Origin of the sequence: Thiothrix nivea DSM 5205 (assembly GCF_000260135.1) — a bacterium.
Classification (GTDB): domain Bacteria; phylum Pseudomonadota; class Gammaproteobacteria; order Thiotrichales; family Thiotrichaceae; genus Thiothrix; species Thiothrix nivea.
In genome coordinates, this window is sequence record NZ_JH651384.1 from 2876193 (window position 1) to 2933863 (window position 57671).

General features: G+C 56.5%; 48 protein-coding genes, 2 rRNA genes and 2 pseudogenes (2 of these 52 cut by a window edge). 29 read left to right on the forward strand and 23 right to left on the reverse strand.

Going from position 1 to position 57671, the window contains the following annotated elements:
- Both THINI_RS14410 and rrf read left to right on the forward strand, forming a co-directional pair.
- Positions 1-1346: ribosomal RNA gene (locus tag THINI_RS14410) — 23S ribosomal RNA — on the forward strand; it begins 1486 nt to the left of the window's first position.
- 177 nt (positions 1347-1523) lie between these two features.
- Positions 1524-1639, forward strand: a 5S ribosomal RNA gene (rrf, locus tag THINI_RS14415).
- A 250-nt stretch (positions 1640-1889) separates the two neighbouring features.
- Here the strand turns inward: rrf and THINI_RS14420 are convergent.
- Positions 1890-3398, reverse strand: coding sequence for a YifB family Mg chelatase-like AAA ATPase (locus THINI_RS14420; RefSeq protein ID WP_002709299.1), 1509 nt, complete (start codon positions 3396-3398; stop codon positions 1890-1892).
- Positions 3399-3658: 260 nt separating this feature from the next.
- Between THINI_RS14420 and THINI_RS14425 the strand changes: the two genes are divergently transcribed.
- A complete protein-coding gene (locus THINI_RS14425) occupies positions 3659-4015 on the forward strand; it encodes a hypothetical protein (RefSeq protein ID WP_002709300.1) in 357 nt (118 codons plus the stop codon).
- A gap of 71 nt (positions 4016-4086) precedes the next feature.
- Here the strand turns inward: THINI_RS14425 and THINI_RS14430 are convergent, their stop codons facing one another.
- From THINI_RS14430 to THINI_RS27030, 3 genes are all read right to left on the reverse strand, one after another.
- The gene (locus THINI_RS14430) at positions 4087-4818 is read right to left on the reverse strand and encodes a YfdX family protein (protein WP_002709301.1); all 732 of its coding nucleotides are present in this window, start codon (positions 4816-4818) and stop codon (positions 4087-4089) included.
- A 280-nt stretch (positions 4819-5098) separates the two neighbouring features.
- Positions 5099-5737: an ISAzo13-like element transposase-related protein gene (locus THINI_RS27025; protein ID WP_281054675.1), complete on the reverse strand. Its 639-nt coding sequence runs from the start codon at positions 5735-5737 to the stop codon at positions 5099-5101.
- Positions 5706-6323 carry an ISAzo13-like element transposase-related protein gene (locus THINI_RS27030; protein WP_281054676.1) on the reverse strand — a complete coding sequence of 206 codons (618 nt, stop codon included), beginning with the start codon at positions 6321-6323 and terminating at the stop codon, positions 5706-5708. The genes THINI_RS27025 and THINI_RS27030 overlap by 32 nt, the downstream gene beginning before the upstream one ends.
- Here THINI_RS27030 and THINI_RS14445 point away from each other — a divergent pair.
- Together THINI_RS14445 and THINI_RS14450 are read left to right on the forward strand one after the other, a co-directional pair.
- Positions 6322-6600: a hypothetical protein gene (locus THINI_RS14445; protein WP_040839474.1), complete on the forward strand. Its 279-nt coding sequence runs from the start codon at positions 6322-6324 to the stop codon at positions 6598-6600. The genes THINI_RS27030 and THINI_RS14445 overlap by 2 nt on opposite strands.
- A complete protein-coding gene (locus tag THINI_RS14450; RefSeq protein ID WP_002709303.1) occupies positions 6597-7277 on the forward strand; it encodes a hypothetical protein in 681 nt (226 codons plus the stop codon). The genes THINI_RS14445 and THINI_RS14450 overlap by 4 nt, the downstream gene beginning before the upstream one ends.
- 42 nt (positions 7278-7319) lie before the next feature.
- Here the strand turns inward: THINI_RS14450 and sbmA are convergent, their stop codons facing one another.
- The 3 genes from sbmA to THINI_RS14465 form a co-directional block, all read right to left on the reverse strand.
- Positions 7320-8531: a peptide antibiotic transporter SbmA gene (gene sbmA, locus THINI_RS14455; RefSeq protein WP_002709304.1), complete on the reverse strand. Its 1212-nt coding sequence runs from the start codon at positions 8529-8531 to the stop codon at positions 7320-7322.
- A 219-nt stretch (positions 8532-8750) separates the two neighbouring features.
- Positions 8751-9464 (reverse strand): YfdX family protein, encoded by a 714-nt coding sequence (locus THINI_RS14460; RefSeq protein ID WP_002709305.1) that lies wholly within the window; start codon positions 9462-9464, stop codon positions 8751-8753.
- Positions 9465-9626: 162 nt separating this feature from the next.
- Positions 9627-9809 carry a hypothetical protein gene (locus THINI_RS14465; RefSeq protein WP_002709306.1) on the reverse strand — a complete coding sequence of 61 codons (183 nt, stop codon included), beginning with the start codon at positions 9807-9809 and terminating at the stop codon, positions 9627-9629.
- A 72-nt stretch (positions 9810-9881) separates the two neighbouring features.
- Here THINI_RS14465 and THINI_RS14470 point away from each other — a divergent pair, with 72 nt between their 5' ends.
- From THINI_RS14470 to hsdR, 4 genes and pseudogenes are all read left to right on the forward strand, one after another.
- Positions 9882-10283 carry an AAA family ATPase gene (locus THINI_RS14470; protein WP_081485849.1) on the forward strand — a complete coding sequence of 134 codons (402 nt, stop codon included), beginning with the start codon at positions 9882-9884 and terminating at the stop codon, positions 10281-10283.
- Positions 10284-10364: 81 nt separating this feature from the next.
- A complete protein-coding gene (locus THINI_RS14475) occupies positions 10365-11240 on the forward strand; it encodes a DEAD/DEAH box helicase family protein (RefSeq protein WP_040839476.1) in 876 nt (291 codons plus the stop codon).
- A gap of 190 nt (positions 11241-11430) precedes the next feature.
- Positions 11431-12440, forward strand: a pseudogene (locus THINI_RS24415) (ISAzo13 family transposase).
- 32 nt (positions 12441-12472) lie between these two features.
- Positions 12473-13735 carry an EcoAI/FtnUII family type I restriction enzme subunit R gene (hsdR, locus tag THINI_RS26670; RefSeq protein ID WP_245536696.1) on the forward strand — a complete coding sequence of 421 codons (1263 nt, stop codon included), beginning with the start codon at positions 12473-12475 and terminating at the stop codon, positions 13733-13735.
- Here hsdR and THINI_RS26675 read toward each other — a convergent pair.
- Positions 13670-14125 (reverse strand): annotated as a pseudogene (locus tag THINI_RS26675) (IS630 family transposase); the annotation flags it as partial. The gene hsdR and the pseudogene THINI_RS26675 sit on opposite strands and share 66 nt — an antisense overlap.
- 14 nt (positions 14126-14139) lie before the next feature.
- A complete protein-coding gene (locus THINI_RS26680) occupies positions 14140-14520 on the reverse strand; it encodes a helix-turn-helix domain-containing protein (protein ID WP_040838909.1) in 381 nt (126 codons plus the stop codon).
- A gap of 48 nt (positions 14521-14568) precedes the next feature.
- On the opposite strand from THINI_RS26680, the gene THINI_RS14505 reads away from it, so the two are divergent.
- The 9 genes from THINI_RS14505 to THINI_RS14545 all read left to right on the forward strand — a co-directional run bounded on the left by THINI_RS14505 (position 14569) and on the right by THINI_RS14545 (position 23456).
- Positions 14569-15084, forward strand: coding sequence for a type I restriction-modification enzyme R subunit C-terminal domain-containing protein (locus tag THINI_RS14505; protein WP_040839478.1), 516 nt, complete (start codon positions 14569-14571; stop codon positions 15082-15084).
- A 72-nt stretch (positions 15085-15156) separates the two neighbouring features.
- Complete coding sequence (locus THINI_RS14510; RefSeq protein WP_002709307.1) at positions 15157-15498, forward strand: endonuclease domain-containing protein; 342 nt, start codon at positions 15157-15159, stop codon at positions 15496-15498.
- Between the two features lie 136 nt (positions 15499-15634).
- The gene (locus THINI_RS14515) at positions 15635-17104 is read left to right on the forward strand and encodes an N-6 DNA methylase (RefSeq protein WP_002709308.1); all 1470 of its coding nucleotides are present in this window, start codon (positions 15635-15637) and stop codon (positions 17102-17104) included.
- 71 nt (positions 17105-17175) lie between these two features.
- Positions 17176-17436: a DUF2281 domain-containing protein gene (locus THINI_RS14520; RefSeq protein ID WP_002709309.1), complete on the forward strand. Its 261-nt coding sequence runs from the start codon at positions 17176-17178 to the stop codon at positions 17434-17436.
- Positions 17436-17804: a type II toxin-antitoxin system VapC family toxin gene (locus THINI_RS14525; protein WP_002709310.1), complete on the forward strand. Its 369-nt coding sequence runs from the start codon at positions 17436-17438 to the stop codon at positions 17802-17804. The genes THINI_RS14520 and THINI_RS14525 overlap by 1 nt, the downstream gene beginning before the upstream one ends.
- Before the next feature lie 126 nt (positions 17805-17930).
- Positions 17931-19427, forward strand: coding sequence for an IS66 family transposase (gene tnpC / locus THINI_RS14530; protein ID WP_002707503.1), 1497 nt, complete (start codon positions 17931-17933; stop codon positions 19425-19427).
- Positions 19424-21265, forward strand: coding sequence for a restriction endonuclease subunit S (locus tag THINI_RS14535; protein ID WP_002709311.1), 1842 nt, complete (start codon positions 19424-19426; stop codon positions 21263-21265). The genes tnpC and THINI_RS14535 overlap by 4 nt, the downstream gene beginning before the upstream one ends.
- 7 nt (positions 21266-21272) lie before the next feature.
- Entirely contained in the window at positions 21273-22208 is a 936-nt protein-coding gene (locus THINI_RS14540) for a hypothetical protein (protein ID WP_002709312.1), read from the forward strand.
- Positions 22209-22361: 153 nt separating this feature from the next.
- Complete coding sequence (locus THINI_RS14545; protein ID WP_002709313.1) at positions 22362-23456, forward strand: endonuclease NucS domain-containing protein; 1095 nt, start codon at positions 22362-22364, stop codon at positions 23454-23456.
- Positions 23457-23572: 116 nt separating this feature from the next.
- Here THINI_RS14545 and THINI_RS14550 read toward each other — a convergent pair whose 3' ends face one another.
- Genes THINI_RS14550 through THINI_RS14580 form a run of 7 tightly spaced genes read right to left on the reverse strand, consistent with a single transcriptional unit; the run spans position 23573 to position 35070 of the window.
- Complete coding sequence (locus THINI_RS14550; RefSeq protein ID WP_002709314.1) at positions 23573-24409, reverse strand: SWIM zinc finger family protein; 837 nt, start codon at positions 24407-24409, stop codon at positions 23573-23575.
- Positions 24410-24411: 2 nt separating this feature from the next.
- Positions 24412-27570, reverse strand: coding sequence for a DEAD/DEAH box helicase (locus THINI_RS14555; RefSeq protein WP_002709315.1), 3159 nt, complete (start codon positions 27568-27570; stop codon positions 24412-24414).
- A gap of 43 nt (positions 27571-27613) precedes the next feature.
- Entirely contained in the window at positions 27614-28780 is a 1167-nt protein-coding gene (locus THINI_RS14560) for a VWA domain-containing protein (protein ID WP_002709316.1), read from the reverse strand.
- Positions 28770-31064, reverse strand: a complete 2295-nt coding sequence (locus THINI_RS14565) for a DUF5682 family protein (RefSeq protein WP_002709317.1) — start codon at positions 31062-31064, stop codon at positions 28770-28772. The genes THINI_RS14560 and THINI_RS14565 overlap by 11 nt, the downstream gene beginning before the upstream one ends.
- A gap of 10 nt (positions 31065-31074) precedes the next feature.
- Positions 31075-32181, reverse strand: a complete 1107-nt coding sequence (locus THINI_RS14570) for an ATP-binding protein (RefSeq protein ID WP_002709318.1) — start codon at positions 32179-32181, stop codon at positions 31075-31077.
- Between the two features lie 2 nt (positions 32182-32183).
- The gene (locus THINI_RS14575) at positions 32184-33743 is read right to left on the reverse strand and encodes a DUF5691 domain-containing protein (RefSeq protein WP_002709319.1); all 1560 of its coding nucleotides are present in this window, start codon (positions 33741-33743) and stop codon (positions 32184-32186) included.
- A 1-nt stretch (position 33744) separates the two neighbouring features.
- Positions 33745-35070 carry an SWIM zinc finger family protein gene (locus tag THINI_RS14580; RefSeq protein WP_002709320.1) on the reverse strand — a complete coding sequence of 442 codons (1326 nt, stop codon included), beginning with the start codon at positions 35068-35070 and terminating at the stop codon, positions 33745-33747.
- Between the two features lie 317 nt (positions 35071-35387).
- Between THINI_RS14580 and THINI_RS14585 the strand changes: the two genes are divergently transcribed.
- Both THINI_RS14585 and THINI_RS14590 read left to right on the forward strand, forming a co-directional pair.
- Positions 35388-35660, forward strand: coding sequence for a YiaA/YiaB family inner membrane protein (locus THINI_RS14585; protein ID WP_002709321.1), 273 nt, complete (start codon positions 35388-35390; stop codon positions 35658-35660).
- 16 nt (positions 35661-35676) lie between these two features.
- Positions 35677-36342, forward strand: coding sequence for a PspA/IM30 family protein (locus tag THINI_RS14590; protein ID WP_002709322.1), 666 nt, complete (start codon positions 35677-35679; stop codon positions 36340-36342).
- Between the two features lie 42 nt (positions 36343-36384).
- Here the strand turns inward: THINI_RS14590 and THINI_RS14595 are convergent, their stop codons facing one another.
- Genes THINI_RS14595 through THINI_RS24425 form a run of 3 tightly spaced genes read right to left on the reverse strand, consistent with a single transcriptional unit; the run spans position 36385 to position 40292 of the window.
- The gene (locus THINI_RS14595) at positions 36385-37740 is read right to left on the reverse strand and encodes a sigma-54-dependent transcriptional regulator (protein ID WP_002709323.1); all 1356 of its coding nucleotides are present in this window, start codon (positions 37738-37740) and stop codon (positions 36385-36387) included.
- Positions 37737-39449, reverse strand: coding sequence for a sensor histidine kinase (locus tag THINI_RS14600; RefSeq protein WP_154724421.1), 1713 nt, complete (start codon positions 39447-39449; stop codon positions 37737-37739). The genes THINI_RS14595 and THINI_RS14600 overlap by 4 nt, the downstream gene beginning before the upstream one ends.
- Positions 39450-39509: 60 nt before the next feature.
- Positions 39510-40292, reverse strand: coding sequence for a septal ring lytic transglycosylase RlpA family protein (locus tag THINI_RS24425; protein WP_002709325.1), 783 nt, complete (start codon positions 40290-40292; stop codon positions 39510-39512).
- Positions 40293-40561: 269 nt separating this feature from the next.
- Between THINI_RS24425 and THINI_RS14610 the strand changes: the two genes are divergently transcribed.
- From THINI_RS14610 to THINI_RS23555, 4 genes are all read left to right on the forward strand, one after another.
- Positions 40562-42082 (forward strand): D-alanyl-D-alanine carboxypeptidase/D-alanyl-D-alanine-endopeptidase, encoded by a 1521-nt coding sequence (locus THINI_RS14610; RefSeq protein WP_002709326.1) that lies wholly within the window; start codon positions 40562-40564, stop codon positions 42080-42082.
- 207 nt (positions 42083-42289) lie between these two features.
- A complete protein-coding gene (locus THINI_RS23550) occupies positions 42290-45679 on the forward strand; it encodes a CheR family methyltransferase (RefSeq protein WP_002709327.1) in 3390 nt (1129 codons plus the stop codon).
- Positions 45676-46287, forward strand: coding sequence for a response regulator transcription factor (locus THINI_RS14620; RefSeq protein WP_002709328.1), 612 nt, complete (start codon positions 45676-45678; stop codon positions 46285-46287). The genes THINI_RS23550 and THINI_RS14620 overlap by 4 nt, the downstream gene beginning before the upstream one ends.
- Positions 46288-46330: 43 nt before the next feature.
- On the forward strand, positions 46331-46699 hold the full coding sequence (locus THINI_RS23555; protein WP_002709329.1) for a hypothetical protein: 369 nt from the start codon (positions 46331-46333) through the stop codon (positions 46697-46699).
- Here the strand turns inward: THINI_RS23555 and THINI_RS14630 are convergent.
- From THINI_RS14630 to THINI_RS14645, 4 genes are all read right to left on the reverse strand, one after another.
- Positions 46696-47262 (reverse strand): protoglobin domain-containing protein, encoded by a 567-nt coding sequence (locus THINI_RS14630; RefSeq protein ID WP_040840801.1) that lies wholly within the window; start codon positions 47260-47262, stop codon positions 46696-46698. The two genes, THINI_RS23555 and THINI_RS14630, sit on opposite strands and share 4 nt — an antisense overlap.
- A 133-nt stretch (positions 47263-47395) precedes the next feature.
- Positions 47396-47947: a GTP cyclohydrolase I FolE gene (gene folE, locus THINI_RS14635; protein WP_002709331.1), complete on the reverse strand. Its 552-nt coding sequence runs from the start codon at positions 47945-47947 to the stop codon at positions 47396-47398.
- 212 nt (positions 47948-48159) lie between these two features.
- The gene (locus THINI_RS14640) at positions 48160-49935 is read right to left on the reverse strand and encodes an N-acetylglutaminylglutamine amidotransferase (protein WP_002709332.1); all 1776 of its coding nucleotides are present in this window, start codon (positions 49933-49935) and stop codon (positions 48160-48162) included.
- Between the two features lie 19 nt (positions 49936-49954).
- Entirely contained in the window at positions 49955-51142 is a 1188-nt protein-coding gene (locus THINI_RS14645) for a PEGA domain-containing protein (protein WP_002709333.1), read from the reverse strand.
- 141 nt (positions 51143-51283) lie between these two features.
- On the opposite strand from THINI_RS14645, the gene THINI_RS14650 reads away from it, so the two are divergent.
- The 5 genes from THINI_RS14650 to THINI_RS14670 form a co-directional block, all read left to right on the forward strand.
- The gene (locus tag THINI_RS14650; protein ID WP_002709334.1) at positions 51284-51970 is read left to right on the forward strand and encodes an ABC transporter ATP-binding protein; all 687 of its coding nucleotides are present in this window, start codon (positions 51284-51286) and stop codon (positions 51968-51970) included.
- Between the two features lie 17 nt (positions 51971-51987).
- Positions 51988-53169, forward strand: coding sequence for a PDC sensor domain-containing protein (locus THINI_RS14655; protein WP_002709335.1), 1182 nt, complete (start codon positions 51988-51990; stop codon positions 53167-53169).
- Between the two features lie 10 nt (positions 53170-53179).
- The gene (locus tag THINI_RS14660; protein WP_002709336.1) at positions 53180-55573 is read left to right on the forward strand and encodes an ABC transporter permease; all 2394 of its coding nucleotides are present in this window, start codon (positions 53180-53182) and stop codon (positions 55571-55573) included.
- Complete coding sequence (locus THINI_RS14665) at positions 55563-56696, forward strand: lipocalin-like domain-containing protein (protein ID WP_002709337.1); 1134 nt, start codon at positions 55563-55565, stop codon at positions 56694-56696. Before THINI_RS14660 ends, THINI_RS14665 begins: the two co-directional genes overlap by 11 nt.
- 136 nt (positions 56697-56832) lie before the next feature.
- Positions 56833-57671, forward strand: the 5' portion of a protein-coding gene (locus THINI_RS14670; RefSeq protein ID WP_002709338.1) for a YgiQ family radical SAM protein. 1501 nt of this gene lie beyond the right edge of the window; 839 of the gene's 2340 nt are visible here — the first part of the coding sequence; the start codon lies at positions 56833-56835; its stop codon lies off the right edge, out of view.

Below are 57671 nucleotides of genomic sequence, written 5' to 3' on the forward strand. Positions count from 1 at the left end.
GTCACTACGGTGACGAAGTGGTTGATGCCCTGCTTCCAGGAAAAGCCTCTAAGCTTCAGGTATGCGTTAACCGTACTCCAAACGGACACACGTGGGCTGGATGAGAATTCCAAGGCGCTTGAGAGAACTCGGATGAAGGAACTAGGCAAAATGGTACCGTAACTTCGGGAGAAGGTACGCCACCGCGAGGTGGCCGCAGAGACCAGGCCGCTGCGACTGTTTATCAAAAACACAGCACTCTGCAAACACGAAAGTGGACGTATAGGGTGTGACGCCTGCCCGGTGCCGGAAGGTTAATTGATGGGGTTAGCTGCGAGGCGAAGCTCTTGATCGAAGCCCCGGTAAACGGCGGCCGTAACTATAACGGTCCTAAGGTAGCGAAATTCCTTGTCGGGTAAGTTCCGACCTGCACGAATGGCGTAACGATGGCGGCACTGTCTCCATCCGAGACTCAGTGAAATTGAAATCGCTGTGAAGATGCAGTGTACCCGCGGCTAGACGGAAAGACCCCGTGAACCTTTACTGCAGCTTTGCACTGAACATTGAACTTGCTTGTGTAGGATAGGTGGGAGGCTATGAACCAGGGACGCCAGTCCTTGTGGAGCCATCCTTGAAATACCACCCTGGCAATTTTGATGTTCTAACCTCGGCATAACAGTGCCAGGGACAGTGCATGGTGGGCAGTTTGACTGGGGCGGTCTCCTCCCAAAGAGTAACGGAGGAGCGCGAAGGTGTGCTAATCACGGTCGGAAATCGTGAGGATAGTGTAAAGGCATAAGCACGCTTGACTGCGAGACGGACAAGTCGAGCAGGTAGGAAACTAGGTCTTAGTGATCCGGTGGCTCTGAATGGAAGGGCCATCGCTCAACGGATAAAAGGTACTCCGGGGATAACAGGCTGATTCCTCCCAAGAGTCCATATCGACGGGGGAGTTTGGCACCTCGATGTCGGCTCATCACATCCTGGGGCTGAAGCAGGTCCCAAGGGTATGGCTGTTCGCCATTTAAAGTGGTACGCGAGCTGGGTTCAGAACGTCGTGAGACAGTTCGGTCCCTATCTGCCGTGGGCGTTGGAGATTTGAGGGAAGCTGTCCTTAGTACGAGAGGACCGGGATGGACGAACCTCTGGTGTTCCTGTTGTCACGCCAGTGGCATTGCAGGGTAGCTATGTTCGGACGGGATAACCGCTGAAAGCATCTAAGCGGGAAGCCCCTCCCAAGATGAGATCTCCCTGGGCACATGATGCCCCTGAAGGGTTGTTGTAGACTACGACGTTGATAGGCTGGGTGTGGAAGTGCAGCAATGTATGGAGCTAACCAGTACTAATTGCCCGTGAGGCTTGATCCTATAACCCGGAGCGGTCTGCTTTGGGGTCTGTAGTAGAGTCAGTAACAAAGCCGTAGCCAGCAGAAGTTGGCAACGTAAGACACTTGCTTGAATGCTTTTCCGAATTGGGTGGTGGAGGCCACAGTGGGGGTAAATGCCTTTACACTAACAAAGCTCCACCGATACCCAGCCAGTTTGCCTGGTGTCCATAGAGCACTGGAACCACCTGATCCCATCCCGAACTCAGAAGTGAAACGGTGCATCGCCGATGGTAGTGTGGGGCCTCCCCATGTGAGAGTAGGTCAACGCCAGGCGCCCAAACCAAGCCCCGCTTGCAGCGACAATTGCAGGCGGGGCTTTTTTTTTGCTTGTGTCATCCAAATCATATTCTCTTGTTGATATTTCCCAGCATTCTTGCCCGTCAGTGGTTTTTCGGGATGCTTTTTACCACATCTTGCCTCTGACCTGATGAAGAAAGCCGCATCCCGTCTCGATTAACGGGTTATGCACTTATGATACGAATTCGCCTGTAGAAATTATTCTGGTATATCCTCAACTAAATTCCTATATCGCCGCCAACCGATCCAGCGCCCGGTAACTCAACGCCTCGGTCAGGTGCGCGGTGCGGATTTCCCCGCTTTCTGCCAGATCGGCAATGGTGCGCGCCACTTTGAGGATGCGGTGGTAGGCTCGCGCTGACAGTTTGAAACGCTCCATTGCATTATTCAGCAACGCCTGATCCTTGTCGGTCAGCAGGCAATGTTTGTCGATGTCGCGCCCGTTGAGGGCATTGTTGATCTTGCCCTGACGCTGCTGCTGGCGGTAACGGGCAGCTTCCACCCGCTGGCGCACTTCCGCGCTGCTTTCACCGCCTTTGAGCGATTGCAGGTCTTCGTGCCTGACCCTCGGCACTTCGATTTGCAGGTCAATGCGGTCGAGAAACGGGGCGGAAATGCGGCTGCGGTGCTTGCGCTGGCGTTCCGGTGTACATTCGCAGTTGTCGCGCAAATCACAGGCGCGGCCTTGTGGGCACGGGTTCATGGCGGCCACCAACTGGAAGTTGGCGGGGTAGGTTGCCTGCCGCGCGGCGCGGGAGAGGGTGATGCGCCCGGTTTCCAGTGGCTCGCGCAATACGTCGAGCACGCTCCTGTCAAATTCTGTCAATTCGTCAAGAAACAACACGCCGTGATGTGCGAGGGAAATTTCCCCCGGCCTGACTTGTGAACCGCCGCCCACTAGCGCCACGCCGGACGAGGTATGGTGCGGCTCGCGCACTGGCCGTTGCCCCCAGCGGCTGGCGTCGAAACCGTGATGGCTGATGGAGGCAATCGCGGCGGATTCCAACGCTTCTTCTTCGGAAAGCGGTGGCAGGATGGTGGCGAGGCGGTTGGCCAGCATGGTCTTACCAGTACCAGGTGGCCCGACCATCAACAGGTTGTGACCCCCTGCTGCCGCAATTTCCAGCGCGCGCCGCGCCATGAATTGCCCCTTCACATCACTGAGGTCGAAAGGGTAGGTAGTTTCCGCTGTTTCGATTTCCTGTTCCCAGCGCACCAGCGGCTCGTCGCCGTGCAAATGATCTACCACTTCGCTAATGGTACTGGCGGGGTAAACTTTCAGCCCTTGGATCAGGCTGGCTTCGGCGGCATTTTCCTGTGGCACGATCAGGGCGCGCCCGGCTTGCAGGGCGGCGAAAGCGGTGGGCAGCACGCCACGCACCGGGCGCAGTTGCCCGCCGAGTGACAGCTCTCCGATGAATTCGTATTCCTGCAAACGTTCGGTGGGAAGCTGGTTACTCGCCGCCAGCATCCCGATGGCAATCGGCAGGTCGAAACGTCCGCCATCCTTGGGAATGTCCGCTGGGGCGAGGTTAACCGTGATCCGCCGTACCGGAAAGCTGAAACCGGAATTGGTCAGGGCGGCGCGTACCCGGTCGCGGCTTTCTTTCACCGCCGTTTCCGGCAGGCCGACGATGGAAAAACTGGGCAGGCCATTGGCCAAGTGCACTTCAACGCTTACCAGTGGTGCATCCAGCCCGCTGTTGGTGCGGCTAAAAACGATTGCAAGGCTCATGATTATTTTCGTTGACGATTGCTGAATGAATGCGCCTGATTGTGCAGTTTTAACCCCTCTGGCTCAAAAAAAGTCGACAAAAGGTGACAGGCTAATTTGGTATGCAACTTGCTTATTCATTGGTGTAAGCAATTGCCAAGCCGGAGGAAAAGACCGAGTGGCAATTTTTTCGCACCGATTGTGAAATGGATCACGGATTTTCCGGTCAAAACCGAATATAACGTGGTAAATATACAATACGAGAGTAAGGGGACAACCGAATGAACAGTAATAATCCTGCCGATGGCCAGCGCCGCCAAATGTCCAGTGCGGCGCAGTATCCACAGGCCAGCCACATTTGCACGCGCCATGGCAGCAGCATCGCTGAAGGGCAACGCCGGGTGTACGCGCGCAATACTTTCCTGACCCGTGATCCACAGGAAAAAGTGCTGCAATATTACAGTGAGCAGTTCGGCCAGCCGCAGCAGCAGGCAGGCGCGGTGTGCTGGCAGCAGGAAACCCACAGCGGCAAACAGCATTTCCTGCTGGAGCTGACGGTGGAAACGCCGCAGGCAGGCCAGGATCAAACCGTGATCAAATCCTATTTGGTGGTGACGTCGGATATTCAGGCGGGCTAAATCAGGCAGCTGAAAACACTGGCTGCCAGACGCGAGTGGGAGGTCTGGCAACCAGAAAACGGGTTCGGTGCTTACAGGTTGTCAGGTTTGGCTTTGGCAAAAATTGCGCCCGCCCCGGTCGTTGTCAGGCTATCCAGCGCGTGACTGATATCAGCTTGTACTGTCTTGATGTCCGGCTTGTCGGTTTTCAGGGATTGGCGCGCACCGTCTATCTGGGCTGATACATACAGCACCGGCATGTAGACGGTGGTATCGGTAATCGCCTTGGCGGTTTCATCCAGCTTGTTAAGGGCTGCCTGCTTGTCACCGGTGCGGGCTTTGGCTTCCACTTCTTTCAGTTTGTCGCTGCTGCTTTTTGCCAGTTGTGGCGCATACAATGCCATTTGTTCCAGGCTTTTGTAGATGGGAACCAGGTCGCCCACCATGATGGCGCTATCGGAAGCCAGCAGATCACCCTTGGTATCCTTGATCTGATCCACCACCACGGTGAACGGCATCATTTCGCGGAGACCGGCGGCCAGTGCCTTGGCGGCATCCAGAGCTTTTTTGGCCTCCTTCACCTTCCCATTGGCCAGCGCTTGTTGGGCAGCTTGCAGGTGCTGAACCAGCAACTGGCCGGAGTAGTAGGCGATATGCCCCATGAACGGGTTTTCCCAACCGGGGAAATTGATGTGTTCAGCGGTTTCGGTGGCCGTTGCCGCTTGTTCCGCAGCGGCGTAGGGGGAATAGGTTACGCCCAGTAATACTGCCAGGCTGACGGCGAGCAGTTTGTTGGCCAAGGGTTGGGGTGTATTACTGTTCATGGATTGTTCTCCGGATAAGTTACGTCTTGTAGAAGACCCTGCTGCAATAGCTATGCCATAGTCTTATCTTTATGATATAAAAAAGATTTTTTTCATGGATCGGTAGTTTTGAGGAGTATTCCCCAATGTCTGGCGAAGAACGGGTTAAAAATGGGTGATTTTCCCCATTTACCCTGTTGTTTTTCATGCTTAAACCATTATTTCGAGTAAAAATGGTAGGTTAATGCTGTGGCATCAATCCTGTGAACGCTACCAACTATGGTGATTTACCTCAAAGACATTACCCAAAAACAGGGCGAATCAGAATGTCCCATTTTGGTAAAGCAGCATTTCTTTCCAGCCTCGCCTCAACAGCCTCCATAGCTTTTTTGCTGAGGGTCACACCCTTCTCATAAACCTTGCGACTGAATTCGACCATGGGGTTGATGCCTTTCCAGGTCATGGTTTTTGCCCATTCCAGCAGGGTTTCGGCATCCTTGAGCTGGGTGCCGTTCCAGTGTTGTTCCAGAATCCCCCAGCAGCGTTCAATCGGGTTGTACTTGCTGTGGTAAGGCGGGTAGTACAGCAGGTGGACTGTCTTACCGGTATGGTTGGCGAATTCCACCATGCGCTTGAGGAATTGCGTCCTGATCCCGCTGCTTTCCGGGCCATTGTCCGCTTTGATCTGGATGCACTGGCAGGCGTCCTTGTCAGCAGAAGGCATCTGTTCCCATACCCGGCACAGGGAATCCACGATGAAGTCACTGGTTTTGCTGGAACTGCCGAAGGTCAGGTAAACCTGCCCACTGTCCTCATCCAGTACGCCAAAAGGGATGTATTTCTCTTTGCAGCCCATCTCATGGTCAGCGGCTTTATTGTCACCCCGTGTTTTCCCGCCCCGTGAGTAGTCACCGATGTTGACGGTCGCCTTGCAGTCCATGCTCAGGCGTTTGACCGCCCATCGGCAAACTGCCCATCGTTGGCCTGGATATTGGCGAAGATGGCGTCGGTTTCTGGAATTTTTTTTGCGGCTTGGCTTTCTCCACCTTGCGCAGGCGGTAGCCATTCCGGTTGAGTATCCGCGCCATGGTGCTGGGGGCGGGCACTTGTCCACCGCTGAAACCCATGGCCTGTAACTGCCGGATGGCTTCCGCCGCCGTCAGGCGGGTGTAGGCGATGCTGCTGCGGAATGTCGGGTCTTGCTGGCTATGTGCTTCCGCCAGCGCCAGCAAGGCGGCTGCCGCTTCCGGCTGGGTTTCCTCCCAGCGCTTCTGGCCACAATACGCCGCCTGCGCACCCACGCAAACCATGCCGCTGCGCTGTTCCTCCAAACCCAACTGCACCCCCTCCCGACCCCAGCCAAAACACCTTTCAGTCTGGCGGGCGTTGCCTGCACAATATTTCCGGCTCATGTCCGCCTGGAACGCACGGCGGGTGCTGCCAGACATTTTCGAGGCCGCCAGTTTCAGGTCGGCTATCTGGGATTCACTCAGGATCGGGTTAGCTGTTTGGGGTTCGGGGGGCATGGGGATAGGGACTCCGCTTGTCGATAAGACAAGTGTAGCCATTGCGGGGGAATCTTTCAGGGAAATCCCCTATGCCGTCAGATTCCGCTTCGTGGCCTTTTACCTAGGGCTGATTAAACTCCCAAAAAAATTCAGGCCACTTTGGTTTTACCGTGGGGATGCGTTACTTTTTCTGGACAGCACCACCGACCCGATTAATGGCAATAGAATAATTTTACTAGGCGAGGATGTTTCCATGGAGGAACTGGAAAAACTCCAGCAAGGCAGCGAAAAATGAAATGCAAATCACCCCAAGCAACCCTGCAAGTCAGTTTAATGACATTGCTGGGGGCAATTGGTGTTAATTTTCCGGTTTTTGCCGACTGTGACCTGAAAACCGAGGTGAATGATGCCAACCCACAGGATGTTAAACGTTTCTTTGCCAATAAAAGCAAGAAAGTGGTGACGTTTGTTGGTTACTCCGGCGCTGAATATGAAGACAAGCGTTCTATGCTCAAGGAAGCTGAATCTGTTCTCGACAAACTGGATGCATCCGCCACCATCGTCAATATCGGCGCAACGCCTGAGGGTATAGGCGCAATCTACCTGTTGGCCAAGGATAAAGGCTTTACCACGACGGGTATCGTTTCGACCCAGGCAAAAGCATACGATGCAGCGCTATCAGATTGCGTTGATTACGTTTTTTATGTGGATGACCCAAGTTGGGGTGGTTATGTGGAGGAGGGCAAAAACTTGTCGCCCACTTCCTCAGCCATAGTCGAAAGCAGTGACCTCATGGTTGGCATCGGCGGCGGTGAAGTCGCCCGCGACGAACTCACTGCCGCGCAAAAACTGGGTAAACAGGTTCAATTCATCCCAGCCGACATGAATCACCAGAAGGCCCAGGAAAAAGCCCGCAAGAAAGGCTTGCCAGAGCCGACGGATTTTAAGGGTGCCGCCGATGAGGTTTTTTGATGCAGGCCGCCCCCTGCTTTCTTGAAAGCAGGGAAAGCGGGTTCAGATTGCTTGCTCCGCCAGCTGTTCCTCAATCGGTGGCAACGGTAAATCAGCAATCGCCAATTCAAATGCTTTCAAGCGCTTATAAATCGACATCAGCTCCACGATAGTCGTCCACGAATTCACCAGATACTGGAACGAGCTTTCCACCCGCCCGAAGGCACGGATAATCTGCTGCATGACACCCAAGGTAAAACCACCGGCCACGATAGTCGGCGCAAGCGCAACATAAGGCACCAGCACGCCTGCCTGTAGATAGGCATAACGCACCACATTGAAGTACAGATAGTTGAAATACAAGCGGAAATAGTTGACGCGAACGTCGTTGAACAAATCCTTGACCACCGGCGGTGAAGCGCGGTCATGGTAATCCTCGCCATACACCAGCTCCTTGCGGTAGGCGGCTTCCACCCGCTGGTTACGGAATTCCAGACCCGGCAGGCGGATACCCGCCAACGCCAGCAGCGAAGTGCCAAACACCGACCAGATCAGGGCGACAAACACCAGCGCTTGTGAAACTTCGCCAATGACGGGCAATTCCTTCACATGCACCGACAGCCCCCACAAGATAGGCAGGAACGCAATCAGGGTCATCACCGAATCAATCAGGCTCACGCCCAACCCTTCCATGATGCTAGAAAAACGCATGGCGTCTTCCTGCACCCGCTGTGATGCGCCTTCGATATGCCTCACCCGGCTCCACATCGACATGTAGTAATCGTTGATGGCAGTACGCCAGCGGAACACCCAATGGCTGACGAAAAAGCGGGTGAACACTGAAACGGTTACCGCCACCATCGCAATCTTGCCGAACGTCAGCAGTTGCAGGTAATAATCTTCGGCGGTAATGCTGTGTGGCTTTTCCAGCGCCTTCTGGATCGAGTCGTAGAAGGTGCCAAACCAGTCGTTGATCAGCACATCCAGATGCACCTGAAACCAGGTAATGAACACGATAATGGCCGAACCAATAATCGACCAGCGTCCCCAACGGTGTGGGGAGAGATACATCCACGCGCCCACGAACAGGGTGTAACAGCCCAGCATGTACTGGTAAAACCAGAAATCCCCACCGTCACTGCCGAACAAGGTTTCCAGACTCAGCCAGCTGTGCAAGCTTTCACCTGCAACGAACCAGGTCACCACACAGAATAGCGCCCAGGCTGCAAACGTCAGCGCAAACAGTTTTGGGCGTGGGAAAAAGGATTCAAACATCGGTAGCCCCTTTATAAATTTTTAGTGGGGCATCATAACAGGCATCATCAGGTAATTCAGGTTATAAAGCACCAAGCTGATGACGGTTTGTCAGTCGCTGTCTGGAGGGTTTAGAAACCTGTTGGTGGAACCGGCATGGGCTTACCCCACACTGATGGACGTTGAAAATCCCCCGCCTTTGGCAGGCGGGGTAAAATACAGGAGCGAGGATGAAGGTTTTCAGGATGCCGGTTCCACAACCACGCCTTCGGTAAACGCTGTCAGGCTCTTCAGGGAGTTGTCGATGGCGGTTTTCGCGGTGGCTACATCGCGGTGCTGTTCACTCAGGGCATTCTGCGCGGCTTCCAGTTGGCCGTGGACGTAGCCGACCGGCAGGAAGATGGCGGTGGCGGAAATGTCGTCCATCACCTCTTTCAGCTTGGTGGTGGCTTCAGCGTTCTGCCCCTTGCGGGCCATGGTTTCGGCTTCCTTGACCTTGCCGCGCGCTTTTTGCGCTACTTGCGGGGCGTAGACTTCCATGTCATCCAGCTCGGCGTAGATGGGTAAAAGGTCGTCATAGAAGCGGCCATTTTCCTGCATCGCCAGTTTGCCCTTGGCATTGAAGACATCCTCCTGAACATCGGTGTAGGGCATGGATTGCATGACCGAATCATTCAGGCGATTGGCGGCTTCGACCTCGCCCAATGCCTTGCCGCTGTCGCCTTTTTGAATGGCTTCGTGGGCGGCGGTCAGATGGTGGACGATTTCGTTGCCGGAATGGGCTGCGATCCTTTGCATGTTGGGGCTGTCCCAGCCGGGTGTGGTGACAGCTTCAACGACGGAATTGGGTGGCTGGGCGGCTTCTGCGGAAGTAACAGCCATGGCAGTGGTGGAAGCCAGCAGGATAATACTCAGAATAACGGCAGCTGGCTTGCGGGTGAATGTGGTATTCATCGGATAGTCTCCTTTTCAGTTTTTTATCAGTTGACAGCGGGTTGCGCTGTTTCCGCCTGTTGTGGAGCATAATCTATGCCATGCAAATAAGTATTTGTTTATGTTTGAAATTATATTGATTCTGGGGACATGTAAAACAACCGTGGGTAATTTTGCACGGTATTACTGAAGGTATGCGGAATAGTCACCAATCCGTTTGTCATGCACCTTGCCACTACGGGTTTTACCCAGATACTTGATGTCACGGCCATCCAGCCCGACGATCAGGTCGTTCTTCAGCCCACCATGGCGGGCTATCTGCCCGCCACTTTCATACAGCTTGTCGCTCCTAATCCCTTCATACAATAATGAGGTTGTACCTCGATTTTGCATGAATAGGTATTACGGGATTTCGCCCGTTCCGATCTAAGAGGATTTCTGGCGCAGTTCGCAGACGGGGCAGTGCTTGACGAGATTCGGCGCGTGCCCGAGTTGTTGTCCTGGATACAGGTTGAAGTCGATGAAAAGAAACAGATGGGGCATTTCGTACTCACCGGCAGCCATCAGTTCGAGTTGTCGCGGGAAATTTCCCAGTCACTGGCCGGGCGCACCGCTTTATTGAAGTTGCTGGAAGTACATCGTGTTTCGCCTGCTGCCGTGGTTCGCCAATGTCGGCAAGCGCCTGATCAAAGTGACGCCATGCGTCCGGCGCAGAAAGTGGCGGGGTTCTTGGGCGAGCGCGTGCAACAACTGGCGCTGGTTTATGGAGGCGATGTACCGCAAAAGCGTTCCGAATTTACCGTGTTGCCGTATTTTGCCGTGGGGTCTGGGTGTAGGTGAGTGTGTATCCACCGTTCACAGCGCCGCCTTATAATTATGCTAGAGTTGAGCCGGAAACAACCAACCTGAACCGGGGAATCCGTGGACAAGCAACGCCTGTCTGAAACCGACATCATCAGTAAATACATTCTGCCAGCGGTAAGAAACGCAGGTTGGGATGACATGCTACAAATCCGTCAGGAAGTGAAGCTGCGTGACGGCAAGGTAATCGTGCGCGGCCAGCTTGGCGCAAGACGCACGGTCAAATCCGCCGACATCGTGCTCTACCACAAACCCAACCTGCCGCTGGCGGTGATCGAAGCCAAGGCCAACCGGCACGAAACCGGCAAGGGGATGCAACAGGCGCTGGGTTACGCCCACCTGCTGGATGCGCCCTTCGCATTCGCCAGCAACGGCGACGGTTTCATTTTCCACGACAAAACCAACCCGGTGCAGCTTGAAAGCGAGCTGGCGCTGGCCGATTTCCCCACCCCGCAACAGCTCTGGCAGAAATTCTGCGCCTGGAAAGGTTATACCGATGCGCAATTGCCGGTGATCACGCAGGATTATCACGACGATGGTTCCGGCAAGTCGCCGCGCTATTACCAGCTACAGGCGATCAACAAAACCATCGAAGCGATTGCTCGCGACCAGCAACGCATCCTGCTGGTGATGGCGACCGGCACTGGCAAGACCTACACCGCGTTCCAGATCATCTGGCGGTTGTGGAAGGCGAAACGGAAAAAACGCATCCTGTTTCTGGCTGACCGCAATGTGCTGGTGGATCAGACCAAGCGCAACGACTTCCAGCCTTTCGGGCAGGCCATGACCAAGGTGGAAAAGCGCACCGTCGACCCGGCTTACGAAATCCATCTGGCGTTAGGGGATTTCCCTGAAAGATTCCCCCGCAATGGCTACACTTGTCTTATCGACAAGCGGAGTCCCTATCCCCATGCCCCCCGAACCCCAAACAGCTAACCCGATCCTGAGTGAATCCCAGATAGCCGACCTGAAACTGGCGGCCTCGAAAATGTCTGGCAGCACCCGCCGTGCGTTCCAGGCGGACATGAGCCGGAAATATTGTGCAGGCAACGCCCGCCAGACTGAAAGGTGTTTTGGCTGGGGTCGGGAGGGGGTGCAGTTGGGTTTGGAGGAACAGCGCAGCGGCATGGTTTGCGTGGGTGCGCAGGCGGCGTATTGTGGCCAGAAGCGCTGGGAGGAAACCCAGCCGGAAGCGGCAGCCGCCTTGCTGGCGCTGGCGGAAGCACATAGCCAGCAAGACCCGACATTCCGCAGCAGCATCGCCTACACCCGCCTGACGGCGGCGGAAGCCATCCGGCAGTTACAGGCCATGGGTTTCAGCGGTGGACAAGTGCCCGCCCCCAGCACCATGGCGCGGATACTCAACCGGAATGGCTACCGCCTGCGCAAGGTGGAGAAAGCCAAGCCGCAAAAAAAATTCCAGAAACCGACGCCATCTTCGCCAATATCCAGGCCAACGATGGGCAGTTTGCCGATGGGGCGGTCAAACGCCTGAGCATGGACTGCAAGGCGACCGTCAACATCGGTGACTACTCACGGGGCGGGAAAACACGGGGTGACAATAAAGCCGCTGACCATGAGATGGGCTGCAAAGAGAAATACATCCCTTTTGGCGTACTGGATGAGGACAGTGGGCAGGTTTACCTGACCTTCGGCAGTTCCAGCAAAACCAGTGACTTCATCGTGGATTCCCTGTGCCGGGTATGGGAACAGATGCCTTCTGCTGACAAGGACGCCTGCCAGTGCATCCAGATCAAAGCGGACAATGGCCCGGAAAGCAGCGGGATCAGGACGCAATTCCTCAAGCGCATGGTGGAATTCGCCAACCATACCGGTAAGACAGTCCACCTGCTGTACTACCCGCCTTACCACAGCAAGTACAACCCGATTGAACGCTGCTGGGGGATTCTGGAACAACACTGGAACGGCACCCAGCTCAAGGATGCCGAAACCCTGCTGGAATGGGCAAAAACCATGACCTGGAAAGGCATCAACCCCATGGTCGAATTCAGTCGCAAGGTTTATGAGAAGGGTGTGACCCTCAGCAAAAAAGCTATGGAGGCTGTTGAGGCGAGGCTGGAAAGAAATGCTGCTTTACCAAAATGGGACATTCTGATTCGCCCTGTTTTTGGGTAATGTCTTTGAGGTAAATCACCTTATATCAGGCGCTGACCGGGCCGGAAGAGTGGCAGAAAGCCTACCAACAGGTTTCGCCCGATTTTTTCGACCTGATCGTAATCGACGAATGCCACCGTGGCAGCGCGGCGGAAGACAGCGCCTGGCGTGAAATTCTGGAATATTTCAGCAGTGCTACCCAGATCGGCCTGACCGCCACGCCCAAGGAAACTGACACCATTTCCAACATCGACTATTTCGGCGAACCGATCTACACCTATTCGCTGAAAGAAGGGATCGAGGACGGTTTTCTGGCTCCCTACAAGGTGGTGCGGGTGGATATGGATGTCGATTTGCAGGGTTGGCGACCCGAGAAGGGTCAGCACGACAAACACGGTGAGCTGATCGAAGACCGCATCTACAACCAGAAAGATTTCGACCGCTCACTGGTGATCGACGAACGCACCTGGCTGGTGGCGCAAACCCTGAGCGAATACCTGAAACGCACTGACCCGATGGCCAAAACCATCGTGTTCTGCAACGACATCGACCATGCCGAGCGGATGCGCCGCGCCCTGGTCAACCTCAACCCCGAACAGGTCGCCAAAGACCAACGCTACGTGATGAAAATTACCGGCGATGATGAAATCGGCAAGGCGCAACTGGACAATTTCATCAATCCGAAAAAGCCCTATCCGGTGATTGCCACCACCTCGGAACTGATGACCACCGGCGTGGACGCCAAAACCTGCAAGCTGGTGGTGCTGGATCAGCACATCCAGTCCATGACCAAATTCAAGCAAATCATCGGGCGCGGTACACGCATTGACGAAAAGCGCGGCAAGTTGTGGTTTACCATCCTCGATTTCAAGAAAGCCACCGAGCTGTTTGCCGATGAACGCTTTGACGGCATCCCCGAGAAAGTGCTGGTGACAACGCCGCAGCAGATTGAGCAAGACCCTGATGTGTTCGCCGACCCACCGGAAACAGACGATGGCATTCGAGAAAATGACGACGCTGGTTTTACCGGAACAGGCGATCCACCAGCCGCTTACGGCAATCCGGGCGGAGCAATCCCGTGGGATGAGCGCGACTCAAAAGTACGCAAATTCCACGTTGCAGGTGTGACGGTGAAAAAGATTGCCGAGCGCGTGCAGTATAGTCTTTTCATTTTAGTCGGCTACACTTTGTCTGTTGAATGCGTAATCAATCGCGTCGTCCAGGGTGCTACCTTTTCCCATGGCCAGACGCGCATAATGTTTCAAGGTTGCCCAGCATTGCTCGATGGGGTTGAGATCAGGCGAATAAGCGGGTAACTGAATGATACGAATCTGGTATTTCATGGCAATCGCCTCCAGGTCACCGCCTAAATGGAAGCTCGCATTGTCCCAGACAAGCACATAAGGTTTGGGCTTTTCCTGACCTTGCTGCAACGATTTTCCCAAGGCTTCCAACCATTGTTCAACAATCATCCGGTTAATGTTGCCGGTCACTACCCACGGCATTTGCCAGCTTTGATCAGAGGCGCGGATAGCGCTGATCCAGTTGCGTTTATGTCCCCGGCCTCCAGGGCGGGGGATGTCACAAGGCTCCCCTTTTTTTGCCCAGCCCCACTCATAGCGTTCGGTACTGTAGAATCCTGCCTCGTCCGCAAACAGGATATGATCCTGACCGTATTTTTTCTCCAGATGCCCAAGTAGCCACAGGAAAACCCAGCGGTCTAGCGGTTTGGCTTGCTGGTAGAAAGAACGTTTTTTTTATGGCTCCAACCGATCCGTTGCAGCCATTTATGCAGGCCACGATAAGAAATGGCCTTGCCATAATGCGCTTCAAAGCGTGGCAGCAAATCCTCGATGCGTTCAAACGGGGTTTCGCTCTCCACCCATTGCCGAAAAGCTTCAACGTCTTTCACCTTATGGCTGTGCCCAGGGCGGGGATGTGTCCGGGGTTGGAGGCTGCCGGTTTCTTCCCTCAGGGCCAACCATTTGTCCAGGGTGCTGCGGGCTATGGAAAACGTCCCACAAACGTGGGATTTATGTTTGCTCTTGTCATAGGCAGCAACAACACGTTCACGGAGATCCTTAGAGTAGTAAGTCGGCATGATGAAGGATGGGGAAGTTGATCATCCGTCCTATTGTAGCTGACTAAAATGAAAAGACTATATTACGACAGCGACGGCAAGCTGGTGACGGGATCGTTCAAGGATTACACCCGCAAGACGTTGCAAGGGCAATTCGCCTCGCTGGATGCTTTCATCAAACGCTGGAAGGCCGCCGACCGCAAACAGGCCGTGCTGGATGAACTGGCCGACGCCGGAATCCTCTGGGAGGCGTTGGCGGAAGATGTCGGGCGCGACCTCGACCCCTTCGACCTGATCTGCCATGTGGTGTTTGACCAGCCACCCCTGACCCGGCGGGAACGCGCCGAAAACGTCAAAAAGCGCAATTACTTCACCCGCTATTCCGAACCGGCGCAGGCGGTGTTGAATGCCTTGCTGGACAAGTATGCGGATGTGGGCGTGGTCGAAATCGAGAACATCCAGACGCTGAAAGCGCCGCCGTTTACGGGAATGGGTGCACCGATGGAGATTGTGAAGGGGGCGTTTGGCAGTAAGGCGGCGTATGAGCAGGCAGTTTCAGAACTGGAGGCGATGCTTTATGCTTGAAGACCCTCACCCCCCAGCCCCCTCTCCCGCTGAGCGGGCGAGGGGGAGCAAGAGAAGATTGATAGAGTTTTTATGAATCCCAGGGAAAAGGCGCGGTGTTTACGCCAGCAATCAACGGCAGAGGAGGCTTTGCTTTGGGAAGCGTTGCGTAACCGTCGATTGGCAGGCTACAAGTTCCGTCGGCAGTATGCGATAGATCAATATATCGTTGATTTTATTTGTGTCTCTGAGCGGCTTGTTATCGAGCTGGATGGCACGCACCATGCTGATGCGGAACAGATTGCTTACGATGAGGTGCGCAGCCAGTTTATGCAAGCCGCTGGATACCGTATTCTGCGCTTCTGGAATCATCATGTTGAACAAGATATGACTGATGTGCTGAACACTATAAAGCGTGCTATTGGCCGGGAATAAGACCCTCACCCCAACCCCTCCCGCTGAGCGGATGAGGGACTAAGAAAAGATCGTGACACCTCTTGCTCCCCCTCGCCCGCTCAGCGGGAGAGGGGGCTGGGGGGGTGAGGGTCTTCAAATTGAACAAAGGAACCCCATGTCGTCCATTTCCACCGTCATCAAATCCATCCAGGACATCATGCGCAAGGACGCGGGCGTGGATGGCGACGCCCAGCGCCTCGGCCAGTTGTCGTGGCTGCTGTTCCTGAAGATTTTCGATGCGCAGGAAGAAGCGCTGGAATTCGAGCAGGGTGAGGCTTACCGCGAACCGATTCCCGATGCCTATTTGTGGCGCTTCTGGGCGGCTGATCCGCAGGGGATGACCGGCGAGGAGCTGCTGTCGTTCATCAATGACGAGCTGTTTCCCGACCTGAAGAACCTGACCGCGCCGATCACCACCAATCCGCGTGGGTTTGTGGTGAAAGAGGCGTTCAGCGACGCTTTCAACTACATGAAAAACGGTACGCTGTTGCGGCAGGTGATCAACAAGCTCAACGAGATTGATTTCACCCGCTCGGAAGAACGGCACCTGTTTGGCGACATTTACGAACAGATTCTGCGCGACCTGCAAAGCGCGGGCAATGCGGGTGAATTCTACACGCCGCGTGCGGTCACGCAGTTCATGGTTAACCGGGTGAATCCGCGTCTGGGGGAAAGCGTTCTTGACCCGGCCTGTGGTACGGGCGGGTTTCTGGCCAATGCGGTCGATCATCTGCGTGCGCAGGTGAAAACTTCCACCGATCACGCCACGTTGCAGCAACAGATTCACGGGGTGGAAAAGAAGCAGTTGCCGCACCTGCTGTGCACCACCAACATGCTGCTGCACGGCATCGAAGTGCCGGTGCAGATCCGTCACGACAACACCCTCAACCGTCCGTTGGCGGACTGGGACGAAGACGAACAGAGGGATGTGATCATCACCAATCCGCCGTTTGGCGGCACTGAAGAGGATGGCATCGAGAAGAATTTCCCGGCAGATACGCAAACCCGTGAAACCGCTGACCTGTTCCTGCAACTGATCATCGAAGTGCTGAAAGAGAACGGGCGTGCGGCAGTGGTGCTGCCGGATGGCACGCTGTTCGGCGAGGGCGTGAAAACCAAGATCAAGAAGCTGCTGCTGGAAAGCTGCAACCTGCACACCATCGTGCGGCTGCCGAATGGCGTGTTCAACCCCTACACCGGCATCAAGACCAACCTGCTATTTTTCACCAAGGGGCAACCGACGCGCGAGGTATGGTTTTATGAGCATCCGTACCCGCCGGGGGTGAAGAATTACAGCAAGACCCGCCCGATGAAGTTCGACGAATTCCAGGCCGAAATCGACTGGTGGGGCGAAGAGGCGGATGGCTTCAGTGCGCGGGTCGAGACGGAACAGGCGTGGAAGGTCGGGATTGATGCAATCATTGCCCGCAACTACAACCTTGACCTCAGGAATCCGCACGTTGTCGAGCAGGAAAGCCACGACCCCGACGAACTGCTGGCGAATTACGCGCGGCAGCAGGCCGAGATTCAGGGCTTGCGGGATCAGTTGAGGGCGATATTGGCGGGTGCACTCAACCGGGCTTGATCACTGGAATTCGGCAAGTTGTAGCTGACTCAGATACACTACCGAAGATACAAATTCATGGAGCAATGCTTATGAACGTACTGCAACAACAAATTCTTGAAGATTTGGAGACACTGCCGGAGGCGCTTCAGGCAGAGATACTGGATTTTGTGCAGTTCCTGAAAGCAAAGATGGCTCGTAATGCCCAGCAATCCCCTGTACCCAACGGTGATGCTATCGCACGCTTGTGTGAACAGATAGCAGCCCGGAATACCATGCCCAGTATTCCAGATCCATCCGCATGGCAGCGGGAAATCCGCAAAGATCGACCTTTGCCTGGAAGGGATGACTGATGTTCCTGCTGGACAGCAATATTTTTATTTACGCGATTAACCCGAATTACGCTGAGTTGCACACATGGTTTGCGGGGAAAAAGCTTGCCGGGTCTGAAGTCAGTCTGGTTGAGACTTTGGGTTATCATCGCTTAAACGATGTTGAAAAGCAGGGTCTGGAAGGCCTCTTTGCCTTGACCGAGATTTTGCCTGTTTCACGCTCCATCATTGATCAAGCAGTCGCCTTAAGACAACAGCGCAAAATGTCCTTGGGCGATGCATTGATTGCCGCTACTGCGGTTATTCACGGATTGCCTTTGGTCACAAGAAATACGGGTGATTTTGACTGGATTGAGGGGTTGGTACTGCACAATCCACTAAAACAATAAGAAGGAAGCTTTGTGCCGCAAGCATTGCTCGACCACCTCGACATCGTAAGCGTTCACGCCCTCTGATAGGCATTGCAGCGATTTTATAGTAAATTCACCCCATCCCAATAACGAGCCATTATCCCCTTGCCAGCCCTAGCCCACCCACTGCCGACCACCCTTGATGAAGCACATCAGCTGATCGTGCGCCAACAGGAACGGATAGCCGGGTTGGAGAAGCAAGCGGCACGGGTAGTGGTGTTGGAACAGCAAGTCGAAACGCTGCAAAAACAGCTCGAAGAACTGGTGGCCAAACTGGGCAGCAGTTCCCGCAACAGCTCCAAACCGCCGTCCTCAGACAGCCCGGAACAACGGGCAGCCCGTCCAAAACGCAAGGGGAGTGGCCGCCCGCATGGCGGGCAACCCGGCCATCCACGCCACGAACGGGCGTTATATCCCCCCGAACAAGTGACCCGCACTGAACAGTATTTCCCGGAAAGCACCTGCGCCTGTGGTGGGGCAGTGGCGGTTGACTGGGAAAACCCTTACCGCCATCAGGTCACGGACATCGCCCCTCCGCCGCCACCCGAGGTGACGGAGCACCAGTTTTACCACGGTGTCTGCCAATCCTGCGGCAACCAACACCACAGCCAGTGGCCGGACTGGGTCCCCAGCGGGCAAATGGGTGCGGGTGTGATTGCCTGGATTGTGGTGCTGGCCGGACAGTTTCGCCTGTCGATGCGCCAAACCCAGCTCCTGTTGTGGGAAGTCTGGCAGGTGCGCTTCAGCACCGGGGCGATCAGCAAAGCGCAAGGCAAATCCATCCCGTGGATGGGGCCGCTGTACCGTCAGGTCGGTGAGCATGTGCGTGGGCAGGCGGTCTGCCATGCCGATGAAACCCGCCATTACCGTGGCACGAACACCTACTGGTTATGGGCATTGGCGGACAACACCGTCACGTACTTCATGACCCATTACTCACGCGGCAAGGCTGCCGCCGATGCCTTGTTGGGCAGTTTTACCGGTTATCTGGTGACAGACCACTTCAGCGGTTACGGCAATGTCCCGCCCGAACGGCGGCAACTGTGCTGGGCACACCTGATCCGGCACTTCCGCAAGATGGCCGGGCGTTGTGGCGGAGGGGGAATGGTTGGCAAACGCCTGCTGCTGATTGCCTGCGCCACCGTCCGCACCCATCACCGCTGGCAACAGCACCCCGAAGGGGCGGCACGCTACCGGCGGCGGATACTGCGCCTGCGCCGCAGCTTCCAGGCCACCCTCAGCCTGGGCGAAGCATTGGATAACTGCAAACGCACCCGCAACCAATGCAAACATCTCCGTAAAGATGAGGCCATGTGCTGGACTTTCCTCAAGGATACACGCATTCCCCTCACCAATAACCGCGCTGAACGGGTGATCCGCCCCTACGTGCAATGGCGTAAGACCAGTTTTGCCAGCCAGTCGGCACAAGGGGACAGGTTCCGGCCAACCGTGCTGACCGTGTTGGGGACTGCCCGGCAATTGGGGATGGATATGGCAACCCTGATGCGCTATGTGTGCTCCCAAGGCTTGGCTCATAAGCCGGTCGCCGTGCGCTTCCCCTTGGGGCAGGTCTGTACCCGCAAACCGCTACAAATGGCGTGAACGCTTACCTCGACATCTGGGCATCCGCCATTGAAACCCGCTCCACTGCCGGACGCGGCAGCAGCAACAAGCTCAACCTCTACGGCATCAAAAAACTGCGCGAACTGATCCTCGAACTCGCCGTGCGCGGGCAGCTTGTGCCGCAAGACCCGACGGACGAACCCGCCAGCGTGCTGCTGGAAAAAATCGCCACCGAAAAAGCCCGCCTGATCAAGGCTGGCAAGCTCAAGAAGCAGGCGGCATTGCCACCGATTGCCGATGACGAAAAGCCGTTTGAATTGCCGGAGGGGTGGGAGTGGGTCACGTTATCTCAGCTTGGTGTTTTTTCAGGAGGAAAGACACCGAGCAAAATGAAGTCAGAATATTGGGATGGCAACATACCGTGGATTACTCCAAAGGACATGAAGCTTGCTACGATTTATGATTCAGAAGATCACGTAACACTTTTGGCAATAGATGATGGCCTGTCTGTGGTTGAGCCTGATTCACTGCTTTTTGTTGTAAGAAGTGGAATATTACGGCGAACCTTTCCTGTAGCCATTACAAAAGTAGAATCGACTGTTAATCAAGATTTGAAGGTTTTGAATCTGTTTGATAAATCTATTGTTAGCTATCTGTTGCTGATGATGCAGGGATTTGAGCAATATATTCTGCAAAATCTCAGCAAGACAGGTACAACCGTAGAAAGCATCAAATTCGATGAGTTTTCAACACATTATTTTATTTTGCCACCTGAAGCTGAACAACACCGCATTGTCGCCAAAGTCAATGAACTGATGTTCCTCTGCGATGCGCTCGAACAGGCGCAGGAATCCAGCATCAACGATCACCAGCGGCTGGTTGAAAATCTGCTGGCTGAGTTGACGAAGACACCCTCACCCCAACCCCTCTCCCGCCAAGCGGGCGAGGGGCTAAGAAAAGAAGAGGCGGACACCTCTTGCTCCCCCTCGCCCGCTCAGCGGGAGAGGGGGCTGGGGGGTGAGGGTCTTCCGTGGCAACGCATCGCCGCCCATTTCGATACCCTCTTCACCACAGAACACAGCATTGACCAGCTCAAGCAAACCATCCTGCAACTGGCCGTCATGGGCAAGCTGGTTCCGCAAGACCCGACGGACGAACCCGCCAGCGTGCTGCTGGCAAAAATCGCCGCCGAAAAAGCGCGACTGGTGAAAGCAGGCAAGCTCAAGAAGGAAAAACCGCTGCCGCCGATTGCAGAGGATGAAAAGCCGTTTGAATTGCCGCCGGGGTGGGAGTGGTGTCGATTTGGCTCTCTTTTTATTTCGTTCTCGAATGGATTGTATAAACCGGCGAAGTTTTATACTGACCAAGGTGTTCCATCTCTTCGAATGTATAACATACAAAATGGAAAAATAGATTTTCATGATATTCGTCGTGTTGAATTGTCAAATGATGAAGTAGCTCAATTCAAGTTAGAGGAAGGAGATTTGCTCATTAATCGGGTAAATAGTAAGGAACTTGTGGGTAAGACAGCCATTATTCCCAACTATTGTGAGCCGTTGGTTTTCGAGAGTATGAATATGAGAGCCAAGCCCGTAACAGGGTTATCCTGTTCAAGCTATCTCAATCTGCTTATGCAGTCTTCGGTGGCAAGAGAAACAATATCTGTCTTTGCTAAAGAGGCGATTGGGCAGGCATCAATAAACCAAAGCCAAGTTTCCTCTCTGCAAATTCCTGTTCCTCCCTTGGCCGAGCAGCAGCGGATTGTGGCGAAGGTCGATGAGCTGATGACGTTATGCGACCAGCTCAAGGCACGGATCGGTGATGCGCAGACAACGCAGTTGCATCTGGCGGATGCGCTGGCTGAGATAACAGTGTAGAAATTATATGTTTGAAACCATCTTGGCTTACATCAGTAACATAGAGTCAGTTCTTGCGCTGGGTGGACGTATTTTGGGGCTTAAAAAGCTTCTTCATACCAAAGTATCAGAAACAAAAATTGATTCAGTGGAAAACCGTTTTCTTATACTGTTTGAAAAACATGGAGTCAATCGCAACCAAATTCCGCGCTTTTTTGGTCACGGTTTAATGCTTGATGATGTATCGTCACCTGAGAAACTATTGCCCAAATTGACCCATGAAATGTTGCAGGATGCCAGCGATTTATTTGCGATACGCTTGGAATGGCTAGAGTGTACAGACGACATAATCTACCCGATTTACCAGCACCATTTTTATCAAGCTCCAGAGAGGTTTCAGCGATTCCTTTTAGAGCTGAAATTACATGGCGATCAACATCACTTGTCGGCTCATTTTGTTGTATCTAATAACCCAAAACTGACGGATTACAATGCTTTCTTTTACATTCAAGAATTAATCGGGGAGCTTGGTGACAAGCAGATCGTGCGCTATCACTTGTGCAGTCACCAATGGACGCACCAGTATTGGAAGGCAAGAGCTGACTTGGCAGCTTGTGTCGCAATAGCATGTGCAACATTAGGCGATGCCTGGGGCTTCCAGACAAAAGATGACATCAGTGCCTTTGATCGTGGGGAGAGGTTTTTATCAGAACTTGATAACCTTCAGGATCAGAAAAAAACCAGTAAAAATCCGCAAAGAAAAGGTAATTTGTGGCGACCTGAAGATTGGGTTGCTGATCCGGCTAGTTTTCTTGATGGGGTTGATGAAGGTAAGCGTGGGAAAGTGTTTGGACTATCCCGTTGGTTGGAGCATTACAATCAGGGGTTAATGAATACCCGATTTCCAATGTATGCAAATGCTGCTGAGGCTTTTGAAGCGGAGCTTGAGAAGCATACGAATTAATGCGCCAAAAAACATTGAAGCCGCCCCGAGGGACGGCTTCGTTACTCTTTCTACACCTGGCAGATGAGCTGTTACTAATTATGGCTGCAAATCCCGGAAAAGCAATATATTGTTGATGGGATGTGGCTTTACGTCATGAACGAGGAGGGTTTCATGCCCATTGAAGTCGGTATCTGGAAAATTCAGGGACAACCGCAAAAGCTGAGCTTTTCCGCGCTGGAGTCCGAGAAAAAGCTGGAAGACGTGCTGGAAAGCAACCTTGCCATTCTCTCGCCTGACTGGCTGTATCTGGGACGGCAGATACCAACGGCACACGGCAAATACATCGACATCCTGGCGATGGATGGGGATGGCAACCTGTGCGTGATTGAGCTGAAACGCCACAAAACACCCCGCGAGGCTGTGGCGCAGTTGCTGGATTATGCTTCATGGGTGCAAGGGCTAAGTTACGATCAGGTCACTGGCATTTATGCAGACAACCACCCCAGCAAGGAATTTGAGCAGGGTTTTGTCGAGTTCTTCAATAGCCCAGGCCCGCCTGAACAGGTCAACCGGCGGCATCAGCTGGTTCTGGTGGCTGCCGAGCTGGATAGCGCCAGTGAACGGATTATCAACTACCTGTCAGACAACTACGGCGTACCCATCAACGCGCTATTTTTCCGCTATTTCCGGGATGGTGAGAATGAATACCTGACACGCACCTGGCTGCTTGATCCGCAAAATGCAGAGGTGCAAAGCGAGAAGGTTGCCTCTCCCTCAAAACAGGATGGCGTCTGGAATGGGCTGGATTATTACGTTGCTTATGGCGATAACGGCGATGGTAATCTGGTGTGGGAAGATGCGCGTCAGCATGGTTTTGTGACGGCCAACGGCGGGCGCTGGTATACCCGCACGCTGGAGCAGCTCAAATCGGGCGACAGGGTGTTTGCCTGCATACCCGGACGCGGCTACGTGGGGGTAGGCGAAGTGCTGGATACGGTCAAACCCATTACGGAATTTATGTTGGAAATCAACGGTGCTCCTACCCCGGTCTGTGAGGCAGGCTTGCGTGGTCACTACATGTGCAAGCAAGCAGATGATCCGGAAACACGGGCAGGCTTTGTCAGGGTGAAGTGGTACAAGACAGTTCCCCAGGAGCAGGCATTCTGGCAAAAGGGCATGTACGCCAACCAGAATACCGTCACCAAGTTGCGCAACAGGTTTACGCTGGAGCAACTGGAGCGGTTTTTTCAGTTACAGCAGGATTGATTGTATTTGATGTAAGCGGTGCTTGTTTGTCACCATTCTCCGCGTCGATGGTAAATTTATTGCTCATATCTTCCAATGACTGAATCAAATATCCTTGGTTATGGCGGATAGGTTACTCACAACGCCGCCTTATTCTTATCCACAACCCGTGCGTAAACCTTCTCCATCACCTCAAGAAAGGAATTATCCCGCTGCCAGAACAGCGGATAATCCCCACCCTTCTTGAGCAGCACAGCCGGAGTCGCAGCCTGCCCGGAAAAATGCTCGACCAGCGGCAAGGCAGCCTGCCCCTGCCAAAAGGCTTTCAGGTCGGTGGCGACCAACGGTTTCACCTCCGGTTCCGGGTAACGATGGTAGAGGTATTCCACCGCCTGCTCGCCCTCGCCCCACTGATCCAGCAAGGCTTTCCCCAGCGGCGATTCCGCCAGCTTTTCCTGGAGCCGGGCAGCATCCATGCCGCGCAACTGGAACAGCAGAAACGGGTCGCGATCCAGCAGCGACGCCACCTTGTAATAAACGCCCGCGACATGCTTGCACGGGGAGGCGTAATCCGGGCAGGAACACTGGCTAATCAGGTCGCCCCGCTTTTGCGGCAGCAAGTGCAGCTTCTGCGCCGCGAACACGTTTTCAATCGTGGTCGGCATCTCGTGCATGAGCAACTGCGACAGGCAGGCGGCGTTGTGGCTGATGCCTTCGATCAGCTTGTCCCACTCCTGCGTGGAAAAGGGTTTCAGCTTGACTTCAACCTGGTAACGCGGTTCCTTGTAAACCCCGAAATAGGGGTTGACATTGCCGCGCACCGTGGCCGTAACCACCGCCCCACGGACGGCAAATTCCAGCAGCCGGTTCGGCCCGGCATACGCCCTGCCGCGCCCCAGCCGCCCGCTATCCATGCTGATTTCCAGCACATTCAGGAACTTTTCTCCCCACCAGGTGCGTGTCAGTTTTGCCATGTTCAAGCCTCCAGGATCGTGCTGCGGTTGAGTTGGATGAGTTGCTGGAAAGCGGCGTTGTCCATTTCGGTCAGCCAGCTTTCGTCCGCGCCCACGATGCTGTCGGCCAGCGCCTGCTTGTCTTCGAGCATCTTGTCGATGCGTTCTTCCAGCGTACCCAGCGTCACCATCTTGTGGGCGAACACGGTTTTTTCTTGGCCGATACGGTAAGCGCGGTCGGTCGCCTGGTTTTCCACCGCCGGGTTCCACCAGCGGTCGAAATGGAACACATGGTTCGCTTGGGTCAGGGTGATGCCCACCCCGCCCGCTTTCAGCGACAGGATGAAAATGCCCGCAGGTGTGTCGGGGTTCTGGAACGCCTCGATCATTTGCTCACGGTGCTTGCGGCTGGTGCCACCGTGCAGGTAGTAGACCGGGCAGTGGTGTTGCGCACGCAACAGGGCTTCGAGTTGCTCGCCGACCTCGGTGAACTGGGTAAACAGCAGCAAGCTGTCGGATTCTTCCAGCGCCTCGCCGATCATCTCGTTGACCCGCGCCAGCTTGTGCGAACGCGCTTCGGTGAAGGCGCTGCCATCCTGCAAAAACTGCGCGGGGTGGTTGCAAATCTGCTTCAGCTTCATCAGCGTGGACAGGATCAGCCCCTTGCGCTGGATGCCTTCGGCGTCTTCCAACTGCTTCTGCACGTCATCCACCACCGCCTGATACAGCGACGCCTGCTCCTTGGTCAGGTTGCAGTAAACCTTTTGCTCAAGCTTGGCGGGCAGGTCGCTGATGATCGACTTGTCGGTTTTCAGGCGGCGCAGGATGAACGGCTGCACCAGCCGCTGCAATTGTCTGGAAAGGCGCACATCGCCATCACGCTGCACCGGCGTTTCATAGGCGCGCTTGAACTGGGTGGCGGTGCCCAGATAGCCTGGATTGAGGAAGTGGAACAACGACCACATGTCCATCAGGCGGTTTTCAATCGGCGTACCGGTCATGGCGATGCGGTAAGGCGCTTTCAACGCGCAAATGGCCTTGGCCTGCGCCGATTTGGGGTTCTTGATGTTCTGCGCCTCATCCACTACCACGCGCCGCCACGGCTGCTGCTTGAGCAGCGGGTTATCCTGACGGGCGATCGTGAACGAGGTGATGACGATGGCACTGGAGGCAATCGCCGCGCGGAACGTCTTGGCTTCCTTGGCGCGGTTGCCGCCATGATGCACCATGCAACCGAGTGACGGGGCAAACTTTTCGATTTCCTTTTGCCAGTTGCCCAGCACCGAGGTTGGCGCGATCAGCAGGGTCGGTGGCAATGCGGCCTGCTGTTCCGGGGTCAGCCGCTCACGTTCGTGCAGCAGCAGCGCAATCACCTGGATGGTTTTCCCCAGACCCATGTCATCCGCCAGACAGGGGTTCAGCCCCAGGGATTCCTGCGCGGCCAGCCAGGCCAGCCCCTGCTTCTGGTAGGTGCGCAACTGCCCCTGCAAGCCCTGCGGATTATCCATAGGCTCAAGGGTTTCCCGCTGTTGCAGGCGCGCCAGCATGTCGCTCAGCACTTCGTCGAACACAAACTCGGTGGCATTCTCGTCCGCCTCAGCCACCTGCCTGAGCAGTTCGGTGACGGAAACCGTCTCGCCGCCTTGCTCCTGCTGCCGCCACAGTTCCAGCAACTGGTTCATCTGCTGGCTGTCCAGCTCCATCCATTCACCCCGGAACTGCACCAGCGGCGTCTTGGCATTGACCAGTTCCTGCCATTCCCGTTCGCTCACCGGTTCGCCGCCGACCGACAATTCATAGCGGTATTGCACCAGTGAGGGCATAGAAAAATAGCCGGTTCCGCTATCCTTTTCCTGCGCGGGCGCGGACTTGCCGGAAGCCTTGACGCGGATGCGCGCCCGCTTGCGGCCTTGCGGCGTCCACCAGCCGGGCAGAACGATGCGGAACCCCGCGGATTCCAGCACCGGCGCATCGTTTTTCAGGAATTCATAGGCGGTCGGCAAATCCAGCGTCACGCCGGTGGGCTCGGGCGACTCCATGCCCTGCCACAGCAAGGGGCACATGCGCGCTGCATGACCCAGACTCACCAGCAAATGCCGCTCAAACTGCTGGCCAAAATATTTCTGCTGCTGTTTTTGTTTGACGCTGGACGATGCCCACCATTCGGACAAATCCATTTTCAGGGAGGGATCCTGGCTGGACTCGACAAAGAAATGCAGTTGCCAATCGGTATCCCGGCGCTCATTGGCCGGTTGCAGACGCAGACCCAATACGAAACCGCTGTCTTGTGCCTGACCAACGATTTCCCGTTGCCAACTTGACCATTGTTTCCAGTCTTCCAACGTCAAACCGCTGTCACTCAATGGGCTTTTGTGGAAACCGGCAGCGTTATAGCCCAAGGCATCCACCAGCCAACTGCCATCCAGTTGCTTGAGCACCTGATTGGTGGCGTTGGCATCAGCTACCAGCTGCTCCAGTTGCTGCTCGGAAAAATGCCTGAGCAGCGCCACACTATCCAGGCATTCCGGCTGGTCAACCTGCATGGAGGGCGGTTTCCACCCCACCACCGTGGTGCAAACACCCGGCATGGCGGCGGCAAACGCCTGCAAACCCTGCTCATACAGGCTGGAAGCGGGCGACCAGCCGCTATAAACGCTCAGCTTGGAACGCTTGCCGCTGGGTTGATGGCATTTCATCACCGGCATGAACTGATGCTGACGCACCAGATTGCGCAGTTGCTGGGCGTATTGCATCCAGAACAACAGGTCACTGCCCAGACGGAAATCCGGCTGGCCAAAACTGGCCACAAACTGTAATTCCCGCAAGAACAACAAAGGTCGCCCGATGGCTATGCCGTTGATCATCCAGACCCGCCACGCATAGTCATCCGGCAGGTAATCGCCGGTAAGGCGCGCCATTTCCGGGCTGGGCAAGGGCTGATCCTCCAGCGTGGGCAAAGCAAGGTAGAACGAGGCGGGCTGGGCGCGCAGGCTGGCGATCAGCGGCTTGCCGAAAGACAAACCGGCGGACAGGAAATCATTGAGTTCCGCCGCTGTTGCGCGATGCCGGTCGGGGGTGCGGCTGCGCGTCTTTTTGTCGGTCTCAATCCAGAAGACAAACTGCCCATGGTTGTCAAAGCCAGCCTCAAAGGCTGGAATCCATGCGCCATGATAAACATCCATATAATGGCCTTGCTCGTACCGGGAAACCCATCATGCTAGCAGATCAGCAAACGCCCTGCTGCACCACAATCCCCTGTTTCGCCGCCCACTGCCCCAAATCCTGCTTCATCAGCGCATTCGCCATCAGTTCCGGGAACTGGTCGGGTGTACAGGCAAACGTCGGCACGCCCAGCGTGGCATATTTCGCCGCCATGTCGTGATCGTAGAACGGTGCACCTTCATCACTCAACGCCAGCAATGCAATCATCTGTACACCGGAAGCGACCAGTTGCGCCGTGCGTTTCAGCATTTCGTTGGCATTGCCGCCTTCGTACAAATCACTTATCAGGATGAAAACCGTGTCATCCGGGCGCGAAATCAGCCCCTGACAGTAGCCGAGCGCACGATTGATGTCGGTGCCGCCGCCCAGCTGCAAGCCGAACAGCAAATCCACCGGGTCGTCGTGCAGCTCTTCCGTCAGATCGACGATAGACGTATCGAACACCACCATCTTGGTGCTCAACGCCGGAATCGATGCCATCACCGCTGCAAAAATGCTGGAATACACTACCGACGGAGCCATTGAGCCACTCTGGTCAATACATAACACCACCTCTTTCAACGCGGAACGCTTGCGCCCATAGCCAATCAGCTTGTCCGGCACGATGGTGTTGTATTCGGGCAGGTAATTTTTAATATTGGCGCGGATGGTGCGGTTCCAGTCGATTTCCTGCAAACGCGGGCGGTTGTTGCGCACCGCACGGTTGAGCGCCCCCTTGACTGCCTGTTGCATCGGCTGGTGCAGACGGCGCAGCAATTCTTCCACCACCTTGTTGACCACCTGCCGGGCGGTATCCTTGGTCTTGGCGGGAATCACGTTTTTCAGGGAAATCAGCGTGGCGACTAGATGAATATCGGCTTCGACGGCTTCCAGCACTTCCGGCTCCAGCAGCAACTGACGCAGGCCCAGCCGTTCAATCGCATCCTGCTGGATCACACGCACCACGGAGGACGGGAAATACTGGCGGATGTCGCCCAGCCAGCGGGTAACGTTAGGGGCGGAAGCACCCAAACCACCGCGCCGCCCGCCAACGTTTTCACCATCGCCATACACAGCGGCGAGGCAGTTGTCGATACCCTGTTCCATGCCATCCAGGGAACAACCGATGCCATCGGCTTCGCCACCACCGAGGATCAAACGCCAGCGCTTTTGTCGTTCTTCAGGCTGCATCCGCCACCTCCAATCCCAGCATCATCGCTACCAATGGCAGCGCCGTTGCCGCCCGTATTTCATCAATGTCGCTGACCGCTGCCACTGCGGGCAAGGCTGCCTGCCCCTGTTTGACCCGCTCCCCCATTTGCCGCCGCTCAGGTGCGCTGAAAGTCGCAAACGTGCGCCGTAACACCGGCAACAACTGCTGGAATGTGTCACCCGTCAAACGACTCACCCACTGATCAATCAGCTTCCACAGCGTTTCGTCATAGATCAGTAACTGACCACTGTCGCGCAGGAAACCATCTACCCAACTGGCGGCCTCGGCAGGCTCGCTGGCAGTGGAAAGAGCCAACCCGAAACGACGCGCGCTTTCGCCTTCATCCAGCAGCCCCGCTTGCAGCAGCAAACGGCAGCAACGCCCCGCCAATAACGCATGTAGCCCCTGCTGGTCGAGCAGGGTTTGTAGCGTTTGCGCCCACTGGCCATTGAAATCGTCTTCCGCCAGCAGATTGACCGCTTCCTGCACCGCCTGAATGCGCTTGAACATGCCCTCGGCGACTTCCTCATTCAGCGCACTACAGGCATTCGGCAAACCGATGCAGATGCGCGTAATCATGCCGGACACTACATGGCTGACCTGTTCCAGCGAAGTCTGGCGTACATCGCCGTAACGTAGCAAACGCGCCAGTTCCGGCATCGCCTGCATCAGGTGCAGGATGTCGCTGCTAACCGCTGCTTCAGTTTGCAGACGCTGCATCAATGCATCGACCGCCTTTGGCAAATTGGCGTAGAGGGAAGCGTGTGTCATGCTGGCAAGCTGTTCCAGCGAAGTAGTATCCTGTGCCTGTTTGACCAGCCGGTTAGTGGCGGCAACTGCCAGCGTATTACCCCAGAGACCGGCTTCGATCAGGCGGATGGCAAACTCCGGTTGCCACAGGATACGCCAGCTTTCCTTAAAGGTGCCTTTGCCGCGTGCCGTGTCGCCGCCCTTGCCCCACGGAATGTCGAGGATATTAAGGCGACGCAGCAGGTAACTGCGCTCCAGATCATTTTCCTTACGCAAATCCAGCACCAGATCGGCATCACTGGCGGAAGGGTTGAAGCGCAGGCGTTTCTGCTCACGCGCCCAATCCTGTTGCAGCGGGGTTTGCGGGGTTTCGTCCGGCACATTGCCCAGCGATTCGCCAATCAGCAGCTTGCGGTGCAATAGTTGCATTGGGGCGGCATCACCGAACAGCATGACGCTTTGTACCGATTCGTTGAGTTCGGCCAGACCAGGTAAAGGGCGGCCACGCATAGCGGCGAGGGTTTCGGCCAGCCGCACCGCTTCGATAACGTGGGCGGAAGAAATATCCAGACCCTGTTGGCGGAAAGTATGCGCCACCCGCGTCAACCACCGCGTCTGTAGGGGAGTATGGCATACCCCCTCTTCCCCGCTCCCCCAAATATGCGCGTACCAGCCGGGCGCATCAACACCTGCGCCATAACCGCTGGCATTGCTGAGGCGTTCATGTGTCCACGGAACCCAGGTTGCAGTGGTTTTGAGTTTGGGCAAACCTTTTAGCAAGTCGTTGTCGACTTTAGCTGTGGGCAGGGTTTGCAGCGCGGGCGCGTGCCATGCACCGCATACCACCGCAATATTCTGGAAACCGTCCTTCTGCGCTTGACGGATGCACTTGCGCATATGCGCTTCCCGCAACTGTTCGCGCTCGTGTTCGGCAGCGTCACGGGGGCAATGCTCATCCACTTCGTTACGCAGGGCAATCATGGCTTCGAGGATGGCCTGGAACAGTTCGCTGGAATCCTGCCGCTCCTCAACCATGTGCTCCCACCAGCGCTCGCTGTCGGCGTAACCTGCGGCCTCTGCCAGCAAGACCAGCGGATCGCGGCGGATGATAAGTGTTTCATCCCGCTCTTCGTTTTCCGGATTTTGTGGCTCAACAGGTTCTGCTGTGGCAGTAGCTTCTTCAGCCACCTTGTCACGGGCAAAGTTGATGCTGACCGGCAAATCCATAAAGCGCACTGGCACTTGCTGGCTCAGCGCGTAACGAATCGCTTGCCATTCCGGGGAAAAAGCGGCGAAAGGGTAATAGACCGCGCGGTGCGGCTCATCCGGCGCATAGATCAGCAGAGCGACCGGCGGCTGCATCTGTTCATGCACAGCCAGCGGCAGGATGCTGTCAGCTTCGGGCGGGCCTTCGACCAGGATGCAATCCGGCTGCAAAGCGGTAAGTGCCTGCACCAGACTGCGGGCAGAACCGGGGCCATGGTGGCGGATGCCGAAAACGTGATGTGGCATAACGCTTACCTCACAACACTTCCTTGCACGCCCGGTACAAATCCTTCCAGTCGCTGCGTTCTTTCACCACGGTTTCGAGGTATTCCTTCCACACCACGCTGTCCTGCACCGGGTCTTTGACCACCGCCCCGATCAGGCCGGAGGCCAGATCGCGGGCCGTCAGGCTGCCATCGCCGAAATGCGCCGCCAGTGCCATACCGCTCCCCATCACCGAGATGGCTTCAGCGGTACTCAACGTACCGGAAGGGACTTTCAGCTTGGTTTTGCCATCCTCCGTCAGGCCGCCGCGCAGCTCACGGAAAATGGTGACAACACGGCGGATTTCAGCCAATGCCGGTTTTTCTGCGGGCAGTTCCAGCGCCCGCCCGAGGCTGGCAACGCGGCGGTCAACAATCGAAGCTTCTTCCTCCAGCGTTTCCGGAAGCGGCAGGATGACGGTATTGAAACGGCGCTTCAATGCACTGGATAACTCGTTCACACCCTTGTCGCGGTTGTTGGCAGTAGCAATCAGGTTAAAACCTTTTTGCGCCTGACACTCAGTGTTGAGTTCGGGGATCGGCAGGGTCTTTTCCGAGAGGATAGTGATCAGTGTGTCCTGTACGTCCGCCGGAATCCGGGTCAGTTCTTCCACCCGCGCGACCAGCCCGTTTTGCATGGCGTGCATGACAGGGCTGGCAATCAGCGCATCCTGCGACGGGCCTTTGGCGATCAGTTGCGCGTAGTTCCAGTTGTAGCGCATCGCTTCCTCACCCGTACCCGCCGTGCCCTGTACGATCAGGGTGGAACGCCCGGAAATCGCGGCGGCGAGGTGTTCCGACACCCACGACTTGGCGGTTCCCGGCAGACCGTACAGCAACAGTGCGCGGTCGGTTGCCAGCGTAGAAATGGCAATTTCGATCAGACGCGGGTTGCCGATGTATTTGGGGGTGATGTCGATACCGCCGTCGATTTTCCCACCCAGCAGGTAGGTGCGTACCGCCCACGGCGACAGCACCCAGTTGGGCGGGCGGGCATGGCTGTCCTGTTCGCGCAGGGCGGCGAGTTCGTGGGCAAATTCGGTTTCAGCATGTTGGCGCAGCACCGTCTGTATTGGGTTCTGGATTTTATTGTCGCTCATGATTAATCCTTGGGTGAGGTGGTTTCCAGCGCGGCCAGCATGTCGGCGCGAAAACGCAGGGTAAACAGGGTTTCAGTCAGGATGCGGTGGAACGGGTGGTCTTCTGCCTGCAAGGGTTCCTGTAGCAGGTGGGTGAAGTCCTCCACGCAGTCGGGGGCGATGTGTGTAGCGAGATGGCGGCACGCGCCATATACAGCGTGGACGTATTGCTGCTGGCAGTTCGTGCGTACCCGTAGCTGTTTCAGCACTTGCAGGGAAAAGTCCCGCCCCCATAGATGTGGTAGGTGAATCAACACATCCAGCAGCTCGAGACTGTCGTTGCGCTGGAGCAGGCCGATTGCGGTGCTTTCGGCATCGGCAGGACTTAATGTTTGCCAGAGCGGGGAATGGCGCGGGTCGCTGCGGGTCAGCCACACCTTCGCCCATTCGCTGTCAGGGTAGCGTAGCAAGGCAGTTTGCCAACCGTTCAGCAAGGCGCTTTTCCAGTTGCTTTTTTCTGCCAGTTCCAACAGGTCTGACGGAGGCAGTTGCCAGCGTTGCGTCCAGTACACAGGTGGGATACAAGATAGCGCCTGCTCCAGCCACCAGGCTTTGGCACCTTTGCCTTGGGGTGGTTTTTCATCAATGCTGTCACGTTGCCAGCTTTTATCCCAATTTTCAGGTGGGTTGATTTGCAGCGTTTTCTTGCCACTCAGCTTGTTGAGCAGGCCGGATTTGGCTTGCACACCCAACCAATCAGTCAGCCGTTTTTGCATACGCTGGCTGAAAGCGGAATCCGGCAACGCACCCAGCAGCTCAGACGCTAACTGGCGCACGCCTTTGCTGCGATCGTCGAGGCAGCTTTCCAGCCAGGCTTCATCATCAGCGCTCAGGTTGGTGCGCAGGGTTTGCAGGAAATCCTGCCGTACCTGTGCGGCTTCCTGCTTCCAGACGGCTTGCAGCAATTCGCGGGTGGCAGCTGGCTGCTCACTGCGCAAATGCTGCAAATATTCACTGCGCTGGGCGGGGTTGCCCTCTTCCCACACGGAGGAATCCTGCTGTTCAGCAGCATCCGGAGCAAGAGTCAGCAGGTTGTGCCAATCGGGGTTTTGCGTCGCCAGCCAATACCCGCGTTGCCCGATAGCGGCACTGATGGCCGGGCGAATGGCGCGACTTTGACGGGCCTGTTCCATCAGTGGCGGAATAAAGCTCACCGGAACCCGCAAGTGTTTGCCTGCCACCTGTTCCAACCAGCCATCCAGCAACGGGCGCAGGTTGTTATCCGCCAGCATCCGGCGCAGGTGCATTTCGGCAGCAGCAGGAATCAGCGGCAGATCGGGTTTGTCATCCGGCGTAGGCAGTTCGCCAGTGAATGTGACCGGCAAGCTGCCTGCGGCCTGATACTGAAAGGCCAATGCCGCTGTACTCAGAAACGCGGCTTCACGGCCACTGTCTGCCGGAATTTGCCCGCCAGGGTAGAGCTGATCCAGATAAGGTTGTAACGCGGCATTGCCTTGCGGTGGCTGGCTTTGCCGTTCGGTTCCCAGCAGGGCGATTTTGAGCAGGGTCTGTTGCAGTTGCATGTTATGCCTCCCCACCGGTTTGGAATGTGCCGCAGATGCGTAGACTGTCACCATCCCATTCCCCGAATATGTTGAGCGGATGCCCACCGCTTTCGCCTATTAATACCCATGCCTGTTCGTCGCTGATGTCGAGTGGAACACAATGCTGTGCAACATCGACCAGTAGCCATTGCTTGTCATGCTGCACAGGGATGACACGGGCAATGGCGAAAGGAAAATAGCCTAACCAGGGGTTGGCTATCAGGGCTTCGGTATAACGAGAGAAACATTGATGCAATGGAGCAAACAGCGGGGCAAGCACAGTGTCGCCCGGTTGCTGTGCTGCTTCATCCTTCAATAAAGCACGCAACGGGGTGGCAGAGGGATAAAATACCATGTCCCCTGACGTTGCCTGTCCCACTGGCGGGCGCAAAGTCATTGGCTGTTGTTGTACCGCAAAATCCAGCAGCAACACGAAACGTTGCGAATTCATGCCATATAACCAGGTGCGCTGGGTGCGTATTTGCCCGTCATCCTCCTGCCGCTGCCCAACGACCTGCCAATGGTCGGCAATGCTGTCAAGAGCAAGGATTTCTTCCTTGGGCTGGTTGAAACCGATGTGTGCCAATACGTCGGCCTGTACTGCGGCAGGCAGGCTGTCGCGGCGCTGCCAAGCTTCCAGCAGCAAGTGCAGGCGGCTCAGCTCGGCCAGCAACTTTTCCTGCCATGCCCCCCCCTGATAGCGCAGGCTGGCAATGGCTTGCAAACGACGGGCAAGGCCGGGGGCTTGTGCATCCACCATACGGGCAGCCATACGTTGCCATTGTTTGTCGTCCTGTTGCGACAAGCCTTGCCGGATCAGGTCGAACAGCCAGCGTTGCAATTCGGCGATACCGGCACTGACTTTATCTTCGCGGGCGGCGTTGCGTTTCTGTTGGGCGGCAGCGCGTTTTTGCAGGGTGGCTTCGTCAACAGGCTCATTACTGGCGGCGGCTTTTTCGGCCTTTTTCTGGGCGCGTTGCCCGCGTTTGTCCAGCCATTCCTGTAGCCAGGAAGGCGGTTCCGCGCCAGTCAGCTTGTCGGAGTTGGCGGCAAGCACCAATGCCAGACCGATGCCGTGTTTGCAAGGGAATTTGCGGCTGGGGCAGGAGCATTTGAAGGCAGGTTCCACCAGTTCAATAGCCGTTTGGTAGGGATTTTTGCCGCTGCCCTTGATTTCGCCCCACACCACGCCATCGGCTTGCCCAAGCGTTTGCCATTGGTGTGGCTGGCTGAGTTTCTCGCCCGCCTTGAGCGAGGCGGCGTCAGGGGCGAGTGCCGCAACTTGTTCGGTAGTCCAGGTTGTCATGCTTGGTTGTTATGAGTTTGATAAGACAAGCCAGATAATAACCATCCCCCCTTGGCCTGACCAGCATTCGCACCAGTGACCGGATAACCGGCAGGTCGTCAAACCAGTAAAGTCTGCTTTTCTTCAAGCCCTTGCCAGCGATGCAGCCACAAGGCCATGTTGGTTTCCTTGGAGCTGATGAAGGCTTTGGTAGCGTATTTCAATACTAAAAGCCCATTCAGCTTCAACCTCTTCGTTTATCGTTGCTCCATGTGAAACCATTCATTAATCTTCCTCTCAAGCAAACAACACAAGCCCTAACCATGAGGTAAACACAAATGAACGACAATATCACTCTCCCAAACACCGCTGGATGGTTGTTTTTCGTCAAGCTGACCTTTGGTATTTCACTGGCGGCAATGGCGGCTTTCATCTTTTTCCTGGAAGGCAACCTGCTAACTAAAGGTTATCTGGCCCTGAACTCCCTGTTTCTGGTCAGTGCTACCATTATGCTTTCAAAGACCCTGCGTGATGAGCACGAAGCCCAGCGCCTAACCAACCGTATCAATGAGGCCAAGACTAATAAAATCCTCAAGGAATTCAGCGAATAAGCGGGGGTAAGCCACAATGATGTACTTAATCGGAAAACTCGCCACCGCCCTGCGTGGTGGAACCCGCGAAGTGCTGGAAGCTGCCGTGGATGCCAATGCCTTACGCATCCTCGACCAAGAAATCCACGAATGCGAAGACAGCCTGCGCCAGTCCAGGCAGCACCTTGCCGAAGTAATGGCTGAAAAACTGCGCCTGCAACGCCAGCTCGATGCAGCCCGCAAGAAAATGGCCAGCAAGGAAGACCTCATCCGTTCCCGCCTGGAGCGCCAAGATGAAGCGGGTGCGCTGGAGCTGGCGGATGAACTCGCCCAGCAGGAAGACTGGCTTGAAAACCAGCAAGCCCATTGTGACCAGCTACACGACTACGAGCAGCGCCTGCTCAAGACCCTGAAAAGCACTACCTTCAAGCTGGAACAATACCGCGCGGAATTACGCATGTCGCAAGCCACCCGCCATGCCCAGCAGGTGGCGGGCAAACTTTCCCGCCATGCCAACACCCACGGCGACAGCTTTGCGCGGATGCAGGATTCGTTGGAACGCATCCGCCAGCAGCACGAAACCTGTGATGACCGGATGCAGGCCATGCAGCAAATCGACAGCTACATGGCAGGTGAAGCGTCTGCAAAACAACGCCCTTGCCACAAGGCTGAAGACGTGCTGGCAAGGCTGCGTGCAGCGTAACAGCATTATCATGCGCAGGTCGCGACGGAAACCGGACACGGGTTACTCACGGAACTGCTCGCGCTCCAGCCCATACTTTTTCATCTTGTCGGCCAGGGTCTTGCGCGGCAGGTCGAGTGCGTCCATCACCGCGCGGGTGTTGCCCTGGTGGCGGTTAAGTGATTGCACGATCAGGGTTTTCTCGAAACAGGCCACCTGTTCGGCCAGCGACAGCCCTTCGATTTTCTCATCCGCATTCATCAGCGCGGCCAGATCGAAGCCGTAAGCTTCGCCCAGCAGCACGTAACGCTCGGCGATATTGCGCAACTCGCGGATATTGCCCGGCCAGTCGTGCCCCATCAGCACATGCAGCGCTTGGTCGTTGAGTGGTGGCACTTCGCTTTCACAGCGCGCCGCTGCCACCAGCACGAAATGCTGGAACAGCAGCGGGATGTCTTCGCGGCGCGCCCGCAATGGCGGGATTTCCAGTGTCACCACGTTGAGGCGGTAATACAGGTCGAGGCGGAATTCCTCGCGCTCCGAAGCCTCTTTCAAATCCATCTTGGTCGCGGCAATCACGCGGATGTCGAGTGCGATGGGCTTGTTGGAACCCAGCCGTTCGATGCTGCGCTCCTGTAATACCCGCAGCAACGGCGCTTGCGTGGAGAGCGGCATCCCCTCGATTTCATCCAGGAACAACGTGCCGCCGTTGGCGTGTTCAAACTTACCGATGCGTTTGCCTTTTGCGCCGGTGAAAGCGCCCGCCTCATGCCCAAACAGCTCACTGTCGAGCAGGCTTTCCGGGATGGCAGCGCAATTGATCGCCACGTAATTGTGGTCGCGGCGCTTGCTCTGCTCGTGCAGGGAACGCGCCACCAGTTCCTTGCCGGTACCGGTTTCGCCCATGACCAGCACGTCGGCGTTGACGTTGGCGATGCGGGTAATCATGTTGCGCAGGGTAACGATGGCCGGGGTTTGGCCGATAATGCGCGGGCCTGGGCGGGTCTGGTTGGCCAGCGCTTCCTTGAGGGCGCGGTTTTCCAGCGTCAGGCGGCGCTTGTCGCTGGCACGTTTGACCACTTCCACCAATTGGGTGTTGGAAAAGGGTTTTTCCAGCAAATCATAACCGCCCTTGCGGATGGCGGAGACTGCCGTCGCCACGTCGGCGTGCCCGCTGATCAGGATTACCGGCAGGTCACGGTCGATTTTCAGGACTTGCTGGAGGAATTCCAGCCCATCCATGACCGGCATCCGGATGTCGGAGATAATCACGCCCGCAAATTCCGGGGCGATGATGCGCAAGGCCGCTGTGGCGCTGTCGAAGGTATCCACTTCGTAACCCGCCAGCATCAGCGACTGCGCGGTGGCGTCGCGCACGGCTTTTTCGTCATCGACCAGAATGATGTTGGCTGTGGTCATGGCTGGCTCCCGTCAGCGGCTTGTTGCAGGCTGAGGGTGAACATTGCACCACCCTCCGGCGCATTGCGCACGCCCAGATTACCGTGCATGTCGCGGGCAAGGCGATAGGAAATCGACAAACCTAAGCCCAGACCCTTGCCAATGGTTTTGGTGGTGAAAAAAGCTTCAAACACATGCGGCATAGCCTGTTCGCTGATGCCAGGGCCGTTGTCGCGTACCGAGACGCAGACTTGCCCGTCAGCCTGTTGTAGGGCAATCCAGATGCATTGTTCCGCCTGTTCTTGTACCGCTTCGGCGGCGTTGCTGAGCAGGTTGACCAGAATTTGTTCCAGCCATACCAGGTCGGCTTGCACGTAACGGGTATTGTCGGCGCGCTGTTGTTCCAGCGCAATGCGGGTTTGCGCCAGTTTGGGCTGGATGATGCCGAGGGCGGAATCCAGCGCACGGTGCAGGTCACAAGTTTCAATCTGCCCGGCGCTTTTGCGCGAAAAGGTTTTGAGTTGGCGGGTAATCGTGGCCATGCGCTCGGTCAGGCCAACAATTTCCATCAGATTGCTGCGGGCAATATCCGGCTTGCCGATGTCGAGGAATTGCGCGGCATTGTCCGCATAGGCGCGGATCGCGGTCAGCGGGTTGTTGATCTCATGGTTGATACCGGCGGAAAGTTGCCCGAGTGCAGCCATTTTTGCTGCCTGCACCAGCTCTCCCTGGGTGAGGCGCAGTTCGCGGGTACGTTCCTCGACTTTTGCCTCCAGTTGTTCGCGGGCTTGTTGTTCGTATTCGCGGCGTTGGCGCTGATTTTTCCACAGCAGGTACAACAGCAACAAGGTCAGCGCCAGCATGAAAGCGGTCAGCAGTAGGGTCAGCACCACGCTACGGGTGACGCTGCTGGCGTCGTTGAGGATATAGAGTGTCCAGCCTGCCGATTCCATACCGGTGCGCTGCACCAGATATTGGTGGTGGCCATCGCTGACTGACTGAAGCGTGGCGGTGGTGTCGAGGCGCAAATGGGTCAATGGCGTGATGGCGGTATCCGCGTAACGGTGGTTTTGCTTCAGGCTGGCCAGCACTTCGGCGGACAATGCCTGCAAGGAATGTAGTCGCCACGCTGGGTTGCTGGACATGAACACGACCCCTTCCGGATCGGCGACCATGAAGTGAGCCGCCTGCCATGCCCTGCCGGATTCCTGGATGGTGATTCTGATCTTGACCACCATGACGCCGATGATTTGCCCGTTTTCTCCCCTGACACTGGAGGCAAAGTAATAACCCCGCTCGCCGGAGGTCGTGCCCAGCGCGTAGTAGCGCCCCAAATGCCCCTGCACGGCTTGTTGGAAATAGGGGCGGAAGGAAAAATTTCGGCCCACGAAGGTGGATGCCTGATCCCAGTTGCTGGCGGCGATGGTGAGGCCATCCGGGCGCATCAGGTAAGTGTCGGCAGTGTTGGCGATGCGGTTGGCTTTTTTCAGGATGCGGTTGACGCGCAGAACCGCGTCAGGTAATGGGGAAGCTGTTTGCAGCAACGCCTGCGCTTCGGGGTTTTCCGCCAGCAGGGTGGGCAGGTACTTGTGCCGTTCCAGCTCGGCCTCAAGCTGGCTGACAAGCTGTTGGGAAAGCACGGCCGTTTCCTGTTGCAGGCGCTGTTCCGCATTCTGGCGCACAGCGTAATAGACAGTCAGCAGGGTGATGGCGCTGAATAGAATGGCCACCCAGCCAGCCAACACGCCGTTACTGGGCGGGGGCGGCTTCAGGTGAGGGGAGGGCAGGCGCTACTCCAGAATTTCGATCATGACCTTGGCTGTGCCGCTGGCCATCATGCCGATTTTCTTCGCCGCCGCTTTGGACAGGTCAATCACGCGCCCGTGTTTGCTGAAACCGCCACGGTCATTGACTTTCACTTCCACCGATTGCTGATTGCGCATATTGGTGACGCGAATCCGGCAACCGAAGGGCAGGCTGCCATGGGCGCAAGTCATTTTATCCTGGTCGAAACGCTCTCCACTGGCGGTTCTGCCGCCATCAAACTTGTCATTGTAGTAGGATGCCGTGCCGACCTGATGTACGTCGCCCGTGGTGGGGGCTTTTTTGGCTTGCGGTTTGGGTGCTGCGGCTTGGGTTGGTAGTGCTGGTCTGGCGGCGGGGGTTGAGCTGGTCTGGGTGAAGTCTGGGGAGTTCTGGCTCTTGCCCGCCACATGGCCCGCAACGGAATGGGGTATCACATAATACGCCTGTTTGGGTTCTGCGGATGGTTTCCAGACAAAGTTGGTGGGGGTTTCAGCCTGTTTGGCGGTTGATTTTTTCCGGCTGACGGACGCGCTTTTCCTGGCAGATTTTTTGACGGTCTTGGCTTTTTTGGCCAAAGCTTTGGATTTGGAGGATTTTTTACTCAGTTTCTGGCTGGATTTTTTACTGGCTTCCACTTTGCTGGCAGGTTTTTCTTTGGCCAGGACGGCGGTCGGCAGACTGAAAGTTGCAGCTATGGCCAGTGCCATGACACCGGCGCTGATGCCTTGTATGCAACGCGCCAGACTGCCTGATTCAGATGTTGTCATTGTTGTCGTCTCCATCTACTCACTTGCATCAGCGCTCAAGGATAGCACGCTCCCAGCTATTGTAAACCCCGCGTAAATGCCCGCTCTGTCAGCAGCATTTGCAAACTGTGCAGAACTTTTGTAGGTGATTAAGTATCTATTTAGGCAAGTCGTGAAAGACTTATTACCTGATCGGGCTTACAATAGCGGATTTTTACTCACCCAGGGTCTGGGGTGAAACGCTAGAATCATTTACTACACGGAAACGTTAGCAACGGGGAAACCGAACCATGCGGATTTTGCAGATTGGCTCAGTCTTACTTCTGTCTTACTCGATAGCGGCTTGCAGCCAGCAAAATGTACAACCGGGTACGGCCTATGCGAGTGCGGGTAGCACCCACCCACAGACTGAGCTGTTTGGGGATGAAAAGCAGCAACCAGCGGCGCGCCCAAGCAGCCAGGCCAGCCCATCCCGGCAACAGCCATCCTGGTCAAACATTCCGGCCAGCCATTCTGGTGGGCAGTCCAGTGCCCAAACCCAGCCTACCCGCCTGGCTTCGGCAGGTGGTGACAAAACCTACCGTGGCCCTGGCCAGCTGAGCCGTCTGCCTGATGCGATTGCTGCCAGCCTGCAATTACGCGGCCTGCCGGAACAAAACCTGGGTGCGTATGTGCGCCCTGCCAACGGTGGTCAGCCACTGCTGGCAGCGTATGCCGATACGCCCCGCAACCCGGCTTCAACCATGAAACTGGTGACTACTTATTCTTCTCTCGGCGTGCTGGGGGCAGACTATCGCTGGCCGACTGAAATTTACACCGCTGGCAATGTCATGGGTGATACCCTGCAAGGTGATGTCATCATCAAGGGCTATGGCAACCCGAACTTTAGCGAGGGCGATTTCCGCCAGTTGTTGCAGGCATTACGTGCGCGCGGCATCCGTAACATTGCGGGCAATTTCGTCGTCGACAAAACTTACTTCAATGTGCCTTACCAGCCCTCCATTGATGGCAAGGACAATGCCGAGTACAACGCCCAGCCGGAGGCGCTGCTCTACAACGAGCGCGGCAGTTGCTACGAAATCCGCAACCAGGCGGGGCAGATCCAGCGTATCTGCCCGATTGCCCCGCGCAACAGCAATGACCTGAACGCCAACCTGTTTGGCGGCTTCTGGAAACTCTGGGTAGGCGAAATGGGCGGGCGTCTGGGGGGCGGCTTGCAGGTGCGCGCTGCTCCTCAGGGTGCGCAACTGGTGCATACCCATTACTCCCCGCCGTTGCGTGACGTGATGGTCGAAATCAACAAGGAAAGTAACAACGTCAAGGCGCGCCAGTTGCTGTTGAGCATGGGGGCAAAACAGTTCGGCGCACCTGGCACGACGCAAAAGGGCGCGGCGGCAGTCGGCCAGTTCCTGGAAAGCCGTGGTTTGCGTTTTTCCAGCCTGAAGATTGAAAACGGCTCCGGCCTCAGCCGGGTGGAGCGCATTTCCGCCCGTGAAATGGGTGAAATGCTGGTCGACGCTTACAACAGCCCCTACCGCGATGACCTGATGCGCTCCATGGCTGTGTTGGGGCAGGATGGCACAGTGAAAGGCCGCCTGAAAAACCTGGCCGGGCGCGGTAAGTTCAAAACCGGCACCTTGCGTAACGTGCGGGCGCTGGCGGGTTACCTGACCGCCGCCAATGGCCAGACCTATGTGGTTTCCCTGTTGCACAATGATGGCAACATCCGCGCCAGCGCCAAAGAGGCGCATGATGACTTGGTTGAATGGGTCTACTTCGGTGGCCGGAACGGCTTCTCCAGCTTGCAATAACCCAGGGTTGGCACAAGTAACAGGAAAACCCGCTTCGGCGGGTTTTCCTGTTTTGCTGATATTCTGGTCAAAAAATAAGTGTCAACCCTAATCCGCATTGTCCAGAAACTGACAACGCCACAGCTGCGCCGGGCGAGGTTTGTACCTATAATTCCGTGAGGGGTAAATCCATGGGATTGCCAGTAACATCAAACGGATAAATGGATTATGAAAAAAACGCCAGCCCAGCAACCGCAGGAACCTCAGCAGGAGCTGATTATCGTCGGGATCGGCGCATCCGCTGGTGGCTTGGAAGCCTTGCGCACCCTGGTTCCTGACCTGCCCTGCCACCCCAAAGTGGTGTACGTACTGGCACAGCATCTCGACCCCAAGCACAGTAGTATGCTGGCTTCCATCCTCGCCCGTGAAACCACCATGTCAGTAGAAGAGGTCGAGCAGAACCAGGAACTACAAGGCGGTAAATTCTACATCGTCCCCCCAGCCATGGATGCCATGTATTCCCATGGCCGCATCCACCTGGAAAAAGCCGTGGGCATAGGCCCCAAGCCTTCCATCGACCGTTTCTTCTTCACCCTGTCTGAAAACCACGGTGAACGCAGCATTGGTATCATCCTCTCCGGCACTGGCACTGACGGGGCGCACGGCATCCGCGCCATCAAGGCGGAAGGTGGCATCACCATTGCCCAACAGGAATCCACCGCCAAATTCAGCAATATGCCGCATGCCGCCATCGGCACCGGGCAGGTCGACCTGATCCTGCCACCGGACGCCATTGCCCGCAAAATCCAGGATTTCATCGACCAGCCCGGCAATATGCTGCAATTGGCGCAACAGGCCACCGCCGATGGTGAGGATGAAATCGCTGAAATCCTGCTGTTGCTGTTACGCCAGACCAACAGCGATTTCCGCGACTACAAACGCGCCACCTTGCTACGGCGGCTGGAACGGCGCATGACCGTCCACAAGTGCAAGGAATTGCACGAATACGTGGAACTGTTGCATCAGCGCCCGGAAGAGCTGTACGAGCTGCACAATGACATCCTGATTTCCGTCACCAGCTTTTTCCGCGACCCAGACGCCTTCCAGAGCTTGCGCAACTGCCTGCCGGGGCTGCTCCAGTCGAAGGATTCCGGCGAAATCCGCATCTGGGTAGCAGGCTGCGCCACTGGCGAGGAAGCTTACAGCATCGCCATTATGCTGGCGGAATTTCTGGGCAGCCGCATGGCCGCGTACAAAATCCAGATTTTTGGTACTGACCTGTATGAGGGGGTGCTTTCCATCGCCCGTCAGGGGATTTATCCCAAGACTGCGCTGGATGACATTCCCCCCCATCTGGTAGATAAATATTTCTCACAAAAGGATGGTTCCTTCCAACTGGTATCGCAAATTCGCAGCATGGTGGTGTTCGCCAAGCACAACTTGGTGTGCGACCCACCGTTTTCCAACCTGAATCTGGTCAGTTGCCGCAATGTGCTGATTTATTTCAACCAGAACCTGCAAAAGAACATACTGGACACCTTCCACTATGCGCTCAAGCCGGGTGGCCTGCTATTCCTAGGTAAGTCGGAAACGGTGGGTGAAAGCGAAAACATGTTCGCCACCGTTGACCGCAAGGCGCGCATCTACCGCCAGCGGGATGAGGTCAAGGGTCGCCTGCCACTGTTGTTGCACAACCGCAATTTGGCTTCCGCCACCATGCGCCCCACCAGTGGCCAGCCCAAGAAACGGCTCAGCCTGAAAGACGCCCTCGACAAACTGCTTGCTAAAGCCTACAACCCGCGCTGTCTATTGCTGAACGACCGTCATGAGGTGGTATATTTGCAAGGCAACCTGACTCCGTTCCTGAGCTTTCCGGATGGGCAAATGGGTGCCAATATCATCGACCTGATCCATGAAAAACTGCGTCAGGATATGCGCGGCCTGCTATACCGCGCCAAGGATGCTACCGACGAGGCGACCGTTAGCCGCCCGATCCTGATGGGAGTGGATGGCAAGCAGCAAAGCGTGCGCTTGCGCCTGCGCAATTTCCTCAATACCGACACCACCGAGTATGCGCTGATCCTGGTTATTTTCGAGACTATGGTGCAGGAGCCTTCCACCCCACCTATTGACGCTTTTGACCTGGATGAAGCCGCTATCGCCCGCATCCGCGAGATGGAAGACGAGCTGCGCGATACCCGCGAAAGCCTCCAGACCACCATTGAGGAATTGGAAACTTCCAACGAAGAGCTGCAATCCACCTTCGAGGAAGCCCAGTCGACCAACGAGGAGCTGTTCACCACCACCGAGGAATTGCAGACCTCCAACGAAGAGCTGCAATCCACTAACGAGGAGTTGCGCACGGTCAATCAGGAACTGAGCGTCAAGAGCAGCGAGGTGGAAGCCGCCAACCGTGGGCTGAAACAGGCCAACCTGCAATTGCAGGAAACCAACGAGCAGCTTTCCCACGAAATCAGCGAACGCAGCCGTATCCAGAAGCAACTGGACGAGGAGCGCGGCAAGCTGGCCGCCATTTTTGAAATGCAACCTACCTGGGTCAATATTTGCAAGCTGGACGGAACCATTGTCGAGGTTAACCCTGCCGCCGTGAGGATCATGGAAGCTGCGAGCAAGGAAGAGATTGTCGGCAAACGGATGAATGATTTCGCCACGCCGGAATCCAAACCCATGCTGGAAAATTGTTTGGCGATGGTCAACAAGGGCAGCAACTTCCGCGAGGAAAGCGTCGAGATCATTACCTTCAAAGGCAACCACCGCTTCCTGGAACTCAATTCCACCGTGATGGCAGACCGTAAAGGCGAGCAAATGATCGTCTCGGTGATCAGCGACCAGACCGTGCGCATCCGTTCGCAGGCATTCGCCCAGGAGCGCCAGCAGGAGCTTGCCCACATCATGCGCCTCAACACGCTGGGGGAAATGGCTTCCGGCTTGGCTCACGAACTCAACCAGCCGCTGTCGGCCATTGCCAGTTACATCCAGGGCTGCCGCCACCGCATGGCGCGCGGGGAATGCGACCCCCAAAGCCTCAGCGACGTGATGGATCTGGCGGGGGAACAAATCCGCCGCGCCGGGGAAATCCTGCGCCACACCCAGAATTTCACCCGCAAAGACCGCCCGCATGAAATGGCCGACAATAACCTCAACCAGATCGTGCATGATACCGTAAACCTGCTGCAAACCACCGCCCAGTTCCGTCGGGTCGATCTGGTGCTAGAGCTGGATGAAAATCTGCCAGCCGTGCATTGCAACCCGATCCAGATCGAACAGGTGCTGATCAACTTGGTCAAGAATGCAGTGGATGCTTCCGAATCCGACCCGGATGCCCTGCCTTATGTACGCATCCGCAGCCATCAGCTGGATAAGGAAACCATCCAGGTACAGGTGATCGACAAAGGTACGGGGTTGACGGATGCCGACCCCAACAAGGTTTTCAAACCGTTTTACACCACCAAAACCAATGGGATGGGCATGGGCTTGTCGGTCAGCCATTCCATCATTGAAGCCCATGGCGGCAAACTGGAGGCCAGCAGCAACCTGAAGCGCGGGACTACCTTCAGTTTCACCCTGCCGGCTGTGCAACGGAAAGCGGCCAAATGAATTTCGAGCCAACCGTTTTCGTGATTGATGATGACCCGGCGGTGCGCAACGCCATGCGCTTCCTGCTGGAGTCGGTACAGATGAACGTGCAGACGTTTGCTTCTGCCGAGCAGTTCCTGCAAACCTATACGGTGCACATGATCGGTTGCGCGGTGGTGGATGTGCGGATGCCGGGCATGAGTGGCTTGCAACTGCAACAGCGCCTGATCCAGCAAGCTTTTTCCCTGCCGATGATTTTCATTACTGGGCATGGGGATGTGCCGCTGGCGGTGCGTGCCATGCAGAACGGTGCAGCGCATTTTCTGGAAAAGCCGCTGGATGACCAGTTGCTGTTGGATGCCATCAACGCGGCACTGGCGCAGGATAAAATCAACCAGCAAAAACGCCTGCAACTGATGACGATCCAGGCACGTCTGGCCAACCTGACCGAGCGCGAACATCAGGTTTTCACTCTGGTTATCGACAAGACTCCTAGCAAGCAGATTGCCGAAAAACTGGGAATCAGCCTGAAAACTGTCGAGTACCACCGCGCCCGCATGATGGAAAAGATGCACGCGGATTCCATTCTGGATTTGCTGGAAATGACCAGGGATGCGCGTTTAATATGATAATGAAAAATTGTAGACGGTGCGCCTGCACGAGGAATTGCTGATGAATCACCATTACCTGTCTGTTTGTGCCGCTGCTGCCTTGTTGCTGGCAGGATGCGCCAGCGTCCCACCGGAGGAACAGCTTAACCGTGAAATGGCCGGGGTCAGCGGCAAATCGCCTATCTTCGCCGCCGGTTATCGTGACGGATGCCAAAGCGGCCTGTCAGCAGGCGGCAACCGGGCGTTTGCCTACGCCAAGGATCTGGGCAAGATCAGCAACGCCGAGTACAAGCTCGGCTGGGAAGACGGTTTCCGCATTTGCCAGTCACGCCAAGTGCAGCGCAACAACGAGCGTAACGGCTATGACGGTTTCGGCTCCCCTTACTCTTGGTTCCCGCGCACGGGCGTGACCATTGGGGTGGAACTTTAAGGCTTGCGGTAAGCCTTGGCCAGATTGTCGAACAGCACCCGGCTCATGCCGGTGATCTTGAGGAAGTTTTCCAGCTCAGCCGCCAAGGTGGAGGATTGGTAAGATTCCTGCATGACCAGTAGGGAAAAACCGGTGGCGGCATTCAGAGCCTGGGAGGCTTTGACCAGCATGTCCGGGTCGTGGGAATACAATTCACCAAAGATGCGGATCATTTCTGACTGGATGATGACCATTGCGCCCGCCATGAATTCGACAGGCAGTTTCACTTTCACGTGCACATCGCCGACATGGTAGAGCTTTTGGGTGTAGGCCTCGCCAAAATCGCTGGTGAACAGTTCATGCAACCAGTTGACGTGGGTTTTTTTCAAACCTTCGATGCGGCCTTCCAGAAAGTTGGCGGTTTTGGGGATGTCATGTAAGCGAGCATAAAAAATGTCTGTCACTTCCTGCAAACGGTCGCTGACAGCGGGGTAGATTTGGTGCAGGGTTGCAATTTTGCCGTCATCCAGTCCGGAGAACTGCTTGGAATAGGTGCATAGGGCTTGGGTATCAATAGGCTGCATATTTTTTATCACTACAGGTTGTTTGCGTACCGAAACGAGCATCCACTGCTCTAGCCAGGTGACAGTAATACTTTTTTGCGCAAATCACCAATTTTTTCCGCTAGTCGGTCATAACACCAACTCATTGCCAGTGTTAGCCGGAACGTATCAGGTGCAGGAATTCCTGCCGGGTACGCGGGTTATCGCGGAATTCGCCCAGCATCATGGAGGATACTGTCCACGAATGTTGTTTCTGTACGCCGCGCATCATCATGCAGAAGTGCTGCGCCTCGATCACCACGCCTACGCCAGCAGCACCCGTTACTTGCTGGATGGCTTCGGCAATCTGCTTGGTCAGGTTTTCCTGGATTTGCAGGCGGCGGGCGAACATGTCGCTAATGCGCGCAATCTTCGACAGGCCAATCACTTTGCCTTGTGGCAGGTAGGCGACGTGCGCCTTGCCTACGAATGGCAACAGGTGGTGTTCGCACAGGGAGTAGAGTTCGATGTCCTTGACGATCACCATTTCGTCGTTGTCGGAGTCGAAAATGGCTCCGTTAACGATGTCTTCCAGCGATTGCTGATACCCCTGGGTGAGGAAGCTGAAGGCTTTGGCGGCCCGTTCCGGTGTTTTTTGCAGGCCGTCACGCTGTACGTCTTCGCCGATGTTGGTAATCAGTTCCGCGTAAAGTTTGCTAGTGTCCATGGGGTTGTTATTGTCCTGTCAGTTGCTTTCCTGTTGAAGATAGGCTGCTTATGTGTGGCTGGCAAATAGGGGGGGAAATTATCTGCTTATTGGGGGGGGGGGGGCGCGCAGCTTGAGGGGGAGTTCCATTCTTCCGCCTGCGTCAACTCGCTGCGCTCAGACAAAACTACGGCTACAGAATGAAACTCCCCCTCAAGCTGCTTTGTGCGGGTTTACAGGCTGTGCTGCTGCAACCACATTTCCAGCAGCGCCATGTGCCACAGCTTGCTGCCTTGGATGCGCGTCAGATGGCTTTCCGGCGAGGCCAGTACTTTGTCGATGTAGTTGCGCTGGAATAGCCCGCGTTCGCGGCACGCTTGTGCATCCAGCAAATCGCGCATCATGTCGAGGAATTCGCCGCGCACAAACTTGAGCGCAGGCACGGGGAAATAGCCTTTCGGGCGGTCGATCACGCTATCGGGAACCCGTCCGCGCGCAATCTTTTTCAGCACATATTTGCCACCATCACGTAGCTTGAGTTCCGGCGGCATTTGCGCGGCCAGTTCCACTAATTCGTGGTCGAGGAATGGCACCCTCGCTTCCAAGCCCCAGGCCATGGTCATGTTGTCCACGCGCTTGACTGGATCGTCAACGATGAAAGTGGTCACGTCAGCACGTAGCACAGCATCCAGCGTTTCTTCTGCATCCGGCGATTCCAGCAGTTCGCGCACCCGTTCGCTGGTGTAGTCGCGGGTCTGGAAAGCCGGTTGCAGCATGTCGGCCATTTCGCTGTGATCACGGTCGAAATAGTACGGGGCAAGGCGTTGCAGCATGTCGGGGTTGGTGTCGGCTTGCGCCTGCGGATACCAGAAATAGCCGCCGAACACTTCATCCGCCCCTTGCCCGGATTGCACCACCTTCACATGCTGGGAAACCTGTTCCGACAGCAGGTAGAAACCGATTGCATCCTGCCCGAACATGGGTTCTGCCATATTGGCCACAGCTTCCGGCAGACGCAGCAAAGTCTGTTCGTTGGGGATGTGGAACTTATGGTGGGTCGGGCGGAAACGTTCCACCACCGCGTCGGAGTATTCGTACTCGCTGCCTTTTTCCTCCGGCTGGTCGTCGAAACCGATGGTGAAGGTGCGGATGTCCTGAATGCCGATTTCATCCAGCAGCGCCACCAGCAGGCTGGAATCCAGCCCGCCGGAGAGCAGCACGCCTACTGGCACGTCAGCAATGTTGTTACGGCGGCGCACGGCGGTTTTCAGCGCGTCGTGGATGCCTTCGATCCATTCCTGTTCGGAACGCGGTTCGCTTGGGCGGCGCGCAACCAGATTCCAGTAGCGTTTTAGCTCCTGCCTGCCATCGGCGTGGATGGTCAGGGAATGCGCTGGTTGCAGCTTGCGGACGCCATTCAGCACCGTGCGCGGTGCAGGTACGACTGCGTGCAGCGAAAACAGGTTGTGGATGGCCAGCGGGTCAAGTGACGTATCAATGCCGGGCGTGGTCAGCAGCGCCTGCGTGTTGGAAGCGAAACGGAAGCTCTTGCCATCGGCAGCGTAGTACAGCGGCTTGATGCCCATGCGGTCGCGGGCGAGGAACAGCGTGTGCTTTTTCATGTCCCACACCGCGAAGGCGAACATGCCCAGCAGGTGTTTGGGCGCGTCTTCCCCCCATTCTGCGTAGGCTTTGAGAATGACCTCGGTGTCGCCTTCGGAGAAGAAATGGTGGCCACGCGCTTTCAGTTCCGCCCGCAATTCCGGGTGGTTGTAGATCGTGCCGTTGAATACCAGCGCGAGTCCGGATTCCGCATCCACCATTGGCTGGCTGGACTTGTACGACAAGTCGATGATGGCAAGGCGGCGGTGGCCGAATGCCAGCGCACCGTCGGAAAAGCTGCCCGCGTGGTCGGGGCCGCGCTTTTCCAGCTTCGCCATCATGGCGTTGAGGTAACGCAGTTCGGGGAGTTGGCCGTCGAGACGTAGTTCACCGCAGATTCCGCACATTAGCTTGTTTCCTTGTTGGTTAACGCATCTGCCGTTCCAGCTCCTGCTGGATGCGCTGGATCAGCATTTCTTCCATGCTTTGTGGCTGTTGTTGCGCAGGCACGGGCAGCGGCGGTGTGGTGGGCTGCATTTGCCCCATCGTAGGTGCTGGGTTGCCGCTGACACCACGGATGTTGAAGGTGTGCGTAATCAGCTGCCCAGGTTTCACCGTCAGCGATTTATAGCCCTGAAACCCCTTGTAATCGAAACTGACCACGAATTCCTGCGCAGGCAGGGTGAGTTCCGTCATGGCGACATTGCTCACGCGGTCAACGATGCTGCCATCCAGCCGCGCAATGGTGAAATTGACCGTCAGCGGGCTGCCGTCATCCGCTGACAGCGCGGCGATGCGCAGTTTGCCGTCAGCAGCGGCAGGGCGGGTAGGCTCAGGGGCTTGCGAAACCGGCGTGGGTGCAGGGGTAGCAGGTGGGGCGGCGGCGATTTTCGGCAGTGGGAAAATTTCATTCACCACCGCATTGGCAGGCACTTTGATATTGCGGCTGAGGCTGCCGTAACCTTCCGCCCGCACCGTTACCTTGTAAGTGCCGGGGGGCAGGTTGAAGTTGGCTTTGGAGGTGTAGGTAGCTTTGTCGATGTTGCTGCCATTGGTTTTCTGGATGTAAACATTGGCCTTGACGGATTTGCCGCTTTCGGTCTGGGCGATGATTTCCAGTTTGCCGGTGGTGGCGGTGGCGGGTTTTTCGAGCGGCGGGGCGTCAGGTTCGGGTTCATTCACCAGTTGTACGCTGTCATCTTCCTTGCTAGTTTGGGGGGTGTCATTGGTTGAGGCTATATCAGGTGAGTCGCTAATTTCCTCAGCAGGCAAGCCGGTTTCCGCTTGTTGGGTTGTGTCTGTGTCCGGCCGTTTTGGCGTGTCGGTATCCGTTGCGTCAGGCTCGCCGACCAGCTCCACCTTGCTGGTGTCTTCTTCCTCGGGTTTGTCGTTCAGCGGGCGGGTGAAAAGGCTGTCATCCTTGAAGGAATCCGGCGATGGCATGTTGGCATTGGGCATGATGGATGGTTTTGCCCAATCCTGCTCGGTGGGTGTGGCCGTGGCTGTTGGTTCCGGCTGGCTGGCGGTGAAAGTGCTTTTGACGCCGATCAGGGCGAACGTGACCAAGACACCCAGCAGCAGCCCGCCAATCAATAGTTTCAGTTTTCCGCTCATGAGTATTAGCTTCTCTTCATTATGGTTTGCCTGAGGATAACAGAAAGCTGCACCCTGCCCATTCCTGAGATGGTTGAGAGGTATTTTACCCCGGTTAGGCTTCCATGTTACATCTGCCTTTTCGATTGATGGGGATTGATTGTGTTACAGGCTGAACATTTGCACTATTCCTATCCGGAAGCGGGGCGGCGGCATCCGGTGCTACAGGATGTGAGCCTGGGGTTGCAGGCGGGCGAACGGGTGGCGCTGGTCGGCAGCAGCGGTTCCGGCAAGTCTACCCTGCTTAACCTGCTGGGTGGCATCGACCGGCCTGACAGCGGGGAAATCCGCATCGCCGGACGTAATCTGGCGCAATGGCAGGAGCCGCAACTGACCCTGTTCCGCCGTCAGCATATCGGTTTCATCTACCAGCAGTTCAACCTGATCCCGACCTTGACAGTGGCGGAAAACATCCTGTTGCCGCTGGAGTTGCTGGGGATTGGGCGGCAGGAACAGCAGCAACGTTTGCAACACTGGCTGGAGGCGGTGCAGTTACCGGCACGCGGTTCAGCGTTCCCCGACCAGCTTTCCGGCGGCGAACAGCAGCGCGTTGCCATTGCCCGCGCCCTGATCCATCAGCCTGCGCTGGTGCTGGCGGATGAACCAACCGGCAACCTGGATGCGCAAACCGGCGCACGGGTGCTGGATTTGCTGTTCGGGCTGGCGGAACAGGCACAACAAACCCTACTGGTAGTGACGCATAGCCGTAAGGTGGCGGAGCGCGCCGGGCGCATCGTACTATTGCATAACGGCAGCTTGCAGGTCGGTGATCAAGCACTGGCCTGGTAATACAAAGGAAACCATTCATGTCCAACACACTGAAACACACCATCAACGCCCAGCGCGCCCGCCTCAAAGACATGCTGGGCAATACCCTCATCCAGTTTGCTGGCGAGTTGCCTGCCCTGATGCGCGACCCGGATGCGCTGGATGCACATCTGGAGCAAATCTTTCCCAAACTGGAGTTGTGCAAATACGTCTACGTGCTGGATGCAAACGGCGTACAGATCAGTTCCACCATCAACCGTTTCGGGCCGGATGAGGAAGCGCGTGGGCGTGACCGTTCCGACCGGCCCTACATGTCGGAAATGCACAAGGACAACTGCTATTTCAGCCTGTCGGAAGCCTATATCAGCCGCAATAAGAAACGCCCGTCGCTGACCGCCATCCAGACGATTTGCGACCCCGGTAAACAGCGGGTGGGCTTCCTCGGTGTGGACTATGACTTGCGGGAATTGCCGCATTCCGAAGTGATTTACGAGGAACCTAGCCAGTGGCGGCAGATCAAGGGCGACCCGGCTATCCGGGGCGGGCTGTTCTTGCAGGAGCGGGTGGAAAGCCTGATGGATAGGCACATCGATACCGTGCTGTCGGTGCATGAGGCACTGATGCTGGATCAGGGCGTGCACCACATACAGATACACTTTTCCAGTAGCCGCTCGACCATCTGGCATGTGGATGACCCGTATGTGTACCGCATCCTGACCATGGATGAGCTGATCAACCCGAACATTTGCATGGCATACCCGCGTCGCGCCTATTTCGAGCGTTCCATCGTGCCGCGCGCGGATGTGGGCAAAATCCTCAAACAGTTCAAGGCATTGCGGTTTGCGGATGAAACCATTTACCTGCGCTATGGTTCACTGAATATTGTCAATGGCAAGGTCGGCCTGAATTTTTCCTGTGATGGCACGCATTACCTCAACTACGACGAGTTCCTGGCGAAAGGGCTGGAGTTTTGGTTTGGCGGCGACCATTTCCCGCAAGCCATCGTGCCTGCTGAGGATCTCGATTACACCAAATTGGATGACAAGGTGGAGGAGCTGGCCGCGCGTGGCTGCGTGCAGGTCAACAAGCTGCTGTACATGCTGGAAAAGGATGAAATCCCCGAGTGTCTGCAAACCTACAGCAAGGGCGAGCGCGATTACGTCTACCACGAGCTCAAGTCGGTGATGGACGTGTACGAGGGCGGCGTGTGCAGCCTGTAAGGTGAGCGCCATGTTGCTTGCGCGTTCCAGTTGGCGTTTCTTCACCCGGCATCCGTGGCAGTTGTGGCTGACGCTGCTGAGCATTGCACTGGGCACGGCGGTGATTATCGCGGTGGATCTGGCCAACCAGACGGCGCAGGATTCTTTCCGCCAGTCGGTGCAGGTGTTGTCCGGCGAGATGACACATGAAATTACGGCCGTGCGTGGCACTATCCCTGACGATTTCTACCGGCAGTTGCGGGTGGAATGGGGCTATCGGGATTCCGCGCCGCTGGTGGAAACCACATGGGTGCGGGATGGCTTGCAACAGACTGTGCTGGGGATTGACCCATTTGCAGCGCCGTTGCAGCGGGGGGCACAGGCGGACATTTCCAGCGAGGATGTGCGGCGCTTGCTGACGGAGCCGGGGGCAATGGTGCAGGTTGGCGATGAGGTGTGGGTGGCGGATATTGCTACGGCGCAAGGTGATTCCCCCGGCCTCACCAGTATCCAGCTCAAGCTGACCGAAGCCGAAGCAGCAAAACTCCAGACCCGCCTGCCCCCCTCCCTCAAACTCGACTCCTTCGCCAACCGCCAGCAGGCTTTCACCCAGATGACGCAAGCCTTCCAGACCAACCTGACGGCGATGAGCCTGCTGGCGGTGCTGGTGGGGGCGTTCCTGGTCTACAACACCATGACGTTTTCGGTGCTGCAACGGCGGCGGAGTTTTGCCATTGGGCGCATGGTGGGGATAACGGGCGGGCAGCTGTTCCGCCATTTGCTGCTGGAAGCGCTGGTGCTGGGGGCGGCTGGCAGCATCCTCGGCGTACTGCTGGGCGTGTTGCTGGGGCAGGGCTTGCTGGTGCTGGTGACGCAAACCATCCGTGATTTGTACGTGAATGTGCGGGCGACCGATTTGTTGCTGACGCCGGGGCTGTTGCTGAAAGGCGTAGGCATTACCTTGCTGGCGGTGCTGGTGGCGACGTTGGCTCCAGCATTGGAGGCGGCACGGGTGTCGCCGGTGCAGGTTGCCCGCCAGTCTACGTTGGAACAAGGCGGGCGGCGGATGGGCGTAGGGTTGGTAGTGGCGGGCGTGGCGCTGATGCTGGTGAGCTGGGGCTTGATTGGTGTTTCTGGCAAGAGTTTGTTGCTGGGGTTTGTGGGGCTGTTTGTGCTGATTGTGGGTTACAGCTTGTGCGTGCCGCTGGTGTTGCGGTTGGGTTTGCGGGGCTTGCAGCAGGTTCCAGGTTTGCGGGCATTCCTGCTGTCGCGGATGGCGATCCGTAGCGTTGAGGCCAGTCTTAGCCGCACCGCACTGGCCATCATTGCGCTGAGCGTGGCGGTATCAGCAACGGTGGGCGTGGGCATCATGATCGGTTCGTTCCGCGCCAGCGTGGCGGACTGGTTAGGAATGACGCTTTCCAGCGACCTGTATGTGTCGGCGGTGACGGAGGATGCGGCACGTGTCAGCGGCACACTGCGCCCGGAATGGCTGGGGCGGATTCAGGCATTGCCGGAGGTGCAATCCGTCAGTACCGGGCGCACCACCCGCTTGCCGGTGGATGGGGTGGAAATTCCGGTGCTGGTGATGCAGGCGGGGCGGCATAGCGGGCGTGGTTTCGATTTCCTCAGTGGTGGCGACGCGGCCTGGCAGCAGTTTCTGGCTGGGAAGGGCGTGCTGGTTTCCGAACCGTTTGCCTACCACAACGGCAAGCGGGTAGGGGATACGGTGCGGATGCCAACCGATGTGGCGGGGGAAGTGGCCTTGCCGGTGCTGGGCGTGTTCCGCGATTACAGCGCCACGCAGGGCATGGTGGTATTGCCGCGTAGCCTGTACTGGCGTTACTGGCAAGATCGTAGCGTTTCTTCCATCGGCATGAAACTGGCGGAGGGTGCGGACGAGGCCGTGCTCAAGCGCAAGCTGCAAGCTTGGGCGGGGGAGTTGCCGCAGCCGGGGCAGGGGTTGGTGGTGCGTTCCAACCGCGACATTCGGGAAAACTCCTTACAGGTGTTTGACCGTACCTTTGCGATTACCAATGTGCTGCGGTTGCTGGTGATTATCGTGGCGTTTGTGGGGGTGTTCAGCGCGTTGATGGCGCTGTTTCTGGAAAAGGGTAGGGAATATGCGGTGTTGCGTGCGACCGGTTTCACGCCCAAACAGTTGCAGTGGTTGGTGACGGGGCAGGCGGCATTGATTGGGGTGCTGGCGGGATTGCTGGCGTTGCCGTTGGGTGGGCTGATGTCGGTGGTGCTGATCGACATTATCAACCAGCGTTCGTTTGGCTGGACGATGCAGACGCATTTCTTCCCGCTGACCGGCGTGCAGGCGGTGTTACTGGCGTTGGCGGCGGCGTTGCTGGCGAGCGTTTACCCGGTACGCAGGATTGGGCGGGTGTCGGTGCGGGAGGGGCTGGATGGGCGTTAGGTGGTGGCAACGCCCTCTTTGGGTTCTGTGGTGTTTGCTATGGCTATTGGCGGGTTGTGGCAAAGCGCCGGAATCCGACAATGTTTTCGATCTGAATTCTGCCCTGGGCGGGGTGGCCGATGCGGGGTTTGCCCGTGCTGTTGGCTCACGCGAATTCCATTTCCCGCAAGATCATGCCGCGCACCCGGATTTCCGCAATGAATGGTGGTATGTGACCGGCAACCTGCAAACGGAAAGTGGGCGGCATTTTGGCTATCAGGTGACGTTATTCCGCATTGCGTTGACGCCGCATCCGCCAGATAGCCCGTCGGTGTGGGCGACCCATCAGGTGTGGATGGCGCATGTGGCGCTGACGGATGTGGAAGCAGGGGAGCATTGGCATGACCAGCGCTTTGCGCGTGGTGCTGTCGGGTTGGCAGGGCAAGCCAGTAACCCGTTCCGGGTGTGGCTGGAAGATTGGCAGATTGTGGGTGATGGCACGGGTGATTTCCCTTGGGCCATTGGTGTAAAAGCGAAGGATTTCTCCCTCAACCTGCAACTGGGGCTGGCAAAGCCGCCGGTGTTGCAGGGTGACCATGGCCTGAGCCAGAAAAGCAACGAGCCGGGCAATGCTTCCTGGTATTACTCCGTGACCCGTTTGCAGACGCTGGGCGATATTTGGCGAGGGGATGAGCATTTCACCGTAACCGGCGAGTCGTGGCTGGATCGGGAGTGGAGCACCAGCGCCTTGTCAGCTGACCAGACCGGGTGGGACTGGTTTTCACTGCAATTGCAGGATGGGCATGATTTAATGTTTTACCGGTTGCGCAAGCAGTCGGGGGAAGCTGACCCGCACAGCGCGGGCAAGTGGGTGCAGCCGGATGGGCAGGCGCAAACGCTGGTGGCGCAGGATGTGGAACTGAAGCCGCTACGTTACTGGCAGGCGGAAAGCGGCGCGTGTTATCCGGTGGCGTGGGAAATATCCCTGCCGAAGCAGCAGTGGCGCTGGCGGGTGGAGGCGTTGGTGGATGATCAGTTGATGCGGGTGGGAATCACTTACTGGGAGGGGGCGGTGAAAGTGGTGGATGCGGAGAGCGGCAGACCGCTGGGGTATGGCTATCTGGAAATGTCAGGGTATGAGTGACTGTTCAGGGTAGTATGTCCGCCACTAGATTCCTGCCGTTTCTGCGTAACCCTTCCCATAAGCGACTTGGGAGAAATCACACACTGGCCAGCGGTTGCGCTAGAATAGCCGCTTTCACCCGTAATGAAACCGCCCGATGCCGCTGAACACTGCCCCCAACGCGCCCGCTGCCCTCTACGATTACCCACATTACTGGGCAGAATGTTATGGCACGTCTGAGTATCTCCCCATGTCGCGTGCGGAAATGGACGCGCTCGGCTGGGATTCCTGCGACATCATCATCGTCACCGGCGACGCCTACGTCGACCACCCCTCGTTCGGCATGGCGGTGATCGGGCGAGTGCTGGAGGCACAAGGCTTCCGCGTCGGCATCATCGCCCAACCGGACTGGCAGTCGAAAGACGCTTTCATGGCACTGGGCGAACCCAACCTGTTCTTCGGCGTGGCGGCGGGCAACATGGATTCCATGATCAACCGCTACACCGCCGACCGCAAAACGCGCTCCGACGACGCCTACACCCCCGGCGGCATGGCGGGCAAACGCCCTGACCGCGCCTCGCTGGTGTATTCGCAGCGCTGCAAGGAAGCCTACCCGCACGTCCCCATCATCCTCGGCGGCATCGAAGCCTCCTTGCGCCGCATCGCCCATTTCGATTACTGGCAGGAAAAAGTGCGCCGCTCGATCCTGATGGATGCCAGCGCCGACCTGTTGCTGTACGGCAATGCCGAACGCGCCGTGATTGAAATTGCCCACCGCCTGTCACGCGGCGAAACGGTGGACAGCATCACCGACGTGCGCGGCACCGCCTTCATCCGCCGTGACACGCCGCCAGAGTCAGAAGGCTGGCTGGAAATCGACTCCACCCGCGTCGACCAGCCGGGCAAGATTGACCGCATCATCAACCCGTACCTCAACACCACGGACATGGATGAATGCGAGGTCGAAAAGCGCAACCAGCAATGGCTGGAATACGA

Bases quoted from the DNA above. Each gene is read 5' to 3' on its own strand.
- THINI_RS14420 (WP_002709299.1), bottom strand. From the start codon at position 3,398: ATGAGCCTTGCAATCGTTTTTAGCCGCACCAACAGCGGGCTGGATGCA.
- THINI_RS14425 (WP_002709300.1), top strand. From the start codon at position 3,659: ATGAACAGTAATAATCCTGCCGATGGCCAGCGCCGCCAAATGTCCAGT.
- THINI_RS14430 (WP_002709301.1), bottom strand. From the start codon at position 4,818: ATGAACAGTAATACACCCCAACCCTTGGCCAACAAACTGCTCGCCGTC.
- THINI_RS27025 (WP_281054675.1), bottom strand. From the start codon at position 5,737: ATGGACTGCAAGGCGACCGTCAACATCGGTGACTACTCACGGGGCGGG.
- THINI_RS14445 (WP_040839474.1), top strand. From the start codon at position 6,322: ATGGGGATAGGGACTCCGCTTGTCGATAAGACAAGTGTAGCCATTGCG.
- THINI_RS27030 (WP_281054676.1), bottom strand. From the start codon at position 6,323: ATGCCCCCCGAACCCCAAACAGCTAACCCGATCCTGAGTGAATCCCAG.
- THINI_RS14450 (WP_002709303.1), top strand. From the start codon at position 6,597: ATGAAATGCAAATCACCCCAAGCAACCCTGCAAGTCAGTTTAATGACA.
- sbmA (WP_002709304.1), bottom strand. From the start codon at position 8,531: ATGTTTGAATCCTTTTTCCCACGCCCAAAACTGTTTGCGCTGACGTTT.
- THINI_RS14460 (WP_002709305.1), bottom strand. From the start codon at position 9,464: ATGAATACCACATTCACCCGCAAGCCAGCTGCCGTTATTCTGAGTATT.
- THINI_RS26680 (WP_040838909.1), bottom strand. From the start codon at position 14,520: ATGCCGACTTACTACTCTAAGGATCTCCGTGAACGTGTTGTTGCTGCC.
- THINI_RS14505 (WP_040839478.1), top strand. From the start codon at position 14,569: ATGAAAAGACTATATTACGACAGCGACGGCAAGCTGGTGACGGGATCG.
- THINI_RS14510 (WP_002709307.1), top strand. From the start codon at position 15,157: ATGAATCCCAGGGAAAAGGCGCGGTGTTTACGCCAGCAATCAACGGCA.
- THINI_RS14515 (WP_002709308.1), top strand. From the start codon at position 15,635: ATGTCGTCCATTTCCACCGTCATCAAATCCATCCAGGACATCATGCGC.
- THINI_RS14520 (WP_002709309.1), top strand. From the start codon at position 17,176: ATGAACGTACTGCAACAACAAATTCTTGAAGATTTGGAGACACTGCCG.
- THINI_RS14525 (WP_002709310.1), top strand. From the start codon at position 17,436: ATGTTCCTGCTGGACAGCAATATTTTTATTTACGCGATTAACCCGAAT.
- THINI_RS14540 (WP_002709312.1), top strand. From the start codon at position 21,273: ATGTTTGAAACCATCTTGGCTTACATCAGTAACATAGAGTCAGTTCTT.
- THINI_RS14545 (WP_002709313.1), top strand. From the start codon at position 22,362: ATGCCCATTGAAGTCGGTATCTGGAAAATTCAGGGACAACCGCAAAAG.
- THINI_RS14550 (WP_002709314.1), bottom strand. From the start codon at position 24,409: ATGGCAAAACTGACACGCACCTGGTGGGGAGAAAAGTTCCTGAATGTG.
- THINI_RS14555 (WP_002709315.1), bottom strand. From the start codon at position 27,570: ATGGATGTTTATCATGGCGCATGGATTCCAGCCTTTGAGGCTGGCTTT.
- THINI_RS14560 (WP_002709316.1), bottom strand. From the start codon at position 28,780: ATGCAGCCTGAAGAACGACAAAAGCGCTGGCGTTTGATCCTCGGTGGT.
- THINI_RS14565 (WP_002709317.1), bottom strand. From the start codon at position 31,064: ATGCCACATCACGTTTTCGGCATCCGCCACCATGGCCCCGGTTCTGCC.
- THINI_RS14570 (WP_002709318.1), bottom strand. From the start codon at position 32,181: ATGAGCGACAATAAAATCCAGAACCCAATACAGACGGTGCTGCGCCAA.
- THINI_RS14575 (WP_002709319.1), bottom strand. From the start codon at position 33,743: ATGCAACTGCAACAGACCCTGCTCAAAATCGCCCTGCTGGGAACCGAA.
- THINI_RS14580 (WP_002709320.1), bottom strand. From the start codon at position 35,070: ATGACAACCTGGACTACCGAACAAGTTGCGGCACTCGCCCCTGACGCC.
- THINI_RS14585 (WP_002709321.1), top strand. From the start codon at position 35,388: ATGAACGACAATATCACTCTCCCAAACACCGCTGGATGGTTGTTTTTC.
- THINI_RS14590 (WP_002709322.1), top strand. From the start codon at position 35,677: ATGATGTACTTAATCGGAAAACTCGCCACCGCCCTGCGTGGTGGAACC.
- THINI_RS14595 (WP_002709323.1), bottom strand. From the start codon at position 37,740: ATGACCACAGCCAACATCATTCTGGTCGATGACGAAAAAGCCGTGCGC.
- THINI_RS24425 (WP_002709325.1), bottom strand. From the start codon at position 40,292: ATGACAACATCTGAATCAGGCAGTCTGGCGCGTTGCATACAAGGCATC.
- THINI_RS14610 (WP_002709326.1), top strand. From the start codon at position 40,562: ATGCGGATTTTGCAGATTGGCTCAGTCTTACTTCTGTCTTACTCGATA.
- THINI_RS23550 (WP_002709327.1), top strand. From the start codon at position 42,290: ATGAAAAAAACGCCAGCCCAGCAACCGCAGGAACCTCAGCAGGAGCTG.
- THINI_RS14620 (WP_002709328.1), top strand. From the start codon at position 45,676: ATGAATTTCGAGCCAACCGTTTTCGTGATTGATGATGACCCGGCGGTG.
- THINI_RS23555 (WP_002709329.1), top strand. From the start codon at position 46,331: ATGAATCACCATTACCTGTCTGTTTGTGCCGCTGCTGCCTTGTTGCTG.
- THINI_RS14630 (WP_040840801.1), bottom strand. From the start codon at position 47,262: ATGCAGCCTATTGATACCCAAGCCCTATGCACCTATTCCAAGCAGTTC.
- folE (WP_002709331.1), bottom strand. From the start codon at position 47,947: ATGGACACTAGCAAACTTTACGCGGAACTGATTACCAACATCGGCGAA.
- THINI_RS14640 (WP_002709332.1), bottom strand. From the start codon at position 49,935: ATGTGCGGAATCTGCGGTGAACTACGTCTCGACGGCCAACTCCCCGAA.
- THINI_RS14645 (WP_002709333.1), bottom strand. From the start codon at position 51,142: ATGAGCGGAAAACTGAAACTATTGATTGGCGGGCTGCTGCTGGGTGTC.
- THINI_RS14655 (WP_002709335.1), top strand. From the start codon at position 51,988: ATGTCCAACACACTGAAACACACCATCAACGCCCAGCGCGCCCGCCTC.
- THINI_RS14660 (WP_002709336.1), top strand. From the start codon at position 53,180: ATGTTGCTTGCGCGTTCCAGTTGGCGTTTCTTCACCCGGCATCCGTGG.
- THINI_RS14665 (WP_002709337.1), top strand. From the start codon at position 55,563: ATGGGCGTTAGGTGGTGGCAACGCCCTCTTTGGGTTCTGTGGTGTTTG.